Origin of the sequence: Candidatus Erwinia haradaeae (assembly GCF_900699015.1) — a bacterium.
GTDB classification, from domain to species: domain Bacteria; phylum Pseudomonadota; class Gammaproteobacteria; order Enterobacterales; family Enterobacteriaceae; genus Erwinia_E; species Erwinia_E haradaeae_E.
Genome location: NZ_LR217737.1, coordinates 230,686 through 288,356, shown reverse-complemented (window position 1 = coordinate 288,356; position 57,671 = coordinate 230,686). Strand labels below are relative to the sequence as shown.

The window sequence follows — 57,671 nt, the reverse complement described above, 5'->3', positions numbered from 1 at the left end:
GTCGTATCCATAACTCACCACTAGACTCTTGAACCAAAATATCATTTTTATCCATGATCTTCTGATGAAATCTTGCGTAAATACAATTCACTTGATCCAGACGGTGTTGTAGAACGCTTTGTGGATCTGCCAAAACAACTGAAGAAATAAACATATATAAAAAATAAAAACTAATTAATATTCTTTTCATGATGTAATAAAACTAGACAGTACATTAAAAAATAAGATATAAAGATCTATTCTTATTTGAAATAAGATCAAATCTTATTAATACTTGTAACAATAACAGTTTACTGATAAATAGAGAACCTAATTCTTAGAGACATAAAAAGTTAGGATTGAATCCTATTGAAAAAATAAAAATTATACAAAATAATTTCACATACACTCATTTTTTTTCAAAAATCTATAATTTTGCAATATAAATAGATACTAACATCATCAATAAATTTAATAAATTAAATTAAATAGTGATTTTATAATCATTGAATCTTCTAATATTAAAACCATATCATATAATTCTGTATAATTTCATGCTCCTAATAATGTATATCTATATTTTTATCTATCATGATCAAACATCTCTCACACATAGAAAATACTTTAAATGGATACAAAAACCCACTACTTCACATTAATCTATCTTTACATATAGTTAAATAATCACCATCATTCTATCGTAAACCTATTCAGTTATTCTTAAACCGAACGTTTACCATTATATAAAAGAAGAACATCACGCAGACGAAAACCAAGTATACCCAACGTTAAAATATATACACTAAAACCAATCAAAAATACTACCATTAATCGTGTTAATCGTTCAGTCATACCTCCACTATTCCACACAGGCATAAGATAAAGAACACCAACGAGTGAGGCAGACATAACTAGCACAGCTATTATTAATCTAAAAAAGAAACACATCCAACCCGGCTGAGGAAAAAATAAATTTTGTTTACGTAACTGTCTATAAAGCAATGAAGTATTGAGGCAAGCAGCCAATCCAATAGAAAGTGATAAACCAACATGTTCTAACGGTCCAATTAAAGCTATATTCATAATCTGTGTTACAATCAAAGTTAGTATTGAGATTTTGAGCGGAGTTTTAAGGTCCTGGCGTACAGAAAAACCTGGTACCAACACTTTCATTGTAATTAATCCTATTAATCCAACCGAATAAGCAACTAACGAATGTTGAGTCATTCCTACATCAAAATCAGTAAAATTACCATATTGAAATAACACTATAATAAGAGGCTTAGCTAGAATACCTAACGCCACCGCACTTGGGCATGCCAATAGGAAACAAAGACGTAATCCCCAATCTATAAGATATGAATACTCTGCAAGATTACCACTGCTAACACTTTTTGCTAATGAAGGAAATAAAATAGTTCCAAGCGTAACCCCTAAAATTCCAACAGGAAATTCCATTAACCGATCAGCATAATATATCCATGAAATAGAGCCTGGATTCAAAAACGAAGCAAAAATAGTATTAATAACAAGAGAAATCTGACTGACTGAAGAACTAAGTACTGCCGGACCCATTTGATTAATCAAACGCCAGACATTTATATCATGAAAAACTAAACGTGGTAGTACTAGTAAACCTATTTTTTTTAAATATGGTAACTGATAGCCCAGTTGCAAAATACCGCCCATCAATACTGACCAAGATAATACTGTAATAGGAGGATTGAAATATGGTGCAGCAAATAATGAAAAAAAAATAATACTTAAATTAAGCAATGCAGGTGAAAATGCTGGTACAGCAAAATAATTCCATGTGTTGAGAATAGAGCCAACTAATGATGATAGAGATATCAATAATATATAAGGAAATGTAATACGTAAAAGAGTTGCACTTAACTCCACTTTTTCGGCGGTATTAGCAAAACCAGGAGCTGTAGCCATGATTAACCAAGGCGAAGTAAATATCCCCAAAATCACAATGAGTCCTACTACCAGTGTTAGTAACCCAGAAACCCGAGTGATGAATATTTTTGTTACTTCTACACTCTTTTGACTCTTATATTCAGCTAGAATCGGAACAAAAGTTTGAGAAAAAGCTCCATCAGCAAAAAGACGACGCAATAAATTAGGCAATTTCCATGCAACAAAAAAAGCATCAGTCACTGCACATGAACCAAAAATTCGCGCGATGAGAACGTCTCTTACAAAACCTAATAACCGAGAAACAAAAGTCATAAAACTCACTGCTACCAATGCTTTAAAAAGATCCATCTGTTTCTTACGTACAATCTTTAAAAATCTTAAAATAACACTTATCTTAAACACAATCTGTCCTCACTATCACATTAAGGACCATCTAACTATTAAAATCACATACCTCTATTAATTATTACCTACTCCCAGCAGTCATTAATAAGTAAAATTTATTATTATATATTAGAATACAATATTTCATACAGAACTACTTCCCTGTTTTTAGTGAAAGATACAGAAAGCTATATTTTAATTACTTTAAATTTTCTATATTCCTAGTTTTTTTAAAGGATGATTCCATCTAAAATCTCGTTATTTAGTTAAATAACGGATCAAACTCTTTTTCTTCTTTGCAAGATTACTATATAGATTAGTTGTAAACTTATCTTCATAAAATAAATAATAACCTATCATAGAGTTACTATTCATGATGGATTGCTCAGTATTGCGAATTAACGACTATTCATAATCCACTGATATCATCAGATTAGGATCTGATCTAGAATAACATTCTCAATATTTTGAATTTAAAAATATGCAATAAAATACAACATTTTCTTGATTTAAATAATCATACATAGTAAATTAATTTTTAATACTCTTCTGATTCTATCTAGCAATAATATGTTATATAATATAACATATGTATTATTTCTCATATTTTATTCTATATATATAAAATATTAGCATCGTATATATGTATGAAAATAAGATAATCTTTAACAAACCTAATCTACAGTTTAAAAAAGATTATATCTATTAGAACGAATCTAGTTATGGCTAATCTAAATCACTAAGTTATATTTTTTAAAAAAAGTTTGATAAATTGTTTATGATTGATATAATTTTATAATACGCACAAGGTTAATACAATAATCACTCGCTTCTACAATCTGAAACTGTAGTGGAGGCATATCAATGACCTCACCAATTAAAGGTACACGACCTTGGAATTTAATTAATAAACCTGCTAAAGATTCATGATCATTTTCTGGTTTAATTAATTCCTTGTAATCCAATACATGTTGTAATGAATGTAAATCCGTTGCACCTTTTACTAACCAGCCGTCTCCATCTGACATAATATCAGGAGTTTCATCTTCATCAGGGAATTCACCAGCAATAGCCTCTAAAACATCTAAAGGTGTAATCAAACCTTGTACTATACCAAATTCACTAGCAACGACAACAAAACTACCTTTCGCACGACGAAGAACACCAAGAAGATTTAATGGATTAAGAGTATCTGGTACAATAATTGGTGGTGTAGTAGTTGAGAAAGAAGAAATATCCATACCATGATCTAACGCTACTAGTAATTCTTTTGCTCTTACAACACCAATAATTTTATCTAAACCACCACGACATACTGGAAACAAACTATGCGGTGTATCTAATAATTGAATTCGTACCTCATCTAAAGAACAAGTTAGATCTACCCAAGAAATTTCTCCCCGTGGCGTCATAATACTACGTATAGAGCGTGAAGCCAAAGTTAAAACAGCATTAATCATGTAACGCTCCTCATCTTTAAAAGCTTCTTGAGGCGCAATAGTTTCTACAGTAGTATTCTCTATACTGTTCGACTCGTTTTGCCGCCCCCCCCCTATCAAACACTGAATAGCCTCAGCAGTTCTTTCCCGCATCGGTCGACGCTCCTCATATCGCATAAAGTTACGGCGGGCCATTTGATTAAATAACTCAATAATAATCGAAAAACTGATTGCTGCATACAAATAACCTTTAGGTATATGAAAACCAAAACCTTCTGCAACCAGACTGAGACCAATCATCAAAAGAAAACTAAGGCATAAAACCACTACAGTTGGATGACTATTGACAAAGTTAGTCAATGGCTTAGAAGCAAGCAACATCACACCCATGGCAATTACCACTGCAGTCATCATGACAGGTAAGCTATTTACCATACCGACTGCAGTGATAACTGCATCAAGAGAAAAAAGGGCATCAAGAACAACAATCTGTATTACAACTGACCAAAAACTAGCATAACCTTTATGCCCTAAACTATTAACATCATGATTTTCTAAACGATCATGCAACTCGATCGTCGCTTTAAATAATAAGAAAACGCCTCCTATAAGCAAAATCAAATCACGTCCAGAAAAACTAATATCACCTATACTAAAGAATGGACGTCTTAATGTAACCATCCAAGAAATTAAAGAAAGAAGACCTAATCGTGTTATCATTGCGAGTGATAATCCACTCAGGCGGGCTTTATCGCGATGATTTGGAGAAAGTTTATCTGCTAATATGGCAATAAAAACTAAGTTATCAATGCCTAGGATAATTTCAAGCACAACCAGCGTAAGAAAACCCGCCCATATCGAGGGGTCTAAAAGAAATTCCATGCATAACTCCGGAAAAAGAGACGAGAAAAGACAATATTTTTTAAAAAATTACTGATTGTCTTGATAACCATATCAAGAGATATAGAAAACAATTTCAAGAGAACGGTGGCTTATGAATATCAATTATAATACGAATCCATCGATCTACCTGAGATTTTTACTCCTATATTAAAAGATCTTTACTCTATCAGGTGATATCTATAGATCAAAATTATTTCTTTACTATGCAATCCAATTTAATTAAAAATAAAGATAGATGCAAATAACACAACTAAGCAGAAAAAATTGCTGAATAAAAACATATTACGCTCTTAAATCTCTAATAAGATTATTATAGTACCAGATTAATAACATTATGATGACAGTAACTTGAGATTCCTGTTCTAATTTCTCAAATATCAACAATCTCAACAAAATATTTCATACTGTAATATATATAGATCAAAAGTAATGATTATAACGCACTGAAAGCACTTGATAAGTCTTTAATTTCTATTCTACCCCTCAGCTCATTATCATTAATATGCCATATTCTCTATATTATCTTTTTAAATAATCATATTATGATGCTCTTGAAATACTTGTGACGTAAAAGATTATAAGTCTACATATCAGGATTTTTGAAGAAATTCAATTAAATTCCAGCATAGCGTATCTACGCCAGAATGATTAATAGAAGAAATTAAGTAATATCTATAACGCCAATCTAATTCTTTCACAATCATTTGACTGCATGACCTCGCTTCTTCTTTATCTAATACATCAATCTTATTAAATACTAACCAACGAGGTTTATTAAATAGTTTTTTACTGTACTGCTCTATCTCATGTATAATAATCCGTATATCTCTTATTATATGTTCTTCCTCCATAGAGGATAAATCAATGATATGCAATAGCACACTACAACGATCAAGGTGTTTAAGAAAACGAACACCAAGACCTATACCTTTAGAAGCCCCTTGAATTAAACCAGGTATATCAGAAATTACAAAACTCTTTTCTTTACCCATAGATACAACAGCTAAGCTAGGCATGAGGGTAGTAAAAGGATAATCAGCAACTTTTAACTTAGCAGCAGAAATTTCACGAATAAAAGTGGATTTACCTGCATTAGGCAGACCAAGAACACCTACATCTGCTAACAAAATCATCTCTAACTGTAAATCACGTATTTCACCCTTAGTCCCCATAGTCCTCTGACGGGGAGAGCGGTTTACTGATGATTTGAACCGGGTATTGCCTAGACCATGATACCCGCCTTTTGCTATCATAAGTTTCTGATGATCTTCCATGTCTGCAATCAGCTCACCAGTTCCTTTATCAATAATACGTGTACCAAAAGGAACTTTAATTAAAAGATCATTCCCGCGCTTACCAGTACAATTAGAACTCTGTCCATTCTGACCGGATTCAGCTTGAAACATTTTTTCAGAATGAAAAGAAGCAAGAGTATTTAAATTCGAATCAGTTTCTATATATATATCACCACCATCACCTCCATCTCCACCATCAGGCCCACCACGTGGGATGCATTTCTCACGACGAAAACTCACGCAACCATGACCACCATTTCCAGCCGCAACCACTATAGCTGCTTCATCAATAAATTTCATTACACTTCTCTTATCAGTTACATAGCTCTCTTCTAATTTTCATACAATAGAATATATCACCCGATATAAACTAATGAATAAAATTAAAGTAATCTAAAATCATAGATAAACTATTTAATGCTAAACATCACTGTCTTTAAAACCTATCGCAGATTAATTTACAATCTTAAGACCCTTAGATACTACAAAATAATTTTTATCGTAAACTAACCATAAACCTCTGATATCTGTTTTTAGTATTCAGATCCATTACAGATATAATATGAAAAGATATGCAAACTATCGATAAACTTGTTACTTGATATCCATTATACGACTCGTGATATAGCTTCAAATACTGTGAATGTAACAAATTAAATTGTATTTCATTGCTAAAATATTTCGCAAACCATTATTTATAATAAATAATGATCCAGAGCATTTTAATAGAAAAATAACGATAACCAGCTAACTATACAGGAATAGTCTAGATGATATATCAATAAATTTTCATACATGATCACTGAATAATACATATAGAATATTTACCTACATTGTAAATATTTTTATTAGTGAGAACAAATGGTTATTAAACTTAATTAATATTAAAATAAATAGATATTTCTTCTTAATGATATAAGTAATTATCTATATCAAATCTTACAATTAAGCGCTAGTTAAAACCAATTCAAACTATTTTAAACTAACTCGTCTTAAAATAAACGATCGAAACATGCAGAACAAAGAGACTATCAAAAATAAAAAACACGAATCTTTAGTCATAGCCAGCTAATAAGTTTATTTTCTATCTATCATATCTTGTTAAAAAACAAAATATGTAATAAATTACATAATAATAATTATATTCAACAATAATAATCTATAATAAAAACGAACACAGTAGATAACAACACCAAATTCATAACACATTAATAATACAATTAACAATCAATGCATTTCAATCAACCAATTACGTGATGTATCAAGAAAAACTCTATAATATCTAAGAATTAAAAGCTTATAAATACATATGTCTATATTGACTCTAATATATAAAAATAATTGTTACCATTCTTTTCGATTAACTATAAAATTTTATCTCCATCAATTAATATTCTGATAAGCAATATATTATTTCATATATTTTGTATTCTCCTTGAAAATATTAGTATAGCAAAATATAATGATCTATTGATCTATCTATTTATGGTAGAAAATTAGATCATCTCTATTCTTCTCCTAATCTCCATAACCTAATATATTTTTTTGATATTATTGTCTCAATACAGAATCTTATTGTTACTCATCTCCTTTAAAGGGAGATGAAAATATAAAAAATTAAGCATGATTGTTAATAAAAACTACACCAATCTATCTTTATCAAGCTAATACCTTATTAAACCACTATAAATTTCTACAATATGACTACGATAAAAAAATTATACTCAATATATTTAACTTTCATGAATAAAAAATCAATAATTATGGAGAAATTATATCAATATAATTTAGACAGTAACGATACTAATATATTTTCGATTTCTAGAACCTTTGACTGAAAAATGCACCTTACCACTTATAGTAGCAAACAGAGTATGATCACGACCAGATCCTACATTCTCTCCAGCATGAAAATTAGTGCCACGTTGACGAACAATAATTGTACCAGCCAATACAGATTCGCCACCAAAACGTTTTACCCCAAGCCTCTTGGAATGAGAATCACGTCCATTACGGGTTGAACCACCTGCTTTCTTATGCGCCATTGTTTAGATCTTCTCCTCCAGAAGTAATACGAATAATTTTTACATCAGTAAAATCCTGACGATGTCCTTGTTGCTTATGATAGTGTTTACGAGCACGAAATTTAACAATTTTTATTTTTTTACCATGACCGCTAGCAAGAACTTCTGCATCAATTGAACCACCTAAAATAATTGGTGATCCAATCTTAACATCTAGACCATGAGCTACCATAAGAACTTCATTAAAAGTTATTTTCTCGCCAGAAGAATAATCAAATTTTTCTAAACGAATAATCTGACCTTCTCTCACTCGATATTGTTTCCCACCACTTTTAAAAACTGCATACATATTTAACTCCACCTATACACCTGCCTTATTCAATTTCATACCGTGTGATTAACAGTTATATTGAATTATGAATTTTACGAAACTTTATAACTAAAGACAAGCCCCTATTATCTAACCTTTAAAATAACTAAACATATAAAAGAAAAGATCACACTATATTTTTCCAGTACAATCTTTTTATATTTTCTGAATATTTCTACATAAACGAATTAAAATATATACTCTAGCCATAAACTGAGAAATCGTTAAATAGACTAATGAACTTACAGCAAATCAATCAACTTATTTCAAAAGACATGGAAGACATTAACTCAACCATACTCACCAAGCTGCACTCAGATGTTTCTCTTATCAACCAAATAATTTACTATATTATCAATAGCGGAGGCAAACGTATTCGTCCAATGATTTCTATTCTATCTGCACGAACAATAAATAATTGCTCAAATCAGAATTATATTATCATAGCAGCACTAATTGAGTGTATTCATACCGCAACGCTTCTACATGATGATGTCATTGATGAATCAAAAATACGGAGAGGTCAAGCTACTGCAAATACCACGTTTGGAAATTCAGCTAGTGTATTGGTTGGTGATTTTATTTATACCCGTGCATTTCAGATGATCACTAGTCTTGATTCAAAACGAATATTAAAAGTCATATCAGAAGCCGTAAATGTCCTTGCTGAAGGAGAGGTATTACAATTATTAAATCGAAAGAACCCTAATATGACTGAAGAAACCTATATGAAGATCATATACAGTAAAACTGCCAAACTTTTCGAAGCCTCAACGCAATCTTCGGCTATTCTAGCGGAAGCTAATAGAGAGCAAGAACAAGCTTTACAAGATTATGGCCGATATATTGGAACTTCCTTTCAATTAATAGACGATGTGCTAGATTACAGCTCTAATGGTAAAATATTAGGAAAAAATACAGGCCATGACCTTGAAGAAGGAAAACTAACCTTGCCTTTGCTCCATGCTATTAATAATGGAACCCCAGAGCAAGCTAGACTTATTCGATCAATCATTATCCAAGGTAATGGACGGCATTGTCTAGATCAAGTTCTAGAAATAATGAATCAATGTAACTCATTAACGAAAACACGTCAAGCCGCTGAGAAAGAAGCTGAAAAAGCTATAATGGCACTCAAGATACTGCCAGTATCTCCATGGCGTAATGCACTAGAAGCAATCGCAAATATATCAGTACAACGTTTTTTTTAAATCTATAATATATGTTATATAAACTACTAATTCAGACCTACCTATGATGTAGAGAGGTCTGAATATATAGAACCAACTTTAAAATACTTATTGTTATTCTTTATTTTACTAACTCTTATGTGATAATGTTTATCACATACTAAATCATATTGTTATCTCTAATATTTTTAATTAAAAAAAATAAAAGAAACATCATTTGTCATCGCCTAGATGCAAAAATAAAAAGAACCAACCTTGAATAACATACTAAATCTAATATTAATTATAGCAGATAGTGTATCTTCAAAAGAAGCTAAATACCATGTATAGTAATACATAGTCTATAAATATCATTAGATCTATTTTAAATAATAATAGATATTAACTATATTATATATTAATAATAAATCGGTGCTTAGAGATAAAGACTTCCTTGTAACTAATCATGAGTTTTTTCATTAAAATATAAAGAAAAAATACTTTTTCATCAAAACAACCTAACTACATGATCATGTCAAAAATAAAAAACTAAAAAGAAACTACCATGCTAATATCGTAATATACGATTATCATTAATAAAGATGGTTTAATATTTAATGTACTAAAAAATTCTAATATAATATTAGTAATCACACTAGATTGAAGTGTTCATTATCATAACACTTGATAATAATTTTTACAATCCTCTATCTATATCGGGTAAACCTTTATATTTCCTATACTCTTTCTTTTAAGAGTACTTCCTAATTTAACTTCGATTTCATAGTCAAAAGATAAACAATCATCCTATGTTCATCAGCATAAATATTAACATAATAATTTAATTATTAATTTATAGCTTATACTCAGAATTATGTATAATCTATAAGAATCATAAATAATTTATCTAAACATTTACTAAAATTAAATATACATTACATGATATATTGTTTTATAATAATTCTCTATCATCTGAAAATGATAGATTAATAACTTAATAAACTATCTCAAAAATCAAAAGATCATTCCTTAAAAATTCAATATATTTATCTATTTTACACACAATCATTGAGACAATTCAATGATTGTCAGTGATTATCTTATATGGCTCCTCTGACTGGGATCGAACCAGTGACATACGGATTAACAGTCCGCCGTTCTACCAACTGAACTACAGAGGATTTTACTATATTTCAGATATATTATATACTAAAAATCATAGATGTCAAAGTATGATTAAAGAATACTAGATTAAAATCTATGTTTAATAACATTAATATCTCTATACAATGAACTTGTAATAATTTAAATAATCAGAATTACAAGATTTCTATCTTATTGGATCTAACTGATGATTACTTTACCCCTGTCTAATAAAATGACTTGATTATCTTTCTTATTATTTGGCAAAACAAATTATTAATATGGAAATATATAAATATTAACATGAAAGAGTATGCAATATAGAGATTAATGATATAGTTATATGAACTCAATTCAGAACATAAATAGATGAGCTCATCTTTTATATGGTTTATTATCACGTGACTTACCATTCGATAAACTGGATTCAGAACAAAATACAACCTATCAAGTCACTATGTTAATTATAGTTAGCAATATCCAATTAACTTAACATCCTAATTCTTTGTGTGCATGAACCATATAATTAACACCCACATTAGATGTTAACTTAAAAAACTGGGTTAAAGGATTATAGCATATTCCAGTCATATGATATGAATGCAATTTCGTTGTATCAATCCAATCAAGTAATTCACTGGGTTGAATAAATTTCATCATCCTATGCGTACCTCTTGGTAAGAGTCGTAATATATATTCTGCACAAAATATAGCTACAAACCAAGATATTTTCGTTCGATTAATAGTAGAAAAAAAAACTTCCCCACCTGGTTTTACTAACTGAGAACAAGCATGAATAACAGAATAAGGATCTGGTATGTGTTCCAATAATTCCAAGCAAGTCACCACCTCATATTCTTTAGAATGCTGAACCAAATGTTCTTCCGCTGTTTGTTGGATGTAATGAACTTTTACTCCACTTTCCAGTGCATGAAGCCTAGCTACTTGTAGTATATCTTTTTCTATATCTAGACCAGTAACATTCGCGCCTTCATTTGCCATGCTTTCTGTAAAAATTCCACCACCACATCCAATATCCAATACCTTTTTACCAAATAAACCACTCGAATGCTGTATAATCCAATTAAGACGTATCGGATTCATACTATGTAATAACTTGCATTCACCTTCTAGGTCCCACCAACGTGAAGCCATTATTGCAAATTTCGCACTTTCAGTATAATCAATGTTTAAACCACCACTTTTTGGAATCTGATGCATTTAAATAAAACTCCATAAAATGATATAAAATATGTCTGTTATACATTAAATATAAATTTAAGATGATATTGAATTGTTAGAAAATCAATCTCCAATCGATAATAAGAATTACATTCTGGTACTATATACAATCATTTAACATCTAATCTATTTAAATATTTTAATTTTTTACTACACACTCTCTATATATTTCGCTTGTCTATAAAGACATCATTAAGTGATGTTTTTATTACTATACTTGCTTGATACAGCTATTTCGAGTATTAAAAAATTATGCACTCTATTAATATTATTAAAAACTACTAATTTAAATCATTGCATTTAAAATATAACCAATCTATAAAATAGTATACCAAAATAAAATATGATATTTAGCATATTAATTACACTCATAAATACAAGAGTATTGCAATATTCATATAATACTGTATTTTTTCTATTCTATAAATAAATCTTATTAAGTTGAATATACAAATAAACAATGACTTCCCTGTTAAAAGAACAAGGAAATAAAGTTCCTCAAATAATAATCTTTATTTAAAAATTTAATTAGTAAAACTAAAAATCGATTAAGACATCTAAAAAACTAGTTAAAATATGCTGATAATATGATAGAACATATATTAAATCATCTTTTTAATAAAAAACTTTAAATCTCAAAAGAAGTTAAGCTATATTAACACATCATATACTCTATAGAATATCTATTCTATAGATATCAATAATTTTAAAAAATATCAAGAACTCTGTGTTATAAAAAACCAATCAAACCTCTTTATAAACATTAAATTACATCGAGCATTCTGTATACTTTAGAGAAATATCAAACATATACTTACTCAAGTAAGCACTTTTCAATAAAAATATCCTAACTATCTTCATTTAATAATTTCATTCACTCATAAAATAAAATTACTTATGAATTTACGGTCTAATGCACTAAGCATGATAAAATATACTTTTATAATACTTCTCATAATATGATAAAAGAAACTATACTGATTGCACCACTAACAACCTAAACTAAAACACTAAATACTATTAATATTTTCAATAATTGTATATTGTGTATTAAACACCATAAAAATCTTTTAAATTCAATCTACATGGAAATATGAATCATTCATCAATTATAATAATATATGGAGAATGGAATTCTTTTATCAGAATGCAATCTATCATCATAAACATTAATTAGTATATCTAGAATGAAATTAAATCTGACAAGCTATCTAAATGTTTTAATAAATAGCTGTCAGAGAAAATTGATAATTAAAGATGATTTAATGTGTAAGATCATCAAAAAACTGTTTTACACTATCAAAAAATGTTTTAGAACGTGGACTATTTTGTTCACCAAAAGATCCGCTAAAACTTTCGCCTAGTTCACGTAGTAACATTTTCTGTTTATCATTTAAACGAACAGGCGTTTCTAAGACAACACGACATAGGAGATCACCAGATGAGGCACCACGTAATGATTTAACCCCCTTATTGCGTAAGCGAAATAATTTCCCTGTCTGTGTTTCCGCCGGAATTTTTAGGTTGACCCGACCATCTAAAGTAGGAACCTCAATTTCCCCGCCCAATGCTGCCATGACAAAGTTAATAGGTACCTCACAGTATAAGTTGTTTTCTTCGCGTTTAAAGATATGATGCTCTCTCATCTGTACTTCCACATATAGATCACCAGACGGAGCCCCCTTCTCTCCAGCTTCACCTTCACCAGCCAATCGAATACGATCACCCGTATCCACGCCTGCTGGTATTTTGACTACTAAAGTTTTTAACTTTTCAATTCGCCCTTGAGCATGACAAGTGTTACAAGGATCTTTTATGATTACTCCTCGTCCATGACAGGCAGGACAAGACTGCTGAACAGCAAAAAAACCTTGCCGAATCTGTACCTGACCAACCCCCTGACAAGTCGAACAGGTTTGTGGTTTTGTCCCTCTTTTAACTGCAGTTCCATGACAAACCCCACACTTTTCCAAAGTAGGAATACGAATCTCCCTAGATACTCCTCGCACCGCTTCCTCAAGTGATAACTCAATTTGATAACGCACATCTGCTCCACGTGTAGAGCGATTCTGACGTCGGTTACCACCAAAAATATCACCAAAAACGTCACCAAAAATATCTCCAAAATCAGCGGTAGTACTACTAAAACCACCTTGACTTCCCGTACCCATACCTCCCTGCTCAAACGCAGCATGCCCATATTGGTCATAACTCGTTCGTTTTTGAGGATTTGTTAAAACCTCATAAGCCTCTTTAATTTCTTTAAATTTACCTTCAGACTGTTTATCACCTTGATTACGATCAGGATGAAACTTCATAGCTAAACGTTTATAGGCCTTTTTAATTTCCCGTTCATCTGCTAACTTGGTAACACCTAAAATCTCGTAATAGTCTCTTTTCACCATTTCAATTAATCCTACCATTAAACGGGGGTGCACGGGAGTGGATACAATCCACACCCGTGCTAGTTATGACCGATTGCTTAACAGGCTACTATGACCTATTAAGTTCGATTATTTTTACTATCTTTTACTTCTTCAAATTCAGCGTCGACAGCATTCTCATCTTTTGTTGTACTTTCGGTAGAATCAGGTGAACCGCTGGTTCCACTCGGTTTTTTCAGACATTCAGTCAGTTTATCAGAGGACTCTAATAACGCTTTCATATTAGCTTCAATAGCCAATTTATCTTCACCTTTTAGTGATTTTTGTAAAGAATTTAAAATCAATTCAATAGCATCTCTATCATTTTTATCAAGCTTATTGCCTGCTTCATTTAACTGCTTACGCATGCTATGCGCAATTTGGTCACCCTGGTTGCGAACCTGTACCAATTCTTCAAACTTACGATCCGATTCAGCATTAGTTTCTGCATCTCGTACCATTTTTTCAATTTCATTATCATGTAGACCCGAAGAGGCCTTAATAGTAATCTTCTGCTCTTTTCCACTCTTTTTATCTTTAGCAGATACATGTAGAATACCATCAGCATCAATATCGAAAGTTACTTCAATTTGCGGCATACCACGAGGAGCATTTTGAATACCATCAAGATTAAATTGTCCAAGAGATTTATTATCTATAGCTCGTTTTCTCTCACCTTGAACCACGTGAATAGTGACTGCAGATTGATTATCTTCAGCTGTAGAAAATATTTGACTATGTTTAGTAGGGATTGTAGTATTTTTCGAAATTAGCGAAGTCATTACCCCCCCCATCGTCTCAATACCAAGTGATAATGGAGTCACATCTAAAAGTAAGACATCTTTGACTTCACCAGCAAGCACTCCACCCTGGACTGCAGCGCCCACTGCAACTGCTTCATCCGGATTCACATCCTTACGTGGCTCTTTGCCAAAGAATTTAGCTACTTTAGCCTGTACCATGGGCATGCGAGTTTGACCCCCCACTAAAATAACATCATTGATATCAGAGATAGAAAGATCAGCGTCTTTTAAAGCAACTTTTAAAGGGGAAATAGAACGAGCAATTAGATCTTCAACTAAAGATTCTAGTTTTGCACGGGTAACTTTAATATTTAAATGTTTCGGACCGGTAGCATCTGCTGTAATGTACGGTAAATTAACATCAGTTTGATGAGCTGAAGATAACTCAATCTTAGCTTTTTCAGCCGCTTCCTTTAAGCGTTGCATGGCTAATGGGTCATTATGAAGATCAATACCCTGGTCCTTTTTAAATTCAGATACAAGGTAGTTAATCATTCGACTATCAAAATCTTCACCACCTAAGTGAGTATCTCCGTTCGTAGCCAAAACTTCAAATGTTTTTTCTCCATCAACCTCATCAATTTCAATAATAGATATATCAAATGTACCACCACCTAAATCATAAACTGCAATTGTACGATTACCTTTACTTTTATCTAATCCATAAGCCAATGCTGCTGCAGTAGGTTCATTAATAATTCGCTTGACATCTAGACCAGCAATACGTCCAGCATCTTTAGTAGCCTGACGCTGCGCGTCATTAAAGTACGCTGGAACTGTAATTACGGCTTCATTGACTGTTTCACCCAAATAATCTTCCGCAGTTTTTTTCATTTTTTTTAAAACTTCTGCTGAAATCTGTGGCGGAGCGATGTGCTTCCCTTTAATATCTAACCATGCATCACCATTATCAGCAGCAACAATTTTAAATGGCATAATTTTAATATCACACTGTACTTCATCATCTTGAAATCGACGACCAATTAATCGTTTAATTGCAAATAAAGTGTTCTTTGGATTAGTTACAGCCTGACGTTTAGCAGGCTGACCGACTAAAGTTTCCCCATCCTGGGAATAAGCAATTACAGAAGGCGTAGTCCGATCCCCTTCTGCGTTTTCTAGAACACGTGCCTGTCCTCCGTCCATAATGGCAATACATGAGTTTGTCGTACCCAAGTCAATACCAATGATCTTACCCATTTAAACATCTCCACTTAAATTTATGTTAAATCAGATTATAAAGCGTAAATGCGGGCATTTTTTACAGTTTCAACTCTACATTATACGTTTTTTCTTAGCAATCAGATTACTGATACAGTCAAGTTAAGTCGAAAACAGCATCAGTAAAGTATAAGAGGTAAGTATTGTTTTATTAGAAATAATATAAATATTTTTAAAATTAACTATGATCTTAAATCATCCATAAATTAATTATAAATAATTAGATCTAATCTATTTCTTATGATTAAATTAACATTTAAAAGTAGCACATATGCTTGATATTCAACTAAATGATAAGATCATATAATATAATAATCATATCTGAACTTATATCTGTAATCATCACCTAGTCTATCGCAATTCTCTTCAATATTATTTCTATAATCAGTTTCAAAAAAAATAAATACTAAAAATTTATCATATATTAATAATAATATATTGATTTTAATAAAAATAATGATAAACAATGATCATAAAATATGAACCACTGATATATAGGAAAATTAAAGACTAAATTAATAATTAATATTAAATTTAAAACTACTACTCATTATGAAATATTTAATTATCTATATAATTCTAATCTTTACTAGTGTCACTTCTTACCAAAAAGAAGTGAACATGAATTGAATTCATCCTATACTGATGATTCTAGATCGAAATAAATATAAAAATTAAACCTTTTCAACTGATTAATATTTTATTCAGAATATACATCTAAAAATAAACTGAAATACATATTCAATACACTAAAATTTTATATTCTCTTTCTATAAATTAAAAATATTTTCTAAAAAACATTAAGCCATATATGTAAATATTATATTCTTTCCATCTTTAAAAATATAAAAATAATTTTTATACTTCAAAAATTATTTATTTACTATAGTAGTAAGAATTAAAAGTAAATTAGAAATTATATTGAAAGAAAATCTATTTATTCAATGTATTAACCAAGGAATGTTATAAAAATTTATCTATTTCTATGATAAAAACACAAATAATTAATTCATTTTAAATTTCATTAATGAATGAATGGATAGATATTTTCCAGTTTGTATTAATATCTTCCTTGCTAAATTCAGAAAACAAACTTTTTCTACGCAAGAAAAACTATCTATCAGATTCTACTTCTATATTTAAAACAGAAAATACCTAAATATTAACTTTCAAACAACAATTACTTTTATTCCATATCCTGCTACATTCCAATTTTCTCAACTATAGAAATATCATAAAAATCATAGACCGATACATGGATTCCCTATATAGTAAAATTACTTATATAAATAATGCTTCATAATTAATGATAAATTATCCGTACTAATTATAAGTTTATTTCTCTTAACAACATCTTGACTGCTTAAGAAAAGTGATTACATCAAAATCCTCTGTATTTTTTAAATATACAAATACTATACATCTAACTCTTAATATTTAAATACTTGTATTTAAATTTTTTAAGGATATAGTATATGCATACGGCACGTAGCGCAGCTTGGTAGCGCTCCGTCATGGGGTGTCGGAGGTCAGAGGTTCAAATCCTCTCGTGCCGAAAATGTTAAGAAACCACTATTTCAATATATAAGTTTATGAATGTCTTAATTATTAAAGAATTAAGAATTAATCAAAATAATTTATAAAAAAGTTATAATGATCCGTTATCATATTGCTTGAAATTACCTTAAATATATTAAATATATCTAACAAATAATATTTGACAGGACGGTAAATAAAGATAAATTGGTATTTTCTAATAGAATTTTATTGAACTATGAACTAGATAATAATTAAATTATCATTATCTTATTAAGTATTAATTTTAAAAAAAAGAAAAACACCTATAGAGTTATCATAAATAATGATCTCTAACATATTATTTTAATTTTCTTAGTATTGATTACATTGTATATTCTAGAAAAATTAATCGATAAATTAAAAGTTAATGTAGATAGACATTAAATGAATATGTTTAATAAATACTATCTTTTATTAACCTAAGTAAAAAATCAATTATACTACATTTTAAGATATCTAGAAGAATATAATAATCAGAAATACAGTTACTAAATGGCCAACCTAAAACTATAAATCACATTCCTAATATACTCAACAATATATTAAAGATTAGATATAAACAGCTAATTTTATAAAAATAAATATCTATAAAAATTTTTATTCTAAATATCACTAATAAAGATCTTATTGACATACAATTCGAAAAATAAAAAATAAAAAAGTATTAATGATTTTTATCATAGGAAAAAGCATCACTTATGCGTCTTAGTTAATTTCTACATCAATGACACATATTATCATCGTTCGGTCATAACTAAACATAATACATGCTAATCCTATGCATATTAATTACAATTTATTTAGGAAATAATTAATATCATCTAAGCTACATCTATAGATAAGTATAATATAAAAAAGTTAAAAAAAACCGTATATCTATCTGATCTTAGTATGAATAAGATAATATATTCTAATATACTCAAACCATAAAAGTTAATATAACTCAATACCAATATATTATTCTTCAAACTTAATCCATCTACACATGAAAATAATATTAAACTAATAATTAATCAAATGAATATTATACTTATATTTACTTTTTTCTCTTTAATTCACTTAAGTTTCCATATCATGCTATGGAATTTAGTCTAAAATTGACCGATCCTTACAAAGGATAACATCATGCATCTAAATTTATATCATATTTTAAATATAAAATCTTTTCTCAATAAACACATAAGTTCGATATAACTACTTATAATTAGTAGTTAATAAAAAATAAATATTAATAAAATATAGATACTGATAAATACCCTAAACGCTATGATTCTTATTCTTCCTATTTTAAATTAAATCATCAATGCCATGTGAATAAAAATAATAAATACAAGATGAAAATTCAATACTTTCTATAACCCTTATCTATAATATATAAAATTATAACGACCAAGATACGTTGATATTAATACCCTAATATTAACAGTATATTCTCGATCCACCTATCAAAATAAGATTACAATATTCAACTATTCAATCTAAAAAGAATGCTGATATATTGAAGATGTTGATAATAACAATCAACAGAAAACTTTATTTTAATAAAAAAGACAAGGAAAGATATCAAGTTAAAAAAGATAGAGCATTAGTATATCTATACTAATAAAAATATGCTATCAAACATAATACGCTTTTTATTAGACATATTCAAATTTAAATAATTCTTGTATACCTATAAAGAGAATAGTTTATTAAATATCAAGTATTAAAATCACGTATAATTATAAATTATCTGTGAATAATATAGATCATATATAAATACTAGTAAATCATTAATATGCTCTCATATCTCTAATATAAGAGATACTGATATTGATGTAGAACTAAAATACCACACCATGATCAACTAGATTAATGAAGGATATTAAAATATAATGATAACATAATCTATAGCAATGAAATGAAATGAAATCTAGACATATAAATCATTTTAAAACTCAAAGATTTAATTAATAAACTATTCTATTATTATAAAAACAATCAAAAAAAAGAACTTAATAAAAAGGAATTATTTTTATATACACTGACTCTTACAACTCATTTTGATGATATTATTTATTACATATGTTTAAAAATTTGTCATATTGAAAAATGTTATATATATTTAGGATTCCATAAACATTAAAATACATTATAGACACAGATAAATTTAATTTTGCTATGTGCTTGTTTACATCATAGAATACTTTTTATTATATTAAAAATAATATATACATTAAACTATATTTCTTTCCATAGTCATAAAATGATGCTTGTGCTTTACACAATTTTACTATATCTATTACAACCTGTAATCTGGTTTCGTCTCTGGTATCTCGGTTATACAAACCCTACATATCGACAGCGATGGACTGAACGTTATGGATTCTTTATTCAAAAAATCCAACCAAATGGAATCCATCTACATGCCGTATCAGTTGGTGAAACATTAGCCGCAATCCCTCTGATTACAGCTCTCCATTATGATTATCCAGATATTCCTATTATTTTAACTACCATGACACCAACAGGATCAGATCTTGCTAAAACTATAGTAGATCATGGTATATATCATGTCTATCTGCCATATGATCTTCCTGGATCAATGAGACGTTTTTTAAAAAAAACACGCCCAAAGTTAGTTATTATTATGGAGACAGAACTATGGCCTAATATGATAAACCTCTTACACAGCCAAAATATTCCATTAATAATAGCTAACGCTCGTCTATCAGAGCGCTCCGCTCGCTCTTATCAAAAAATTAGCATCTTTATGAAACCTTTGTTTCAAACAATCACCTTAATCGCTGCACAAAATAAAGAAGACAGTGCTCGTTTTATTAAACTTGGAGTAAAACAATCTAATATAGTAATAACTGGTAACTTAAAATTCGATATACACATTACATCAGAAATGACAAAAAATTCTAAAAAACTCCGTCGTCAATGGGCATCAAGTCGACCTATATGGATTGCAACTAGTACTCATCATGGAGAAGAAAAAATTATCTTAGAAACACATAAAAAACTATTAGAAAGTTTTCCCAACCTACTATTAATTTTAGCACCCCGTCATCCTTCACGTTGTCAAACAATATGCTGTTTGACACAAAAATATGGATTTAACTTCATATTACGAAGTAGTTGTTCTACTCCTTCTATTAAAATAAATGTAGTAATTATCGATACAATAGGAGAACTTATGTTGCTATATGGAATTGCAGACCTAGCGTTTGTTGGTGGAAGCCTAGTCAAACATGGGGGTCATAACCCATTAGAACCCGCATTACATGCTATTCCAGTACTCATGGGGCCTCATACTTTTAACTTCAAAAATATTTGTGAACGCATTAAACAAGATAACGGACTTATTACTGTAACTAATTCTAATTCATTAACTAAATCAATCACTATGTTACTTCTCCATAAAGATTTACGGATCTATTATGGTGCCCAAGCAAAAAACGTGTTACAAAATAACCAGGGCGCACGAAATCGACTATTGCATATCCTTGAATCATTTCTCCCACCAAAAAAAAATTACTATGAAAATACGACAAAAACTATCTGTAGTCATAATTACAAAAAATTCAGCTGAGTTTCTGGTCGAATGCCTAGAATCAGTTAATTGGGCAGATGAGATTGTGATATTTGATTCTAACAGTACCGATAAAACTCAAAGTATCGCTTATCAATATGGGGCTATCGTTTATAAAACTAACAGATGGGATGGTTATGGTAAACAGAGACAAATAGCACAAAGTTATGCACAGCATTCTATGATTCTAATGATTGATAGCGATGAGCGCGTAACACCTTCATTAAAAAATTCCATCAAAGGTGTCCTACAACAACCAGCTACAGACACAGTCTATCGTATGTCACGTTCTAACCTTTTTCTAGGAAAATTTATGCGGCATGGAGGTTGGTATCCAGACCGTGTGATACGTCTATATCCACGTCATTTTCAATATAATAATAATGTAGTACATGAATCCTTACACGCACCAAAAACTAAAATAAAACTACTATACGGAGATCTTTTGCATCTCACTTGTAGTGATTTTATATCCTTTCAATCCAAACAATTGTCCTACGCCAAAGCATGGGCTATACAGAGCCATAAAAATGGGCAAAATAGTAATATCATATGTATTTTTTTACATACAATTTGGACTTTTATACAAACATTATTAATACGTACAAGCTTTCTAGATGGCAAGCAAGGCTGGCTGTTAGCAATAGTAACTTCTCAATATACTTTTAATAAGTATACTACCTTATGGACTCTAAAAAATGATATCAATAAACGCACATTATGAGCACTAAAGCCATCTATCCTGGAACCTTTGATCCAATAACTAATGGACACATCAACATTCTCACACGTTCAACACTGATATTTAGCAAAATAATACTCGCGATTTCCATTAACCCCAATAAAAATCCGATGTTTTCTATTGAAAAACGCGTAGAATTTGCAAAAGAAGCAGTTGCACATTTAAAAAATGTAACAATAATTGGATTTAGTGGTTTATTGATACACCTCGCTCAAGAACAAAAAACAAACGTACTCATTCGCGGTCTACGAAATATAACTGACTTTGAAAATGAAAATAAAAGATATCAGATGAATGCAAAATTAGACCCTAGCTTAGAAACTATATTCCTTCTTGCTTCACAAGAATCTTCCTGCCTCTCTTCTTCACTAATCAAAGAAGTGGCGCAGAATGGTGGTAATGTTGAGCCATTCCTTCCAAAGACCGTATTTCAAGCATTTACTAGTATATACCCATAATAATTGTTTAATATGTAAAAAGCAAATATAAAAAATAAATAGACCTCAATAAAACAATCATATTATTACTGTTATAATAAAAACTAAAACTCATATCTATAATCGATAATGACTTATAGATCGCTCTCAAATAAACCAAGTCATCTTATTAATAAACCCATTAAAAGTATTTACCTCCTTGCAGGACTCTAAATATCAATAAAATTAAAAAATATCTAGAATGAACTTAACTTATAAACTAATTATTTATTGATCAAATGATTTACCACTATATTAGTCCAATATAAATTATAAAAATTATTTCTAATACTAGTTAGATCTATAAACATCAGATTAAATAAAAAAACTAAACGACTAATAAGATATACTAAACTGCTATCTGGAACGACTGATAATCAACCTGACATCAATATTTATCGTACCTTTTACCTTGCTCTATTCTTTATTATCTACTTTCCATTATTAAGGTAATTTATTTAGTATTATATATTCAATAATTTATATTGTGTTTATAGCTCTTGTTAAAATAAGAATATATTATATCCAAATTTAGTAAAAATTATCAATGTTAGTATCATATCCTTTCTTTCTCGTGAATTTCTTGTCAAAATACTAAATATTAATAAGCACCGAAATAAACTATATCTATTAGAACTCGTCTGGATGAAACCTCAACCGATATCATTTAATCTATTTCTACTTACCATAATGCCAGATGATATAATCTTGCCATTCATAAAGATCAATATTAGAAACTAGTTTTACAAACATTATCTATGATAACCTAAAACGTTAGATATCTTTAGATATTAAAGAAAGATATGTACAAACACCGCTCCTTATGAACCATCACCACTAGATCATGGCCTTGGATACAAAACAATTCTCTTAAATTGTCTCTCAAAAAAATGATGCAAAATGATAATAAAATATGATTCATCTTAAATATGATATTAATAGTACTATAGAAAACTATTTCATCCAGAAATAAATAATTTTGATCATATATTTCATAATATAATGTTAAGCACTCCATATATTTCAATCATGTCATCTTTTTATAATAGGAAGAATAAAACAATTTACTGAAAACATAATAAATATTTATCTATATCATCAAATATTGACAGAACAATAATGTCTAACTCCATTGACATTAAGAATGATTGATACCAAAAACCATATATATAATGTAACATATATCATATACTATATTGGATATCATGATAATAGTATAAATTCATCTACAATCATATGATCAGAAATAAAACAAACTTGTTATTAAATTTAAATGAATCAAAATATAAAGAAACCATTACAAATAACTATTAAAATATAATTTAAAATTATCATCTATAATCTTAATAGAAAATTATCATCCTATTTTAACTACAATAGGTCTAGATAGATTTCTTTAAAATCTAAAGTAATATAGAGCTTTATAGATGGAAATTACTATAACCTAACATCTTAATGCTAAAATATCATAAATAGCTACCCTGATGTTATGGTACTAAATTTATCACACGAAATATTCGTTTATACGTTTACATCCGAGACATCCAGTCCCAAAATCATTGTGTTTAGAGGAAAATAGAATGCCAAAGCAAGAAATCGGTATTGTAGGTATGGCTGTAATGGGACGCAATCTAGCTCTAAATCTAGAAAACCGAGGTTATTCAGTATCTATATTCAATCGAACTTCTGAAAAAACCGATGAAGTTATGATAGAACATCCTAACAGAAATCTAATTCCATATTATAAAATTAAAGAATTTGTTAGTTCACTAGAAAAACCCCGTCGTATTTTACTAATGGTCAAATCTGGTCAAGCAACCGATGACACAATATCTAGAATTACGAAATATCTTGAACATGGTGACATATTAATTGATGGTGGAAACGCTTACTATAAAGATACCATGCGCCGAAATAGAGAGCTATCTAGTCAGGGATTTAATTTTATCGGAACTGGTATTTCTGGTGGTGAAGAAGGAGCCCTCAAAGGTCCATCTTTTATGCCTGGAGGTCAAAAAGACGCCTATCAACTCATTGCCCCAATACTTAGTAATATCGCAGCAGTATCTCATGGTGAAGCCTGTATCACTTATATTGGTCCAAACGGTTCTGGACATTATGTTAAGATGATTCATAATGGTATTGAATATGGTGATATGCAACTAATTTCTGAAGCCTATTTCCTTTTAAAACATGCTTTAAAACTAAAAAATGAAAATATAGCTCAAATTTTTAACAAATGGAATCAAGGAGAATTAAATAGTTATTTAATTGATATAACAGCCACAATCTTTACTAAAAAAAATCAAGAAGGAAACTATCTTATTGACTTAATCTTAGATAAAGCTGAACATAAAGGTACTGGACAGTGGGCCAGCCAAAGCGCCTTAGATCTTAATGAACCACTTTCATTAATTACCGCATCAGTATTCGCCCGCTATATGTCATCACTTAAAGCTTATCGAATAGAAGCATCCAAGATACTATCTGGACCTAAATTAAAAATATTGGGGGGTAATACAAAAAAATGTATTGAACAAATACGTCGTGCATTATATCTTGGTAAGATTATTTCTTATTCTCAAGGCTTTTCGCAGTTAAAAACTGCATCTAAAAAATATCAATGGAACCTAAAATATGGAGAAATTTCTAAAATCTTTCGTGCTGGCTGTATCATTCGTTCGCAATTTCTAGAACAAATCACTCAATCTTATACATTAGATCCAAATCTTACAAATTTATTATTAACACCTTACTTTAGCAAGATCACCGCTCAATATCAAACCGCTCTAAGGAGTATCATCTCTTATTCAGTAGAAAACGGAATTCCAGTACCAGCATTCTCTTCTGCTATTTCCTATTATGATAGTTATCGTTCAGCAAATCTTCCTGCAAATTTAATCCAGGCACAGCGCGACTATTTTGGATCACATACTTATAGACGCATAGATAAAGAAGGTCTCTTTCATACCAAATGGATTTAATAATAATCAATTATATCTTCTTAAGTCTTCTTATTAAGAAGACTTAAGTATAAAGCAATTATAATACATATAGACAATTAAGTGTTCTTATTCACTATATTTCAAAATAAGAATAATAAAATAAATAAATGATAAGATCAAGTTTTATCAATTATATAAAGAGTCTAAGCATATAAAAGTACATAACTTATGGTAAGTTTTGATACTAAAAATCTCAGTATGACTTAAAATATACAATATCTTTAAATATTATTCATGTAATAATACTTATTATTATTCATCAGATGTAGTGTAGTTTCCATAAACTTGTACTCATAGAAAAATAAATACCACCATCAATGTTATTAATTGCTATTATGAAAATTTTTTTAAAAAAAACAAACTCTACTATGCAATACCTTTATTCAATTTATTTATGAATTATAATAGATATCTGGACCAATTTATATTATTAAATAATTAGAAATTTCTAACCACTTATTACTAAATAACAATTTGAGTATTGAATCCATAATCATCAAGCTCTGAATTGGTATAAGAATTATTGTGATTTCAACAACTTTCTTGATTCCTTGTTAGAAAAGAATCGTTAACACACTCTATATAATTTTAATAAAATACTAGACCTAGTTCAATCAATATAACATAAAATTTTACTATAAAACTAGAATAGACTCTGATTCAATCTCTTACAAGTTCACGTCATCTTTACAAATCTAATGAGAACATAATAATTAACACACTCCCTCTATGTATACAGACATAGGTGGTTATGAATAGCTACATCACCATTAATCAGATACTTATATCAAATATGATACTATACATTTTCTTTCTATTAAACAGTCTAGCCTTACTATCATACTTAAATCATTGATATGATTATTAAAACATCAATTCTTATCTATAAATAAGTCAAATATAATTCTAAAATATAAAATTATATAAAAACATATTATAATCTTAAAAAATAAAAATCATTATAATATCTAACATAGATGCTATCTAAAAATACAAATATATAACTTATAAAATAATACCTAACAACTGATGCCAAAAATCTTACTACTAACATAGAATTATCTTAATTTGATATACTAGTCTATTCGGATTACCAATACACTCTACCAACAAACGATAAAATATATATTGATTGTTATACGTCCTAGTTAAGAATAAAAATGATATCTCTCTATCTTCTATAAAGATAGATCTATATGTTGCTATATTGTATATATATGTCACAACGCAATTTTAATAAAAAGATATAAAATTGCAGAAATACAAGGATCGAATAACATAAAAAAATAATAAATTCTATGAACTGGAAACAGATTAATGACCATTCTTCCAACTATAACTAAGATGATAAAAAACCTATAATTATCTTGTTCTTATTATGTTCAAGAAACTTAAAAGCATATAAAATAACTAATAAAAAATCAATTTATTTATTAGCCTATTTTAAATAAAACTTAATCATATCAATAGTATGCAACACTATTTTATAGTAATCACATAGTTAATAAATGCTAATTCAATTAACAACAATCCCCTTTAATCTGAATAAAGACACCCGAATGAAAAATCAAATAAATAATGATTCACTGTATCACATCACTACAAAAAGGAAAAATTGATCTTAGCAATAAGTATATTATTTACTCTGTACTGTGACTCGAAATAACAATGTGCTACCCAGGTAAAAACTAGTAAAATTATAAACATACCATTAAAATTAATCCTACCCCTAAATTTGTTTTGATATACAGAGCTATGTACAACAATATATCTGTAAATAAACACGGGGATGATTTATTAAGAACAGGTAAAAAATCGACATGAATCATAGTCTATTTGTCACTAAACGCGATGGCCGTACTGAATATATCGATCTCGATAAAATCCACCGTGTTCTCAACTGGGCCGCGAAGGGTCTAGAAAATATCTCCGTTTCCCAAGTTGAGCTTTGTTCTCATATCCAATTCTATGAAGGTATTCGAACATTTGACATTCATGAAACCATTATCAAATCAGCTGCCGATCTAATTTCAAAAGATGCACCTGATTATCAATATATGGCTGCACGATTAGCCATTTTCCATTTAAGAAAAAAAGCCTACGGACAATTTGAACCCCCTACACTCATTCATCAGGTCACACGCATGGTAGCTATGGGAAAATATGATAAGCATCTATTAACAGATTATAGCACTGAAGAATTTGAAAAAATGGATGGCTTTATAGATCACTGGAGAGATATGAACTTCTCTTACGCGGCAGTAAAACAACTAGAAGGCAAATATCTAGTTCAAAACCGTGTGACTGGTGATGTCTACGAAAGTGCTCAGTTTTTATATATCTTAGTATCTGCATGTCTATTTTCCAATTACCCAATAAAAACTCGTTTGAGCTATATCAAACGCTTTTATGATGCAATTTCAACTTTTAAGATCTCTTTACCTACACCTATTATGTCAGGAGTTCGGACACCAACACGTCAATTTAGTTCCTGCGTATTAATTGAGTGTGGTGATAGTCTTGATTCAATTAACGCTACCTCTAGCGCGATTATTAAGTATGTCTCTCAACGTGCTGGTATTGGCATTAATGCTGGCCGTATTCGTGCTTTAGGAAGTCCTATTCGTGGCGGTGAAGCCTTTCATACTGGTTGTATCCCCTTCTATAAACTTTTTCAAAGTGCAGTAAAATCCTGCTCTCAAGGGGGGGTTCGAGGAGGAGCGGCTACACTATTCTTTCCTCTATGGCATAGAGAAGTCGAAAGCCTTCTAGTGTTAAAAAATAACCGTGGTGTTGAAGGTAATCGTGTCCGACATATGGACTATGGCGTCCAATTAAATAAAACAATGTATCAACGTTTACTTCAAGGAGAAGATATCACTCTATTTAGTACATCAGATGTACCGGGTCTATACGATGCATTTTTTGCAAATCAAGAAGAGTTTGAACGATTGTATACACAATACGAACAAGACCCCAATATCTGCAAACAAAGAGTGAAAGCCATTAATTTGTTCTCATTAATGATGCAGGAGCGTGCCTCAACTGGTCGAATCTATATTCAAAATGTTGATCACTGCAATACTCATAGCCCGTTTAATCCAACTCTTGCCCCTATTCGTCAATCTAATCTATGTCTTGAAATTACTCTTCCTACTAAACCAATGCAAAATATTAACGATGAGGATGGAGAAATTGCGCTTTGTACTCTTTCTGCATTTAATCTTGGAATGATTGAAAGCCTCGATGACCTACAAGAACTATCAAGATTAGCTGTACGTGCACTTGATGCACTAATTGACTATCAAGATTACCCTATTCTAGCAGCTAAAAAAGGGGCTATGGGAAGACGAACCTTAGGTATTGGTGTAATTAACTACGCATATTACTTAGCAAAACACAGTGTTCGCTATTCTGATAATAGTGCTAATATATTAACACATCAGGTCTTTGAAGCCATACAATACTGGCTTCTCAAGGCGTCTAACGAACTGGCAATTGAGCAAGGTGCATGCCCATGGTTTTCCGAAACAACCTATTCTCAAGGAGTTATGCCAATTGATACATATAAAAAAGATTTAGATACATTATGCAATACCCCTCTCCTACTTAACTGGGAAGAACTCCGAGAATCTGTAAAAAAATACGGACTACGTAACTCTACTCTATCAGCACTGATGCCAACCGAAACATCCTCTCAAATTTCTAATGCCTCTAATGGGATTGAACCACCTCGAGGTTATATCAGTATTAAAGCCTCAAAAGATGGTATACTTCGTCAAGTGGTACCAGAATATACACGCCTTAAAGATCAGTACGAACTGCTATGGGACATACCAAATAATGACGGATATTTACAACTAGTTGGCCTCATGCAGAAATTCATTGACCAGGCTATTTCTTTGAATACACATTACGACCCAAAACGCTTTACAGATGGAAAAATTCCAATGAAACAACTTCTTAAAGACTTAGTAACTGCTTATAAATTTGGAATTAAAACCCTTTATTATCATAATACTCGTGACGGATCAGATAATTCACAGGAGTCAAGTTTCCCAATTCTTCCAGATGAAGGGTGCGAAAGTGGATCCTGTAAAATTTAACTTTTACTCGTAACTCCTTACAAGAGAACACCTTCCTTCATTTCTTGGAATATAACATGGCCTATACAATTTTTTCACAAAAAAATAATAATCAACTTTTAGAACCGATGTTTTTTGGTCAATCAGTCAACATTTCACGATTTGACCAACAAAAATATAATATTTTTGAAAAACTAATAGAAAAACAACTCTCTTTCTTCTGGAGACCAGAAGAAATTGACATATCACGTGACCGTATTGACTATCAGTCACTGCCTCAACATGAAAAACATATATTTATTAGTAACTTAAAATATCAGACATTATTGGATTCTATTCAGGGACGTAGCCCAAATATCGCTCTATTACCACTCATATCTATTCCCGAACTAGAAACATGGGTAGAAACCTGGTCATTTTCAGAAACCATTCATTCTCGTTCATATACACATATTATTCGTAATATTGTTAATAATCCTTCAGTTATTTTCGAAGATATTGTTACACATAAAGAAATTCTATCTCGTACTAAGGACATATCTAGTTATTATGATAATCTGATTTCTATGACTCATTCTTGGCTACTTTTAGGAGAAGGAGTCCATCAATTAAAGAATAGCGATACTATTACGGTAAATCTAAAAACACTGAAAAAACAACTATATCTGTGTTTAATGAACGTAAATGTACTTGAGGCTATTCGATTCTATGTCAGCTTTGCTTGCTCCTTTGCTTTTGCTGAGCGTCAACTTATGGAAGGAAATGCAAAAATCATCAAACTTATTGCCCGTGATGAAGCACTACACGTCACTGGTACTCAACATATTCTAAACCTTCTACATAACGGTCTAGATGATCCAGATATGGCAGAAATAGCAGCAGAATCTAAACAAGAATGCTATAATCTCTTTCTGCTCGCTGTAAGGCAAGAAAAAAAGTGGGCCGAATATCTATTTAAAAACGGTTCAATGATTGGTTTAAATAAAGAGATTCTCTGGCAATATATTGAATATATTACTAATATTCGCATGAACGCAGTAGGACTAAAACAACCATTTCAAATACGATCTAATCCTATTCCATGGATTAATTCCTGGCTAGTTTCAGATAACGTACAGGTCGCACCTCAAGAGGCAGAAGTCAGTTCTTACCTAGTTGGTCAAATTGACTCTGAAGTCAATGTAGATGATTTTATTGATTTCCGTTTGTAAAACATAACATATTTTATGATTATAATTCGTCCTTCTGGTAAGACACTTCAATACTATAATTTATATGACACACTTCTAACCATCATAGAATCATATCAAATATATATTGAATATCAGTGTCGCGCAGGATATTGCGGTTGTTGTCGTGCTCGTCTTTTAAAGGGGGTAGTCAGTTATAATATACTACCCTTAACTTGTATTAAGCCAGGTGAAATTGTACCTTGTTTGTGTCATGTTCATGGTAATATCGAAATCGAATTATATAGTTAATTCTCAAAATACATGTAAATCTAATTAATATACATATTAATCATATAGATTTTAATTTAGATAAAAGAAAATCCTATTTAAATTTTAATAAAGCTTTAAAAAAAGATTTGATAGTAAAGTTGATAATATTTACTTCATCATTATTATTTTTTAGTAATATTAACTAATTTAATAAACTCAAATCTGTTATATATATCTATAATATGCTAAAGAATGAAAGTAACCTGAAACATCCAATAAGATCATACTTAAGATTTCTCCTGATCTATAATGACGATCATCAGAATAGATTATATGAGTATTATCATAGAATCAAAATACTTATAGATATGAATATATATTGAAATAATTGCATATGTATGCAATCTTTTTATGAAAAAGATATGTTCACCTATGTTAGATCTAACATCTAAGCCTGAAATCATATATAAAATAGAATTATCTATCTAAAATAGCTTTATGTTTTAAAATACTATTTTTACACTCAGTTACAGAACAACAATATAAGCATCTTTGAGTACAAAAAAATACTTGATTACATTAAATACATACCAAATATAATTTTTTCTCTCTTTTATTATCATAATATTTTCAGCAATACACTCAATCTTAAAATATAGAGCCCTTCTATCCATCCACTACTAATATATCAAAAAATAACAATAGAAATAAGCCAATCAAAGATTCATATTATCTATAATATAATATCAGATCATCATATAATAATATTTCATTATATGAATTTATAAAACATTCGATACTACTTATTAAAATTTATATAGAAGACTCTAAATAATGACTAAAAGATTCAATCTGAATTAATAAAATTAATAAGTTAATTTTATCTATAATTTATTAAAGACAACTAAATGTACATTCAAATAATTGAACTAATATTCAATGAACATTTAAATGATTATTTTAAATCAATAATTATCATTAATTCCTAACTTTCTTTTACAGTAATAACTATGTCTTATAAATAATAATCTACATTTAGTATAGTAAAACTACCTGCTGAAGAAGAAAAATAAAAAAAATTAACAATAAAAAACTCATAATAGTAGAGAATATAGATTTTTCCATGTCATGGAAGGTAAGATTGTTGCCTTAAGAATCAGTTCCTAAGGTTTTCCAGACGATCTCATGAAAATACATAGAAAGTTAATCCTTATCTCATTTAAGTAACACCAAATAATATAGATGAACCTTGTGAGGTTAGCAGGTAGAAAATAAAATCTTGAACCTCTTTCTATATGTTGATGTAATTTCTGATAATTAGACTCCGGTTTCTCTAATTAATTGATACTCTTTGCTCAATGATTACAATATCTCTCTTGAAAATTTATTGATGTGTTTCGGCTTTTTCATTTCCACTATAGAGTTGTTTGATAATGTCTCTTCTGATTACCAAATATATTATCAAAAGTGCGATTATTACTCCAATTTCTAATCTAGAAAATACTAACTCCCAGATTATGATAATCATCATAATCCATTAATCCTTGTTCTAATGTCTTTATTTATGTGAATACTCTGTTTTCAAAAAATGTGCATTCCTTTTATCACAGATAAACTAATTATCTTAGATAATACTTAAATTTTAATACAGATTCTTATACGTAAATACAATAGATTAAGAAAACATATAATTCATGCAATCTACTACAACCAACATAGCACTAATTGTTTTCACTTATTTCATGCAATTCTTTGTTATTAAATAGATAAAAGATTACTATTTATATAACATGGAATTTAGAAAATTTATATTATTAAAATCATTGATGGATAATCAAATCCATATGAACTAAGAATAGCACAGTACGTTACTTATCTACTCCTGTCTAACTAAAAATTGAAATTAATTAATATAAATATACGTACCTTTCTTTCTTGTAAGGAAGAGGATTTTTTATTCCATATACTCTTATATCTACTATGAATCTAATCAAACAGAATTATCTCAATACAATTGACTCATATCTTTTATGATCTTAAAAGATTCTATCGTATGTACTCCAAGTACAATCTGATTTTTTAATAAATACAACTATCTGGTTCTTACTACCAAATATAATTAATAAAATCTATATTCTATGCTATGATAAAAAGAATCTTGTTGATCATGATCATAATCAATTAAAAAATTAATTATCCTTCTATCTCTTCATTAGACTTAACTTGAATATCATATTGGAGATTATTAAAATATAAGTTAGTAAGTAAAATTACTTTAATTCATTGATTATAGTTAGATTTCAATAATTTTTAACTAATTTTTTTCCTGAAAAACAAGTAAAATATAAAAACTCTTTGATTCTTAACAAAATTGACTGAATCAAACTAAATCTTTATTGATACAGCATCTAAGAAATGTTCCGTTAGATAACGCACAACTCACTAATTTATATATAACATAACACGAAATCACATTCATTGAAATCTGTCTCTTATACCGACTCATAAAAATAAAGCATCCTACAAAGATCTTGTGCTTTATTATGTAAATTGGTATTCATAAATTGAAGATAAGGATGTATCCTTTCTTAGTGCTAAATGTATAAATCTAGACATATTTCCTGGCTATCAAAATAGCATTTTTACTAACTATTCAGATAAAATAAAATATCAACCTCCAAGATCTCTTAGAAAATAATTATTATCTAAATACATTAAAACATAACTAATATTACTATAATGATAGCATCCATATATAAAAATATCTTTTGATGCAATACCTAGATCGAACAACTTTCAATATATATTTTTAAGGAATATCACTATACCACATCTATAACATCTCTTTTAGAATTAGATAAATAAATACTAAATCATAATCACTATCGTTCTAATACCTCAGAGAAATACTTCTACAAGTATTTATTTAAATAATATTTATCACACTTAAACCAATAAAAATTCATTAAATACTTCGATTTAAAAAACTACACTTAAATAACTAAAAAGTACAATCAAAAAAAATACATCTCTACCAATAAATAGCTAGTAGATGTGGAGTAAAACCGGAAACGGAAATATGTAGCTGATAGATATCTTCTTTCAAAAAACCGAAGTCAGCACAACAAGCGAATACATTGTCATTATTTTATACTATAAATATATCAAAACTCATAGTAATCATGGGGTTCTATTCATTCAATACAACTTATTGACAACTGGTTTCAAACCGAAATAAACTCACTTTGTTTCGATAAATTGTTATCTTGGATATTTCCAATTCCATCGGATAAATCGGATTAATGAAAATACTATTTCAACGTCAGATGACATTGGTAATAACATCCAACAATTCTCCACATTATGTTATACCATAATCATGAAGATTATATTAAATCGAACGAAATAATCGAAATAATTCAGAAAACTATGAAATTATCAACATAGATAGAGAGATATATTATCGTAGAGATCGATTACCGCGCGCTCCTTTCTCAATAACCCCCTTAAATACTGCAACATTATATCAAATAACAACAATATTTATTGAAACATAGGGAAACCATCCTGAACAAGATAGATCTATAAAAATCTATAATCGCTAGATATGAATAAAAGATATCACTGAAAGGATACAAGAATAAGTCATTATATCTGATGTTTTAGAAGGATAAAGTCACAAATGACTATATTAAACTAATACGTTATTTCATACTTTATTGCTATATAAAGTCACAATCACAACTCATAATACTTAAGACTAAGTTCGATTTTTTCTATCTCTCATTGATGGGCGATGTAATAAAATAATTATAGCTGATAACTTCATCTAAAACTTAATTATAAGCAATGTATTAAGGTAAAAACTAAAGTTTGAATATTAACATTGTACTTACCAGGTTCAGGCAGTACAACATGAAAGCTATTGCACTAATGAAACATGATATTATATAACTAAGCTATTCTAAGATATAGTGATTAAGTGAAAGAAAAGATTCGATTTTTATAATCGAATTCTTTATAATATATTATCTATCTAAAAAATAAGATTTATATGATCAGGTAAGCATATGCTAACCCGCACCTACATTTCAGGTGTGATATTCTAGTAAAACCATATTGTCAATTCCAACCGATTTATCAATGCTTTCGGATCACATTAACGTAAAAAATTAATTTAGGTGTATGTTAAAATGAGAACTTTTACCGCTAAACCTGTATCGGTACACCAAAACTGGTATGTGGTGGATGCAACACATCAAACCTTAGGTCGCCTAGCTACTGAACTAGCTAGGCGACTGAGAGGAAAACATAAAGCAGAATATACTCCGCACGTTGATACAGGTGATTACCTTATTGTATTAAATGCTAAAAATATATCTGTAACTGGTAACAAGAGGAAAAATAAAATTTATTATCATCATACTGGCTATGTTGGTGGAATTAAAAAAATTTCTTTTGAAGAAATGATTAACCGTCGACCTGAACGAGTTATTGAAATCGCAGTAAAAGGCATGCTACCGAGAGGACCATTAGGTCGAGAGATGTACCGAAAACTAAAAGTTTATGCAGGAAATACGCACAACCATGCAGCACAGAAACCGAAAGCTCTTGACATTTAATTAGGATGACACACAATGGTTGAGTATAAAAAATACGGAACTGGTCGTCGAAAAAGCTCTTCCGCCCGTGTCTTTTTACAGACAGGTAGCGGTCATATTGTTATTAACCAGCGTTCTCTAGAACAATATTTCGGTCGAGATACATCTCAGATGGTAGTATGTCAACCTCTAAAGTTGCTTGATATGAGGCATCAATTTGACCTATTTATCACTGTCAAAGGTGGGGGTGTTTCTGGGCAAGCTGGTGCAATCCGTCATGGTATTACACGTGCCTTGATAGCACATGATGAATCACTACGAAGTGAACTTCGTAAGGCAGGATTTGTTACACGAGACGCTCGTCAAGTGGAGCGAAAAAAAATCGGTCTTCGTAAAGCACGACGTCGTCCACAATTTTCTAAACGATGATATTGCTTTATACCTAAAAATAAAAACCCGGTGATCCGGGTTTTTATTTTAAATTGATAGAACGTAGACTAAAGATCATATACCTAATCCATTAACTCTTTGTCTCTACGATCAAGACTAGAACTATCAACTATGGTTCTTTCTTTACAAATATTTGTCTACTCATACAAGAATCTTTATTATTAAGTAGAATAATGTTCACTATTCCAAATATTGGCATAAATAAGCAGCAAGAAAATCGAGAGAACTATAGTAATAGTTTGTATTAACGCTGAATATTTCATAACTATTACTAATAATAAACGTTCAATAATAATACTATTTTCTGGACCTACTGACATTGTTAGTTATCAAGTTCAAAAAATCTTCGTAATAACAGTATCAATATAAAAATTAAACCAATTGAAAAGTCTTTAAAAAAACCCTGCTCCATTTACCTCTTATTGCTTTATGCCTACACATATTAATGAGAGTAAATTCTCATCAATCTCAGATGAGTAGGGAATACTTAGATTCATAATTCCCATATACACACCAGTTCTTCCGATATATCCAATAAAACGAACTAAAACCAGACTGATCATATATCGTATTTAGCATAAATGGTATGCATAAATGCATACAGTACAAAACAATGTAGATCTCAAGCAGAAACTGCACGACAAAAACTCTAGAAAGAACTACAATTAATTGAGAAAATCTTTTTACGTTCATTTTTGTTTATGAACAAAAATATAGTCTTCTAGATTACTATCTAGCTCTACTATTTTTACGTTTACTTCAAATAGGTATTCATATATCAGAACCTGATGCATAAGATCTACAAGATTATATACACCGTGTCTTTACGTATTCTTCTTTCTCTTCTTCACTAAGACAGAAAAAGCATAACATGAACATTCATACTACTAAGGTAACATCATCATGATTAAATCTCAATTTACAGATCAACGACCCTATTTGTTGCGCGCTTGGTATCAATGGTTCATTGATAACAACCTAACACCTTGTATACTAGTCAATATTAATTTCCCTTCTATTATAGTTCCAATCTCTTATACAAGTAATGGGCAAATAATACTAAATATTTCACCAAGATCAGTAGAAAACTTAGAAATCAAGAATGACAAAGTTTCTTTTCATACCTGTTTTAATGGAATTGTTCATGCAATTTCATTACCTCCAATCTCTATTCAAGCAATTTATTCTGTTGAAAACGGTATTGGAACTAATTTTATGAATCACAGAGAAGATGCAGATCGAACTGTAAGTCAATCGCAGAAAGGATGTAAAATTTCACCTGTCACAATCGAATCAGATGTTGATAACGTTTCTTCGTTTAAAAATAAACATACAAATCAGAATCTAGATAAAAAAAAGACAGTTTCAGATGTAAAAAACCCCTCTATTCTACGTCTAATAAAATAAATCTTCTATATTATGATAACTAATATTCTTCCAAGCCTCAAAATTGAATGATATTTATTTAGTATTAATTAAATACACCTTTATTCTAATATGATATTCTATTTCATAAGAGAAATCCTTACTGAAACAAGTAAGAATAGTAAAAAATTATTTTTTCTAACTTATAAAAGGTATAAATAAATTATTTCATAAAAAATAAAATTTTATAATAAATAAAAAGTTATTAAAAACTATATTTCTCATTCACAAACTAAAATAGAAAACTGTACAATTATAAATCACCTAACAATAAAAAATAAAATGATTAGATTATAGATAACACAACTCATCATTCCATACGACTAAACATTTAGTTACCATTAGAAAATATTATTTATTAGTATTTACTAATATGCTCAACCAAAAATATTAGAACCAACGTATTGAGCCATATTATGAATGTTACCATTAATCACTACAAATATAGTGATGTTTAATACTTTATTATATCGTATATAATATTAATATGACACAGATTGATAATCATACCTTCCAAGAACTAATTGTAATTTTACAGAACTACTGGTCTGATCAAGGATGTAGTATCATACAGCCACTCGATATGGAAGTAGGTGCAGGCACATGTCATCCCATGACATGCCTGCACGCAGTTGGACCAGAACCAACCGCAGTAGCTTATGTGCAACCATCACGACGCCCAACAGACGGTCGTTATGGAGATAACCCAAATCGTTTACAACAATACTATCAATTTCAATTGATCATCAAACCTACGCCACAAAATATACAAGATATGTATATCAATTCTTTAAGAACATTAGGCATTGATTTAGCAACACATGATCTTCGATTTGTAGAAGATAACTGGGAGAATCCAACTTTAGGGGCCTGGGGTCTTGGATGGGAAGTATGGCTTAATGGAATGGAAATAACACAGTTTACTTACTTTCAACAAGTTGGTGGCCTAGACTGTAAACCTGTTACCGGAGAGATTACCTATGGTTTAGAACGCCTAGCCATGCATATTCAATCTGTTGATAATATTTATGATCTAGTATGGAGCACTAACACACTTGGTACGACTACCTATGGCGATTTATTTCACCAAAACGAAATAGAGCAATCAACCTATAATTTTGAATACGCTGATGTTAATTTTCTCTTTATGACTTTTGAAGAATATGAAAAGGAAGCGAAAAAGCTACTACAACTAAAAACCCCTCTCCCACTAGCAGCCTATGAACGGATACTAAAAGCAATACATAGCTTTAACTTATTGGATGCACGAAAAGTCATCTCATCTACTGAACGTCAACACTACATTTTACGCATTCGATCTTTAACTAAATCCGTAGCTGAAGCCTATCTAGCCTCCCGAAAACAACTAGGATTTCCACGGTGCAAAAAAAAATAAAACATGGTGTACTATGAATGACCAAACTTTTCTAGTTGAAATTGGCACTGAAGAATTACCTCCAAAAACACTACGAAGTTTGGTGGAAGCCTTTGCAGACAACTTTACTAAGAAACTAGATAAAGAAGGCCTTATTCATGGAAAAGTTCATTGGTTTGCTACACCGCGTCGCTTAGCCTTACAAGTAGAAAAACTTAGCACAATACAACAAAATCACATAATAAAAAAACGTGGACCCACAATTCAATCTTCTTTTGATTCTAAAGGGAAGCCAACCCAAGCCGCAAAAAGCTGGGCACAAAGCTGTGGCATTCAAGTTGAGCAGGCAGACCGACTGATTACTGATCATGGTAGCTGGCTGATATACTACTTAAAAAAAACCAAACCACACGTTAACACACTGCTTCCAACAATTGTTGAAGAATCTCTATTTCAGCTTCCTGTTCATAAAATTATGAGATGGGGTGCATCAAAAATTTATTTCATACGGCCAATACACAGCGTAATTTTACTTCTTGGAGATATGCTGATCGAAAGTAATATTCTAGGAGTTGTCTCTAGGCGTATAACTTATGGTCATCGGTTTATGGGCATGCCATACTTTAGCATCAATCATGCTAACCAGTATCCTCAGATACTGCTCACACAAGGTAAGGTACAAGCAAACTATCATTCACGCAAAGCATTGATAAAAAAAGAAATTCAAAAAGCCGCTACAGCTATCGGAGGAACAGTCATTATCAGTGACCAACTTCTTGAAGAAGTGACTGCATTAGTAGAATGGCCAGTAATTCTAACAGGACAGTTTAAAAAAAAGTTTCTATGTATACCTACTGAAGCACTTATGCAGACTATGCAATGCCATCAAAAATATTTTCCAGTACATGATAAATCAGGAAAGCTTTTATCTTATTTTATCTTTGTTACTAATATTGAATCCAAAGATCCACAGAAAATTATTTCTGGTAATGAAACAGTTCTGCACTCACGCCTAACAGATGCATTATTTTTCTTTAAAAAGGATCGTGATCATCGTTTAGAAGACTATCTTCTACATCTAAAAAACGTGCTATTTCAGAAAGATCTAGGTACTTTGTATGATAAAACACAACGTGTTAAGAAATTAGCAAACTGGATTACAATAGCAATTGGAGGAAGTGTTAAAAAAACTAAGCGAGCTGCTCTGTTATCTAAATGTGACCTAATGACTAAAATGGTATTCGAATTTACAGAAATACAAGGATTTATTGGGATGCATTATGCTCGTCAAGATGGTGAATGTGAAGAAGTTGCAATCGCGCTCAATGAGCAATATCAACCAAGATTTTCTGGTGACTGCCTACCTTCCAACCTAACATCATATGCGCTTGCAATTGCAGACAAAATGGACACAATAGTAGGCATATTTGGCGTTGGTCTTTATCCAAAGAATGATAAAGATCCCTATGCCCTCCGTCGTGCAACAGTTGGTGTTTTACGTATTATTATTGAGAAAAAGCTACCTCTTGATCTATATTCACTAACTCAAGAGACAGTGAGACTGTATAAAAACCAACTCATTAACTCTAATACAATAGATGATGTAATTCGCTTTGTATTAGGTCGATTAAAATCATGGTACCAAGAGAAAGGACATAAAATTGATACTCTGCAAGCAGTATTAACATGTCGTCCAACAACATTAGTAGATCTAGACTCACGAATCAATGCAGTCACATATTTTCGTACGCTAAAAGAAGCAACAAGTCTTTCCGCAATCAACAAACGTATCTCGAATATTTTAGCAAAAACAACAGATTTATTAAATAAAAAAGTAAATAAAGATTTGTTAATAGAACCAGCAGAAATTCAGTTAGCAGAGAACGTTTCCACTCTATATGATATATTACCGCTATACTATGCAGATTTTCGTTATCAAGACGCATTAATTAGAATAGCTTCTCTACATGAGATCATTGATAACTTTTTTAATAAGGTTATGATTAATTCTCTAGATAACGAATTACGTATTAATCGTCTAACATTGTTATCTAAGCTGCACTCTCTGTTTCTAAATATAGCTGATTTTTCGATACTTCAGGACTCTTCTGTCATTAGTCAACGAAAATAATTTTTCATAGGAATAAAAAGCTAGTAATATAGATATTCTATGTTCTATATTATAAATATAATTAAATAAAATAATTAAATAATTTAAAATATGTCATAAAACTCATGATGAAAATAGATAAATTTAATTAATTTAAGTTCTGAATAAACTAGATCTATCTAGTTAGGATATGTTTTATTATAAATAATGTTTTCATAAAAAATATAATTTATAAAGAAATATAACACTTTTAGGAAATAGAATTCCAGTTTTCTTATTCATCTTTTTATTAAATATTAAGTTTTAAGTTTGTTAACATCAGTTATAATATGAATTGATATATATCTGTTAGTAAAATTTATCATCGTATATAAATAAATTTTAACTTACAAATTAAAAATGAATCTTTATTAGCAACTTGTCTATAATAGGTATATAATCATTACATCTATCATTATATGTCATTGTTTTATATATTATATTATCATTATATTACACTTTTAAAAACTAAAAGACCAGAATGGTATAATCTTCTATTATCTATATTGATCTAATATCATATATGTTGTTTTTATCAAAATTAAATCTTTAATATCAATTACAATCTATTTTCTCATAAATTAAAGGCTTATTACATACTACTGCATCATATCTAAAAATATACTAGAAATTAATTCTACAATCATTAAATATGGTAACCAAAATAGAATAAATTAATCTTCATCTAGATATGAAGCAAGTGACTCGATTCACATAGATGTTAAGATAAGGTTTTAATCTTTCAATATCAACAAATTCTATAAAAATAAATCATCTATCTTTAATGAATTTGATAGTTTGATAAATCAAAAATACTGATTTTCAACAAAGAAATAATAGCACCATGTTTATCAAACATAATAATACCTTATTTTAGGAATAAATAGATGCAATTAAATATAACAATTAGATAATAATGTCACTGCTTCATCTGAATCATTAATAAGATCATCTAGTTTAACTATTAAATAACTATTAGAACTAAACCATAAAATATCAATAAAAATAGATAACTATATACTTATCTAGATTGAAAATAAAAAATTCAAGATATAGATCTTTGAGATAAGAAAAATCTAATACATCAGTTATAAAACCAATTTTATTAATAAACATAATGATTATAAAAATAAAACCCTCAATTAATATTAAAATAAAAAATCATGTATACACCTGTATTCAAGATATTCTAATAAATCAAGAGTATAATATTTACTTATCAACTTGCAAATAATACGTTTTTTCACAAAATAATGAATTTTATAATTCATCGAAAAAACTATGAACGCATGATAATTCTGAAAGAATTGTATATTATTTTTCTTAACTTATCAAAATAATCAGAGACAATACAGAAAATTTTTATACTACTTCTATATAAAAATAATAGATCAAAATATGATATCTACAATAGATCATTACATAATAGTCATGATTGTAAGATGATTAACAAATAAATATCAATAAATACAAAAAATATTATCAATAATTGTTTTAAACAATAAAAACATTTGACATTTATCTGTTTGTTTCAATTAAAAAATTTATCAATTATAGTATTGCTGATTAATTCATCTCTAATTCTTTAAATAAAAACATCATCAAATATAATACTAATTATGATTCTTCTCATATAGAAGAATACAAACATTAGAGAATACCATATTTATTCCAACTTTAAACCTATATATATCTTTTAACTATATATATAAAAATTTCTAAATCAAGCTCATAAAATCATTCATTTTGATATTTATAAAAACTATCAGAAAAACCATCCTTAAATAATAATAATCACATAACAAATAAAAAAGGATAAATAATTTATATTATAGCTTTTTTAATAAAAATTAATTATTTCATATAAAACTATATTTAGAGCCTTTTTTAAAAATCCTATTATAAATAATTATATAACAAAATATCGATTTGATAAAATAATACTAAGTGACCTATTAAGTGTTCTACTACATACATTATCTATACGTTATATTATATAGAAATGAAATTTATTTAATAATTAATATTATTTATGTACTTAATTAAAGTATCTATAAAAAAACAAAACGTGAATAGAATTGATTCCAATCACTTTACTATATTATTTTATAAAGTTAAAAACCTACTACGTGATGTTATATATTTCATACTAAATATCACTAATACTATATAAAATACCGACATACCTCTTATCACGTTTTATAAAAGATCTAACAGTGTTAACATATGTTTTAAAATAATAATCTGGATTATTGCAGATGGATCCTGAGATTTAGACCTAATAAACTAAATTAATGATTATAAATTTATATCATAAAATAAGATATTGTATGATATATAAAATTCACTTAAAATAATTAAAATAGACATTTATTAAAATCATTAGGATCCTTCAAATCTAATATATATTTAACATAATTTACTATTACTCTAGAATAATACTAACAGTTTGTATCTCCCCTATTTTTAGTTCCTACATCAAAACATTAAATAAAAAAATTAAATTACTAAATTTAATTAAATAAACATTATTCCTTTAGAAAAAAGGAGAATGCATGTTAATGCAAGACAGATTTCTTTTAGATATTATCTATATAATAATAGAATATTTTCTAGATACCTCTGATATTTATCTTAAATGATTGAATAAAAAATTAAAATATCAATCAACATCATATTTTATCTATATCAATAAAAGACTTATTTATTATAGAAATATAAAATTATAACTAATATATTACTTATTCATTTATTCAAGACTGACTATATATTATTTTTACAAGCATGTTCTAAATTTTTATTTAATTAAATTACATTCTAATTATTTAATTTATAAAAATATGATAAAACTTAATCATGTCAAATAAACATGTTACTAGTCTCGTTCCTTTTCATAATTGATACTAACACATCTAATTATATTATTGTTCTTTTCTAGAACTAATGCAGTAATTCATCAAAAATAATAATAATAAAGAAAAAGTACACAGATCATATCTCATATCTTATATTATAAAACTATAACATGCGTAATAAACTACATTAAACTAAATCGTTTCTAACATCACTTAAGTCATTCTTCAATATTAATAGTGTAATGCTTTTACATCTACTCTAACTTTCAACCTCTTTTCTATTATCTGTAAACTAAAATAATTGTAGGATCTGCATGTTAACGTATAGATAGAGGTATATGAACTTTCTTCTTCTCTAGCTCTTGGATATAATACCAACGCTCTTCTGGTTTTGGAGGTAAACTTATCTGATTTTCATGATGAGCGGGTATTGTCGATATGACACATGATTGTTGTGGAATAATAAAAAAGAATACACCTATAAAAATAGATTGAATAAGAATAATCATCGATAATGCGATTATTAATATCTTACTATTACGTTTTTTTCGGAAACTAACAGTATTTTTATACCTTAATCCTATCGTTCGTTCACAGTTTACATAATCTTTATGTATCACTTTTTCTCCGCATAATATCCAATAACGTACACTTATCCAGATAAAAGTGCTATATTAACTATTAAGTTTCAACCGACTCTTATTGATCGAATAGCTACATAAATAACAATTATCTTATTTTAAACATATAAAAAATAAACTATAATAAATTGAATCTTTGATCTAAAAAATAGAATACAAAGTTAACATATAAGTATTATTTCTGCATAATAAGTTATACAACATCTATTCTCAATACTATCAATCATATCTAATTAATATACTAATTGTATATACATATACAATCCTATATTTTAACTAAAAAGATAAAACATGTACCATCATTAATAAGACAATAAGATCATGACGAAAAAAAAAATAAGTATTATTGGTGGGCAATGGCGAGGAAGAAAACTATTTGTCCCCAATAGCATTGGATTACATCCTACTACCCATCGTATTCGTGAAATGCTTTTTAATTGGTTAAGGTCCGATATCTATCAAGCCAAATGTCTTGACTGTTTTTCTGGAAGCGGTTCGCTGGGATTTGAAGCTCTTTCACGCAACGCTTCTAGCGTAACGCTGTTAGAAATACAACAAACAGTAGTGCGTCAATTATTAAAAAATCGCGAGATCCTGGGAGCGAACAGTGGACATATTGTTCATACAAATTCACTACATTACATATCTAAAAAAGGAACACCGTATCACATTGTCTTTATTGACCCACCATTTCATCATAATCTAATCATAAAAACAATCACTCTTTTAGAAAAAAATTCCTGGTTAGAAAATGAATCACTCATTTACATAGAAAGTGAAATAAACAAGATAGAGCTTGCAGTTCCAAAGAATTGGAAACTCTATCGACAAAAAACGACCGGACAAGTAGAATCTCTATTATATCAACGTCTTCAAAATAAGTAATTAATCATACAAAATTACTATTTCATAAATAGATTTATTTAACTATTCTATAATTTTTACGTTATATGAAAAGTAATATGCCAATTAGAGTCTTATAAATATTATTAATATTTTTATCTTCTTTCTTATCATAGTTTTTTAAAAAACATATTTATCTTCTTCTATTAAACAGAATAGACTTAATTCAAAAAAATCAATAAAATTAGATAAAATTAATAATTTTGATTTATAATTCATTGATTTTAATTAAATCCCTATACACTGAGATTTGAGTAATCACGCCTAATAATAGAAATAAAGTTTAAAGCTAATATTTGTTAATTTAATCAAATATTCTGATAACTTCTTTATCGAAGATTTATCGTATACATAATATAATTAAAAATTATTTTAAAATAAACTCATTAATCTAAAATAGAGTAATACTACATATCCATCTTACAACATCTGACTTATTAGAAAATTGCACTAAATAAAGATTGCTAAATCTCAAGGTTAATCTCCAATAAAATAAGGATTCAAACTATATTAATCCTAATTTTTGATAAAAAGATTTATATATATAAATATTAAAGTCTTATTATCTATTTGGATAATAAGTATAATTTAACATGAAAATTAATTTTTATATTGATAACCTATGATATAAATCATTTCTATAATTCATGAGATAATTGATTCTTATTTATTGAAATAATAAAGATTTAATCATATTATAGATATCCATGTTCTAATACCTTCTTTAAACGATAACAATCGTAAAACTATTAAGAATAAAAGTTATAAATCAGTGGATTGACTTTATGTTGCTACAGATCTAGTAGTTTAAAGATTAAACATACAAAAACTACTATAATTATCATTTCATAGCTTAAAAATAATACTATTATTTTCTAATAAAATATACTCATCTTCACATAACTAAGAAAAATTCTAGAACTTATAAAATAATACTAGAATACCTAATTAAATCTATAATAAATTAATCATTAAAACATTAAAAATAAAGATTTTATGATTAATAGAAAAAATAATTGATACGACCTAATCCAAATGATTTGATATAGATCTATCTTATTAAGATTACAAATTTAACCTTCATACCTCTACATTCCTAATGAATAACATGGAGAAAATTACATTATTATACAAAATAATCTAAAAAATTAAATTTCAATTCTTTACTTTCTATAAAATTATATGTCATTCTAATTATACTCAAAGTAGTATGTTTCGAATTATACCATCTAATTCTACTCAATCTACTTTTCTAATAACTAAACTAGACAAAGTTTAAAAATAATCACTAGTGTCAACCAGGAAAAGTTATTTCCTTACGATAAATATATATTTTGAAGAAATTATAAATTATCATTTTTATCTTTTATGAATAGAAATAAATTACTAGATAAATAAATATGTACAGACACACTGAACATCCAAACTATATAAAACTCTGTATTTTAAAATAGCACTAGACCATCTCTACTAAAATATGAAATCCTAAGTCCATCAACTATATACTCAACACCATGTTCACTCTTTTATTATTTAAATAAAATACAATAACCATCTTTATCTACTAATAAAATCCTTTATTTGAAATAATTTAAAATTTTCAGATAGACCGTTCTATTTAGCAGTACATATGATAATAATATACATTTATAATAATATGATCATCTTTATTCAATATCTTTCAAATATTAAATAAATGACTTAAAAAATAATAAAATGATTTTTAATATTCATCACCAAAATATGTAATACAGAATTATGTCAAGATACGTTATTAATAATAAATATTATTTAATAGATATGCTCAATGATTAGTAATCATCAATGAAAAGATATAGCTTTACAAGCAAATATTTATTTAAATATTTTTAGAATATTTTTAGAATATTTTTAATCAATATAGTAGATAGTTTGCAATCTAAACCCCCTTCATTTTAACTAGATAAATAGTAATTCTCTAGTAATTATTAATATGCTTGAAGAAATATATATCACTATCATAATAGATCTATTTCTACAAAACTACTACAATATAAAATATCTATGCTAATAGCTATCTCTAATTATATCAAGATACAGCGACCTGTTACTAAATCTAGATAAAATATGGAAGAATTTATCATATAAAAATAAACATAACAGCATGATGAGGATCCTCATCCTGTATTTATGTCATACGATAAAATTAAAAAATGAAAGATGGACAAAAAATAAAAATACTAAAACTATAACAAATGATCTAATAGATAGAAACTATAATAATTAATACAATCCAATGCGATCCAAAAAACACTAACTATAAAAATTTTCTCCTGATTCAAATTTTATATAAGTCCATCTTATTTATTATCATTATCATTAATAAGTAAATGTAGATATTATGATTATACTCCTAATGCTTCAGTTAAAATGCTGTCAAAACACATATCTCGACATCTCTTATTCTCTTATTCTCTTATTCTCTTATTCTCTTATTCTAATAGACCTAATTTTTCTATGTCACAAATTCTATACTTATTACCTAAAGATTTAATAGAGGAGTCAATGAAAATAGGAAAACTACTATTTAAACTAAATCCTATATTAGTAATTGTAGTACTAGGATTTGGTCTTATAGGTTGTTCTAGTGCTATTAATACTACATTGGCTATTAATCTAGTTAAAAAAAATACATCATATATACTACGTAATTATTTTGATAAAGTTAAAAAGATTACTAATATCGATATTGCTCACCCTACACGAAGAAAATCACTATCTAAATTAAATATAGGAATACATCTTCACCCCTCTAAGTTACTAAAGATAAAAAAATTAACACAAAAATATAATGAAACAATTAAAAAGAAAAAAAATAAAAATCTAAACAAAACAAGGTATAACCAAGCAAATTATACAGTGAAACAAGGCGACACTTTATTCCATATTGCATCAGTTACCAATAATACAGTCTATTATCTAGCAAAGAATAATCATATCCCTATGCCATATCTTCTCACTGTAGGACAAAAATTAAATTTTCTTAGTAGAAAAAATTCTACTAAAAAATCTAAAAATACAGAAATAAGCGTACAACAAAAAAATAAACATAAAAAACCTGTTTCCGATACTAAAACAAAAATTAAAAAAGACAATATTAGACATAAATCAAATATTTTTTATCCTAAAACATTAAATCCAATCCATAACATTAACTCTTTTCCTACATCTAATAACAGAATATTAAAAAAACCAGAATTAATTACGACCCATGTTACCCGAAATTTTACTAAAAAAACTATTCCTATTATAATACATTGGCGATGGCCTATATATGGAAAAATCATCGATAATTTTTCTTCGGAAGAAGGAGGTAATAAAGGCATTGATATTGCAGGAGCATATGGTCATGCAATTGTATCGACTGCATCCGGACGCGTAGTGTACGCTGGAAACGAGCTACGAGGGTACGGTAACTTAATTATAATTAAACATAACGATGACTATCTAAGTGCTTATGCACATAATGCAACAATTTTTGTAGCAGAACAACAAACTGTAAAAGGTGGTCAAAAAATCGCTACAATGGGAAATAGTGGTACTAACTCAGTAAGATTACATTTTGAACTTCGTTACAAAGGAAAATCTGTCAATCCTTTATATTATTTGCCAAAACGATAATTAGAATTATATTCTATATTGTTAAAAACAATATACTCTGTAGTTTATTAAAAATAAAAAGCAAAAGATAAAATAATACTAATCCATAAGTCAACAATTAAAACCATAAAAACCAACAATATACACTGTATAAATAATATATATGTATATATTTAAAAATAAATAAATATTATTAGTAGTACATCTACTATTTTGAACAACATTAGTGTCTCTAAGATTATAGATATATTTGATTACACAATATTTATAATTTTTTACTAGACAATATATTTAAATATTAAATATATTTAATTTATATTTTTTAATAAATTTAACCAGAAAAATAAAATATCTATTTAATATATTTTATATTCTTTTATTCATTGAAATTAACAGGATTTCATCAAGTAATCTACTTAGTAATAATATACTCTTTGTGTTCCAAAATTAATATATAAATACACGTTACACCCTTGCCTCTTAACTATAAAACAATATGTAACAGATTTTTGTTCTGAAATCACAGAAATATACCGCATATGATTAAATCATCATTTATATTGATAGAATATAGAATAATGATATAGAAGATTATTCTCGTACATACATAAAATGTATCATATGACTAGTATTTTTAGAATTTAATATATTCACTATATTAGTAAATATATATTTTCTAAAAATATCCAAAATAAATAAAACATTAATATAAATAGGATATACTATTTGATACTATAATACATCTACATTACCGTTTATTTTATAATCTATACTCATTAATAATAGAATCAAACATACTTATTATGTTAAATATCTAAAAGAAATTATCAAAAATATAAAATAAATTAAACTTTTATATAATTATCAATTTATGTTTATATAATAGAGCTTCAGAAATAAAAATTCATACAATTATATTTCTTACTTTATAAAAGCAATCTATTTTACACTTTAAAATCAAAATCATACCATAATACTTACTTATTATCATACTGTTTTGGCCAAGCATAATTATCAAAACGTGACCATTGTCCATTAAATGTTAATCTTACAGTACCAATTGGTCCATTACGTTGCTTACCAAGAATAATCTCTGCTACACCTTTTAAGGTACTATGTTCATTATAAACTTCATCACGATAAATAAACATGATTAAATCAGCATCCTGTTCAATAGAACCAGATTCACGGAGATCAGAGTTAACAGGTCTCTTATCAGATCGTTGCTCCAATGATCGATTTAGTTGTGATAATGCTATAACAGGCACTTTTAGTTCTTTTGCTAATGCTTTCAGAGATCGGGAAATCTCAGCTATTTCTAGTGTACGATTATCAGATAAAGCAGGAACACGCATCAACTGCAAATAATCAATCATAATCAAATCGAGACCACCATGTTCTCGAAATATACGACGAGAACGTGACCTTACTTCGGTTGGAGTAAGACCAGATGAATCATCAATAAACATGTTTTTCTTTTTTAAAAGCAAACCCATAGTACTAGAAATCCGTGCCCAATCTTCATCATCCAGTTGACCTGTACGAATACGAGTCTGGTCAACCCGTGATAACGATGCTAAGATTCGCATCATAATCTGCTCTCCAGGCATTTCAAGACTAAAAATAAGAACTGGTTTATCTTGTAACATCGCTACATTTTCACATAAATTCATAGCAAAAGTAGTTTTTCCCATTGATGGACGTGCAGCAACAATAATTAAATCAGAACGTTGTAAACCAGCAGTTTTTTTATTTAAATCTTGATAACCAGTATCAACTCCAGTGACACCATCATTAGGAGCTTGATATAAAGATTCAATACGTGATACGGTAGACTCAAGAATCTCATCAATACTTTTTGGTCCTGTATCCTTTTTAGCCCGATTTTCAGCAATCCTAAATATACGTGATTCTGCAAGATCAAGAAGCACTTCACTACTACGACCCTGTGGATTATAGCCTGAATCAGCAATTTCATGTGCCGCAGCAATCATCTCACGTACCACTGCACGCTCACGTACTATATCTGCATAAGCACAAATATTTGCCGTACTTGGTGTATTTTTCGATAACTCTGCTAAATAAGCAAAACCCCCTGCTATACTTAATTTACCTTGTACCTCCATCCATTCAGATAATGTAATCAAATCAATTGGTTTTCCTTGGTCAAGTAAAAGTTGCATTTCTTTAAAAATAATCCGATGAGAGCGACTAAAAAAATCCTGCATAACCACACGCTCTGAGATATTTTCCCAACGCTCATTGTCAAGCATTAAACCACCTAATACTGATTGCTCTGCTTCTATTGATCGAGGAGGTAGCTTTATCCCCTCTATCTGACGGTCAAATGGTTCACCATTTGTATAAAATTTATGTATGGATTTCTTTGCTGTCATAAGTATTTTATACCAAAATCTTTTAAGTGAAATAATAATAAATAGCAGCAAATTTTCTATAAATCTACTCTTCTACGAAAGATTAGAACTCATCCTAATAATACAATAGATCAACATAAATAGATTGCTTCATTATAGAGGTACATCATAACTATCTAATGAGTTAAACGTTTACCTATATAAATTTAAGGATTAGAACTAAATATTTTTAACCCAAATTGTAATCGTGATTAGTAATCAATGAAAATAATTAAGACTAGACTATTATAGAATCTATGCTTGTACTTACCTACTGTTAACATACTACTCAAGACTTGTGCATCTAACTAGAAACTAATGATGAAAGGAAGGTGATAACATTGTGAGGAATCCCATGAAAATAGTTAGTTGATATTATGTAATGATTGATTTCAGATCTTGATATTTTGATATACAACTTACAGTAAATAATACAATCTTGATATATCAAAATAACTCTCTTATTTTACAAGAAACATATCTCATATTAATAACCTTTATCCTCTCCTAAATTACAATCAGTCAGCTTACTTATTTATAAAATAATATTAGAAATTAATTAACTATCATAATCATTGTACTTTTATCAAATAACATTGAATAATTACAAGTTCATAACCTAATTTATATCCTTTTCTATCTTTGCTATCATAGCTCTTGATTTTATTTAGAAGTACCGATAGATCTTATGACTCAACTATGGATAACAATCAAATAAATTAAGTTATAGGGTTATAGAAACACTATCTTTCTATTCGCCAAAATAGAATATCATCTCTATTCTAGAGAGCACCATAATTTATATCTTAAAAAAATCTAATGATGGACTTTTCTGTCATACTTTCAAGGAAAGTATTTCATTTTATCATAATTTTCTCTACAAAAAATTAATCTACAATTTGCATAATAGAGCATTGATTTTAAGACTAAATAATAATAAAAAATATAATCAACCAATAAATTTTTATATTTGTAAACTAATTTAAATTAAATATGTTTTACATTTATTCACTTAATCTAGTTTCTAAACACCACTGATTTCTGAAATATTCAGATTTATTTTTTATTTTCCATGTATATAAAATAAGATCATTGAGATAATATCTATCAAATAAAACACTTATAGCTCTCTTAGTATTTTCTAGACCTATAACATCGTATCATTATTTCTAGAAGAATTCTTAAGGATAAAACTATAAATATTTTATGATAGACATAAAAATCTATTTACTTCAATAGTACTAAATCTCTCTAATATACCATATCTGCTAATTAAAAATTAATTTATTCTTATAAGCGATATTAATAATAGAGATAATCCAATAAACAGGATCTTATTATTTTTATTCTAATAATCTATATAAATACTGATATTACAATAGCTTCTTCATACCTTGACAACTATATGAAATTACTGATGTAAGTTGCTAAATCCAGCACCTTATGAGAATATCCTGTTTCATTATCATACCATGCAACTAATTTCACGAAATTTCTATTTAACGCAATCCCTGCTTTTTCATCAAAAATACATGTCAAAGTGGTACCATTAAAATCTGTAGAAACAACTTGATCTGATGTGTAACCCATTATACCTTTCATTTCACCTTCAGAAGCCACTCGAATCGCTTCACATATTTCTTTATAAGATGCAGACTGAACTAAACGTGCCGTTAAATCTACAACAGAAACATTAGGAGTGGAAACGCGAAACGACATACCAGTTAATTTACCATTTAATTCAGGTAAAATCTGTCCTACGGCTTGCGCTGCACCAGTAGAAGAAGGAATAATATTCTGACCAGAACCTCGACCACTACGCCAATCTTTATAGGATGGACTATCAACAGTTTTTTGAGTTGCAGTCACAGAATGAATAGTGGTCATTAAGGCCTCTTCAATCCCAAATTTATCATGAATGACTTTAGATAATGGAGCTAAACAATTTGTAGTACAAGATGCATTAGAAACAATGTCCTCACCTTGATAAACATTATGATTTACCCCCATAACAAACATAGGTGTAGCATCTTTAGAAGGTCCAGTCAAAATAACCTTCTTTGCACCAGCTTTAATGTGCTGTCGAGCAGTTTGATCGGTTAAAAATATTCCAGTCGACTCTACTACCACATCAACAGCGACCTCATTCCACTTTAAGTTCTCTGGATTCAATTCAGAGGTAACACGAATAGCATTCCCATTCACTAATAACAAGCCATTTATTGCACTTACTGTACCATTAAAGCGACCATGAGTTGAATCATACTGAAGCATATATGCCATATAATCAGCATCAAATACATCATTAATCGCTACTACTTCTATATTATCACGCTGTTGAGCAGCTCTCATTATAAGACGACCAATTCGACCAAAACCATTAATACCAATTTTAATAATCATATATTCACCAAAATACTTAAAATTCATGGAACCCATTATGATAAAAATCATTATAAAAAATTAGAGAAAATACTAGCCATTTGCTACAGGATAACTGACCACTATTATCACCTTAAATAATATATATTATATATCCAATCCCTTATTTCTCTTTTAGAGAAATTCTTAATATTTAACTAATGAATCTATAATAATCACCTTATCTATAAATACGACCAATTCTAGAAAATATAAATTCTAGTTATATTAACAACTATTAATATAATATGCATTTCTTCAAATTTATATTTCATTAATTAAAATTTCTAACAGAACCTATCACATTCAACCATAGTTTTTCTACTACTAAACATACTAATCAGGTTAAATAAATTCTAGATTCTTTCTTAAATATATAAAATAATTACATATTTATCACTCTGATCTAAATAAGAGAATTCTTTGACTAAAACTGCTCTTACTAAAAAGATTTAATTAACTGAATAAAAATAAATATTTTTATATTATATTAAAATATTGATATAATTCAATTTTCTAATTTCTACATATCTTATTCAACCTTATATATCCTTAGCTAAATAGCATCTAATTCATAATTCAGTTGAATCAATAAATGACAAAATATCATATTATAAAATATATAAAGAAAAACTATAAAAATATAAAATAATCCTCTTTAAATTTATATACTATCTAAATATATTAAAAATTGTATTAATCAACTTATTACCCAATCTAATAAAAATATTTATTAATAATAACTTATTAATAGTTCATAGATTAATTATCTTATTAATTAACAATTATAAAAAATAAAAAAATTTAATATAACGTTATAAATAAAATCTATAAAATACTTATTATCTATAGTCTTTATGGTCATAATTAAAATTATTTATTGATAAAAAATACATATAAAAGTCAATATCAAGTATATATTATTTTTTATAAATCAATAAAAAGTAGATCTTTCAAAAATTGATTATTTTACTAAGCGCTAGAACTGTTTGAACTATAGATCAAAATACATCCTATATATCTTACTGTTAAACGATAAACAAAAACATATTCGTCAATATCCGTGTGTTCTAAAAAACTAATCTAAAATAGAGATCCTATTTTACTTTTAATATCTCATAAGTCTATATCTTCTAGATTCAAGATTGATGTTCAGTCAGAACTACACCTATACCAATGAGCAATACATCCTATTTAATAGCATCAAATAAAAATTTATAATCATCATAAAAAATAATTTTTTAATAAAAACTTATGAAGTTCTTCCTTGTATTAACAACAACGATAAGAAATAATCTAATACACATTCAAAATAAACTAATAATACCATTCGTTATAATAAATATAGAAAAAAATGATGATTCAAAAACATACTTAATTTTTCATGAACTAAAAAATCTTTTTTATTTATGATAATATCACTAATCATCCTTTATTTAATTTTGCATTTAAAATGCATAATTGAAAAATAAATCAATATTATAATACTCTATATATCAATTCAGATGATATTGCTATCCCTCTATTGTATTTCTAATCAATCTATAAATATTACAAATCAAATAATAATAATTTGATTTTATATAATCAATCAAATACTTAGATATCTTCATAAGATATCTTCTAATACCAAACACCCTGATTTTAAAGAATCAAAACATAAAATCTCATAATTTACTAATAAATAAAAAACTACATATCCTAAAGATTCTATAATACATATAACACTATATCATATCATATTAACAATATATATGAAATCAAGAAGATGTAGCTATATCTAATATTATAGATATAACAAATTATAAGATCTAAACCTATAATCAAGAATTCAAGATAACAGCTTGTCTTAGAAATCAAAAGATAAATCCCATTTAGTACTTATCTAATATCATCCCATCTATAATACGTAAATATTATCTATATAATGATAAAATTAGCATTAAATATACCAAAAATAATATCAACCATAAAATATCTTAGAAACTAAGAAATTACTAAATTTATACTGATTGTATACAAATATACTGATTATAAAATAACTATTAGTTTTGTAATATAACTAATGTTTATCTATTTCTAGAACTTTTTACTATACAACGATTAAATTCTTCTCTTTTTCAGAAAAGAGGATATAGATCAAAAAAACTCTTTTCTAAATAAAATAGAAGAATTTAATATAATTTCAAACGGAACAATATAAAATCATAATCTAATTATATTAATTTTTATAAAATGGTACTCAAATATGTCCCTATAAATCTCCATTAAAACCTTCTTCTTTTCTATAAGAAAAAGCTTTGACAAGCTCAAATGGAAAAGAAACCTTAGTTACAGGTGCAAAAGCATGCGTACGATATAAAACAGATTTATCTACAGACTCTAAAACAGAAACCGATGTCAATTGCGTAGGATCTGAAGACAAAATAGTAACAAGATTTTGTACTTGAACTGATGTGATTATGCGTTGATTTTCTACAAGTTTATTAGAAATCTGAACAGATTTTACTTGTTGATTCACTGAATCAAGCTTGATCTTTGAAGGAAGAAGGCGTTGAGAGTCTGTAGATCTAGAACTAGAACAAATATCTACGGGCACTGTAAAAATATCGACAGAAGGAACAACTTTTTTAAATGAAAATTCATTACTATGAAGAGATGTTACAATAGTTGTATGATCATTATCTTTCTGAGAGGAGGTCTGTTTATTGACCTGTACTGCTGGGTAAAAAATCCATACTTTACCCAATGCAACCTCAGGAGACGCTACTGCATAAGATAATGGCATAGGCGAGCACTTCGGATACCGCTGGTGAACATACCGTCGACGACGGTGACTAGTAACCCGTAAATGTCTTGGTGATCGACGTGAACGACGAATAACGTTGTTATTACTGCGAAAACAATCAGGATTATCCCATTTTAATCCTGTCATCATTTTTCTAGTTTCTTCTGTAACTATATTAGACTGACCTACGTGTATAGTGTCAGAATGAGTCTTTTCCGAAATAGTCATATTTCTTGGTGTCTTAAGATTATTCTCATCAAGATCACTCTGTACTAAATGTAAATTCTCTTCTATATTTGTGATCTGTTTAATATTTTCTAAGATAAAATCAGAACTTTGTTCATTCTCAATTGGAATAGGCTTATAATCTTTATTATTATCAGAATAACGATGTTTTCGTATTTGTTTAAACTGATTAACACCCCTAAGACTAGATTCTTCTAGAATCTTTTTATCAGAACAATCAATCAGTGGTTCTGAACCAAAATTACATCCAGTCAAATTGCTACTTACTTCTTTTTGTGATATTTTATTTTCAATTTTACGCGCATCAAGCGCATAATCACGAATACTACTTTTATGATCATCACTAATTCGATTATAGCGATAATTATTTAATCGACGATTATGACGACGCGGAGAATGAACCACTGCTTCTTCTAAATTTTTTTTACAACCTAACGATTTGTTTTCTCGTATAAGAGATGTTTTTATCCTATAAAATAATGTCTGAAATAAGTGAATTATACAGGTCATTAATTTATGAAATCTTAAATAAGAAGATATA

At 28.5% G+C, this 57,671-nt stretch carries 29 protein-coding genes, 2 tRNA genes and 1 pseudogene (2 of these 32 only partly in view); 16 read left to right on the top strand and 16 right to left on the bottom strand.

Annotation, left to right across the window (positions count from 1 at the left end; all coding sequences use genetic code 11):
* From lolA to rplU, 6 genes and pseudogenes are all read right to left on the bottom strand, one after another.
* Positions 1–190: the 5' portion of an outer membrane lipoprotein periplasmic chaperone LolA gene (gene lolA / locus ERCIPICE3303_RS00825; protein WP_269775622.1), read on the bottom strand. 419 nt of this gene lie to the left of the window's left edge; only the first 190 of its 609 coding nucleotides appear in the window; it begins with the start codon at positions 188–190; the stop codon falls past the left edge of the window.
* A gap of 509 nt (positions 191–699) precedes the next feature.
* A complete protein-coding gene (gene murJ, locus ERCIPICE3303_RS00820) occupies positions 700–2,250 on the bottom strand; it encodes a murein biosynthesis integral membrane protein MurJ (RefSeq protein ID WP_157991283.1) in 1,551 nt (516 codons plus the stop codon).
* Between the two features lie 812 nt (positions 2,251–3,062).
* Positions 3,063–4,607: a TerC family protein gene (locus ERCIPICE3303_RS00815; protein ID WP_157990861.1), complete on the bottom strand. Its 1,545-nt coding sequence runs from the start codon at positions 4,605–4,607 to the stop codon at positions 3,063–3,065.
* Between the two features lie 620 nt (positions 4,608–5,227).
* Positions 5,228–6,223 (bottom strand): annotated as a pseudogene (gene cgtA / locus ERCIPICE3303_RS00810) (Obg family GTPase CgtA); the annotation flags it as partial.
* Between the two features lie 1,487 nt (positions 6,224–7,710).
* Positions 7,711–7,968 carry a 50S ribosomal protein L27 gene (gene rpmA, locus ERCIPICE3303_RS00805; RefSeq protein WP_157990859.1) on the bottom strand — a complete coding sequence of 86 codons (258 nt, stop codon included), beginning with the start codon at positions 7,966–7,968 and terminating at the stop codon, positions 7,711–7,713.
* Positions 7,958–8,296: a 50S ribosomal protein L21 gene (rplU, locus tag ERCIPICE3303_RS00800; protein ID WP_157991282.1), complete on the bottom strand. Its 339-nt coding sequence runs from the start codon at positions 8,294–8,296 to the stop codon at positions 7,958–7,960. The genes rpmA and rplU overlap by 11 nt, the downstream gene beginning before the upstream one ends.
* A gap of 257 nt (positions 8,297–8,553) precedes the next feature.
* Here rplU and ispB point away from each other — a divergent pair, with 257 nt between their 5' ends.
* Complete coding sequence (gene ispB, locus ERCIPICE3303_RS00795; RefSeq protein WP_157990858.1) at positions 8,554–9,528, top strand: octaprenyl diphosphate synthase; 975 nt, start codon at positions 8,554–8,556, stop codon at positions 9,526–9,528.
* A gap of 1,063 nt (positions 9,529–10,591) precedes the next feature.
* Here ispB and ERCIPICE3303_RS00790 read toward each other — a convergent pair.
* From ERCIPICE3303_RS00790 to dnaK, 4 genes are all read right to left on the bottom strand, one after another.
* Positions 10,592–10,667: transfer RNA gene (locus ERCIPICE3303_RS00790), tRNA-Asn, on the bottom strand.
* A 451-nt stretch (positions 10,668–11,118) separates the two neighbouring features.
* The gene (gene ubiG / locus ERCIPICE3303_RS00785) at positions 11,119–11,850 is read right to left on the bottom strand and encodes a bifunctional 2-polyprenyl-6-hydroxyphenol methylase/3-demethylubiquinol 3-O-methyltransferase UbiG (RefSeq protein ID WP_157990857.1); all 732 of its coding nucleotides are present in this window, start codon (positions 11,848–11,850) and stop codon (positions 11,119–11,121) included.
* Positions 11,851–13,133: 1,283 nt separating this feature from the next.
* Positions 13,134–14,276, bottom strand: a complete 1,143-nt coding sequence (dnaJ, locus tag ERCIPICE3303_RS00780; RefSeq protein WP_157991281.1) for a molecular chaperone DnaJ — start codon at positions 14,274–14,276, stop codon at positions 13,134–13,136.
* Positions 14,277–14,374: 98 nt separating this feature from the next.
* On the bottom strand, positions 14,375–16,297 hold the full coding sequence (gene dnaK / locus ERCIPICE3303_RS00775) for a molecular chaperone DnaK (RefSeq protein WP_157990856.1): 1,923 nt from the start codon (positions 16,295–16,297) through the stop codon (positions 14,375–14,377).
* Between the two features lie 1,503 nt (positions 16,298–17,800).
* Between dnaK and ERCIPICE3303_RS00770 the strand changes: the two genes are divergently transcribed.
* From ERCIPICE3303_RS00770 to rpsI, 10 genes are all read left to right on the top strand, one after another.
* Positions 17,801–17,874 (top strand) — tRNA-Pro (locus ERCIPICE3303_RS00770).
* 2,270 nt (positions 17,875–20,144) lie between these two features.
* Positions 20,145–21,473, top strand: coding sequence for a lipid IV(A) 3-deoxy-D-manno-octulosonic acid transferase (gene waaA / locus ERCIPICE3303_RS00765; protein ID WP_157991280.1), 1,329 nt, complete (start codon positions 20,145–20,147; stop codon positions 21,471–21,473).
* Positions 21,421–22,197 (top strand): glycosyltransferase family 2 protein, encoded by a 777-nt coding sequence (locus ERCIPICE3303_RS00760; protein ID WP_157991279.1) that lies wholly within the window; start codon positions 21,421–21,423, stop codon positions 22,195–22,197. Before waaA ends, ERCIPICE3303_RS00760 begins: the two co-directional genes overlap by 53 nt.
* Positions 22,194–22,673, top strand: a complete 480-nt coding sequence (coaD, locus tag ERCIPICE3303_RS00755; protein ID WP_157990855.1) for a pantetheine-phosphate adenylyltransferase — start codon at positions 22,194–22,196, stop codon at positions 22,671–22,673. The genes ERCIPICE3303_RS00760 and coaD overlap by 4 nt, the downstream gene beginning before the upstream one ends.
* Positions 22,674–24,271: 1,598 nt before the next feature.
* Complete coding sequence (gene gndA, locus ERCIPICE3303_RS00750; RefSeq protein ID WP_157990854.1) at positions 24,272–25,675, top strand: NADP-dependent phosphogluconate dehydrogenase; 1,404 nt, start codon at positions 24,272–24,274, stop codon at positions 25,673–25,675.
* 1,841 nt (positions 25,676–27,516) lie between these two features.
* Positions 27,517–29,802 (top strand): class 1a ribonucleoside-diphosphate reductase subunit alpha, encoded by a 2,286-nt coding sequence (gene nrdA, locus ERCIPICE3303_RS00745; RefSeq protein WP_157990853.1) that lies wholly within the window; start codon positions 27,517–27,519, stop codon positions 29,800–29,802.
* Between the two features lie 56 nt (positions 29,803–29,858).
* Positions 29,859–30,992 (top strand): class Ia ribonucleoside-diphosphate reductase subunit beta, encoded by a 1,134-nt coding sequence (gene nrdB / locus ERCIPICE3303_RS00740; RefSeq protein WP_157990852.1) that lies wholly within the window; start codon positions 29,859–29,861, stop codon positions 30,990–30,992.
* A gap of 15 nt (positions 30,993–31,007) precedes the next feature.
* Positions 31,008–31,262: a class I ribonucleotide reductase maintenance protein YfaE gene (gene yfaE / locus ERCIPICE3303_RS00735; RefSeq protein WP_157990851.1), complete on the top strand. Its 255-nt coding sequence runs from the start codon at positions 31,008–31,010 to the stop codon at positions 31,260–31,262.
* Positions 31,263–35,416: 4,154 nt separating this feature from the next.
* Entirely contained in the window at positions 35,417–35,845 is a 429-nt protein-coding gene (rplM, locus tag ERCIPICE3303_RS00730; protein ID WP_157990850.1) for a 50S ribosomal protein L13, read from the top strand.
* Positions 35,846–35,860: 15 nt separating this feature from the next.
* Complete coding sequence (rpsI, locus tag ERCIPICE3303_RS00725; RefSeq protein ID WP_157990849.1) at positions 35,861–36,253, top strand: 30S ribosomal protein S9; 393 nt, start codon at positions 35,861–35,863, stop codon at positions 36,251–36,253.
* 182 nt (positions 36,254–36,435) lie between these two features.
* Here the strand turns inward: rpsI and ERCIPICE3303_RS00720 are convergent, their stop codons facing one another.
* Positions 36,436–36,594, bottom strand: coding sequence for a hypothetical protein (locus ERCIPICE3303_RS00720; protein WP_157990848.1), 159 nt, complete (start codon positions 36,592–36,594; stop codon positions 36,436–36,438).
* 99 nt (positions 36,595–36,693) lie between these two features.
* A complete protein-coding gene (locus ERCIPICE3303_RS00715) occupies positions 36,694–36,837 on the bottom strand; it encodes a hypothetical protein (protein ID WP_157990847.1) in 144 nt (47 codons plus the stop codon).
* 340 nt (positions 36,838–37,177) lie between these two features.
* Between ERCIPICE3303_RS00715 and ERCIPICE3303_RS00710 the strand changes: the two genes are divergently transcribed.
* From ERCIPICE3303_RS00710 to glyS, 3 genes are all read left to right on the top strand, one after another.
* The gene (locus ERCIPICE3303_RS00710) at positions 37,178–37,681 is read left to right on the top strand and encodes a stringent starvation protein B (RefSeq protein ID WP_157990846.1); all 504 of its coding nucleotides are present in this window, start codon (positions 37,178–37,180) and stop codon (positions 37,679–37,681) included.
* A 505-nt stretch (positions 37,682–38,186) separates the two neighbouring features.
* Positions 38,187–39,095, top strand: a complete 909-nt coding sequence (glyQ, locus tag ERCIPICE3303_RS00705) for a glycine--tRNA ligase subunit alpha (protein ID WP_157990845.1) — start codon at positions 38,187–38,189, stop codon at positions 39,093–39,095.
* 13 nt (positions 39,096–39,108) lie between these two features.
* Positions 39,109–41,205, top strand: coding sequence for a glycine--tRNA ligase subunit beta (gene glyS / locus ERCIPICE3303_RS00700; protein WP_157990844.1), 2,097 nt, complete (start codon positions 39,109–39,111; stop codon positions 41,203–41,205).
* A gap of 3,190 nt (positions 41,206–44,395) precedes the next feature.
* Here glyS and ERCIPICE3303_RS00695 read toward each other — a convergent pair.
* Positions 44,396–44,698 carry a hypothetical protein gene (locus ERCIPICE3303_RS00695; RefSeq protein ID WP_157990843.1) on the bottom strand — a complete coding sequence of 101 codons (303 nt, stop codon included), beginning with the start codon at positions 44,696–44,698 and terminating at the stop codon, positions 44,396–44,398.
* Between the two features lie 342 nt (positions 44,699–45,040).
* Between ERCIPICE3303_RS00695 and rsmD the strand changes: the two genes are divergently transcribed.
* Positions 45,041–45,604 (top strand): 16S rRNA (guanine(966)-N(2))-methyltransferase RsmD, encoded by a 564-nt coding sequence (rsmD, locus tag ERCIPICE3303_RS00690; protein ID WP_157990842.1) that lies wholly within the window; start codon positions 45,041–45,043, stop codon positions 45,602–45,604.
* 2,562 nt (positions 45,605–48,166) lie between these two features.
* Positions 48,167–49,282, top strand: a complete 1,116-nt coding sequence (gene nlpD / locus ERCIPICE3303_RS00685) for a murein hydrolase activator NlpD (RefSeq protein WP_157990841.1) — start codon at positions 48,167–48,169, stop codon at positions 49,280–49,282.
* Positions 49,283–50,238: 956 nt separating this feature from the next.
* Here nlpD and dnaB read toward each other — a convergent pair.
* From dnaB to rne, 3 genes are all read right to left on the bottom strand, one after another.
* Positions 50,239–51,657, bottom strand: coding sequence for a replicative DNA helicase (dnaB, locus tag ERCIPICE3303_RS00680; RefSeq protein ID WP_157990840.1), 1,419 nt, complete (start codon positions 51,655–51,657; stop codon positions 50,239–50,241).
* Positions 51,658–53,076: 1,419 nt separating this feature from the next.
* Positions 53,077–54,078, bottom strand: a complete 1,002-nt coding sequence (gap, locus tag ERCIPICE3303_RS00675) for a type I glyceraldehyde-3-phosphate dehydrogenase (RefSeq protein WP_157990839.1) — start codon at positions 54,076–54,078, stop codon at positions 53,077–53,079.
* Positions 54,079–56,350: 2,272 nt separating this feature from the next.
* On the bottom strand, positions 56,351–57,671 hold the end of the coding sequence (rne, locus tag ERCIPICE3303_RS00670; RefSeq protein ID WP_157990838.1) for a ribonuclease E. 1,676 nt of this gene lie beyond the right edge of the window; the window shows 1,321 of its 2,997 coding nt (coding positions 1,677–2,997); its start codon lies off the right edge, out of view; its stop codon occupies positions 56,351–56,353.

Coding starts and splice junctions, on each gene's coding strand:
- murJ (WP_157991283.1), bottom strand. CDS start 2,250: ATGGATCTTTTTAAAGCATTGGTAGCAGTGAGTTTTATGACTTTTGTT.
- ERCIPICE3303_RS00815 (WP_157990861.1), bottom strand. CDS start 4,607: ATGGAATTTCTTTTAGACCCCTCGATATGGGCGGGTTTTCTTACGCTG.
- rpmA (WP_157990859.1), bottom strand. CDS start 7,968: ATGGCGCATAAGAAAGCAGGTGGTTCAACCCGTAATGGACGTGATTCT.
- rplU (WP_157991282.1), bottom strand. CDS start 8,296: ATGTATGCAGTTTTTAAAAGTGGTGGGAAACAATATCGAGTGAGAGAA.
- ispB (WP_157990858.1), top strand. CDS start 8,554: ATGAACTTACAGCAAATCAATCAACTTATTTCAAAAGACATGGAAGAC.
- ubiG (WP_157990857.1), bottom strand. CDS start 11,850: ATGCATCAGATTCCAAAAAGTGGTGGTTTAAACATTGATTATACTGAA.
- dnaJ (WP_157991281.1), bottom strand. CDS start 14,276: ATGGTGAAAAGAGACTATTACGAGATTTTAGGTGTTACCAAGTTAGCA.
- dnaK (WP_157990856.1), bottom strand. CDS start 16,297: ATGGGTAAGATCATTGGTATTGACTTGGGTACGACAAACTCATGTATT.
- waaA (WP_157991280.1), top strand. CDS start 20,145: ATGCTTGTGCTTTACACAATTTTACTATATCTATTACAACCTGTAATC.
- ERCIPICE3303_RS00760 (WP_157991279.1), top strand. CDS start 21,421: ATGAAAATACGACAAAAACTATCTGTAGTCATAATTACAAAAAATTCA.
- coaD (WP_157990855.1), top strand. CDS start 22,194: ATGAGCACTAAAGCCATCTATCCTGGAACCTTTGATCCAATAACTAAT.
- gndA (WP_157990854.1), top strand. CDS start 24,272: ATGCCAAAGCAAGAAATCGGTATTGTAGGTATGGCTGTAATGGGACGC.
- nrdA (WP_157990853.1), top strand. CDS start 27,517: ATGAATCATAGTCTATTTGTCACTAAACGCGATGGCCGTACTGAATAT.
- nrdB (WP_157990852.1), top strand. CDS start 29,859: ATGGCCTATACAATTTTTTCACAAAAAAATAATAATCAACTTTTAGAA.
- yfaE (WP_157990851.1), top strand. CDS start 31,008: ATGATTATAATTCGTCCTTCTGGTAAGACACTTCAATACTATAATTTA.
- rplM (WP_157990850.1), top strand. CDS start 35,417: ATGAGAACTTTTACCGCTAAACCTGTATCGGTACACCAAAACTGGTAT.
- rpsI (WP_157990849.1), top strand. CDS start 35,861: ATGGTTGAGTATAAAAAATACGGAACTGGTCGTCGAAAAAGCTCTTCC.
- ERCIPICE3303_RS00720 (WP_157990848.1), bottom strand. CDS start 36,594: ATGTCAGTAGGTCCAGAAAATAGTATTATTATTGAACGTTTATTATTA.
- ERCIPICE3303_RS00715 (WP_157990847.1), bottom strand. CDS start 36,837: ATGATCAGTCTGGTTTTAGTTCGTTTTATTGGATATATCGGAAGAACT.
- ERCIPICE3303_RS00710 (WP_157990846.1), top strand. CDS start 37,178: ATGATTAAATCTCAATTTACAGATCAACGACCCTATTTGTTGCGCGCT.
- glyQ (WP_157990845.1), top strand. CDS start 38,187: ATGACACAGATTGATAATCATACCTTCCAAGAACTAATTGTAATTTTA.
- glyS (WP_157990844.1), top strand. CDS start 39,109: ATGAATGACCAAACTTTTCTAGTTGAAATTGGCACTGAAGAATTACCT.
- rsmD (WP_157990842.1), top strand. CDS start 45,041: ATGACGAAAAAAAAAATAAGTATTATTGGTGGGCAATGGCGAGGAAGA.
- nlpD (WP_157990841.1), top strand. CDS start 48,167: ATGAAAATAGGAAAACTACTATTTAAACTAAATCCTATATTAGTAATT.
- dnaB (WP_157990840.1), bottom strand. CDS start 51,657: ATGACAGCAAAGAAATCCATACATAAATTTTATACAAATGGTGAACCA.
- gap (WP_157990839.1), bottom strand. CDS start 54,078: ATGATTATTAAAATTGGTATTAATGGTTTTGGTCGAATTGGTCGTCTT.